At 69.7% G+C, this 56242-nt stretch carries 54 protein-coding genes and 2 pseudogenes (2 of these 56 running past the window's edge); 18 read left to right on the forward strand and 38 right to left on the reverse strand.

Annotated features, from left to right (window positions below; all coding sequences use genetic code 11):
* Positions 1-437, forward strand: partial view of a peptidoglycan D,D-transpeptidase FtsI family protein gene (locus ACIPEK_RS05400; RefSeq protein WP_401990957.1) — the final stretch only. It extends 1015 nt beyond the left edge of the window; 437 of the gene's 1452 nt are visible here — the last part of the coding sequence; its start codon lies off the left edge, out of view; its stop codon occupies positions 435-437.
* 366 nt (positions 438-803) lie between these two features.
* A complete protein-coding gene (locus ACIPEK_RS05405) occupies positions 804-2012 on the forward strand; it encodes an MFS transporter (protein ID WP_401991818.1) in 1209 nt (402 codons plus the stop codon).
* Positions 2013-2052: 40 nt separating this feature from the next.
* Here the strand turns inward: ACIPEK_RS05405 and ACIPEK_RS05410 are convergent, their stop codons facing one another.
* Both ACIPEK_RS05410 and ACIPEK_RS05415 read right to left on the reverse strand, forming a co-directional pair.
* Positions 2053-3231: a hypothetical protein gene (locus ACIPEK_RS05410; RefSeq protein WP_401990960.1), complete on the reverse strand. Its 1179-nt coding sequence runs from the start codon at positions 3229-3231 to the stop codon at positions 2053-2055.
* Positions 3228-4187, reverse strand: coding sequence for a 5-dehydro-4-deoxyglucarate dehydratase (locus tag ACIPEK_RS05415; protein ID WP_383067807.1), 960 nt, complete (start codon positions 4185-4187; stop codon positions 3228-3230). The genes ACIPEK_RS05410 and ACIPEK_RS05415 overlap by 4 nt, the downstream gene beginning before the upstream one ends.
* Positions 4188-4518: 331 nt before the next feature.
* On the opposite strand from ACIPEK_RS05415, the gene ACIPEK_RS05420 reads away from it, so the two are divergent.
* A complete protein-coding gene (locus ACIPEK_RS05420) occupies positions 4519-5328 on the forward strand; it encodes an NAD-dependent epimerase/dehydratase family protein (RefSeq protein WP_401990964.1) in 810 nt (269 codons plus the stop codon).
* A gap of 142 nt (positions 5329-5470) precedes the next feature.
* Here the strand turns inward: ACIPEK_RS05420 and ACIPEK_RS05425 are convergent.
* Positions 5471-6009: pseudogene (locus ACIPEK_RS05425) on the reverse strand (ATP-binding cassette domain-containing protein); the annotation flags it as partial.
* A 79-nt stretch (positions 6010-6088) separates the two neighbouring features.
* Positions 6089-7723: a ribosomal protection-like ABC-F family protein gene (abc-f, locus tag ACIPEK_RS05430; protein ID WP_401991821.1), complete on the reverse strand. Its 1635-nt coding sequence runs from the start codon at positions 7721-7723 to the stop codon at positions 6089-6091.
* A 589-nt stretch (positions 7724-8312) separates the two neighbouring features.
* Between abc-f and ACIPEK_RS05435 the strand changes: the two genes are divergently transcribed.
* Entirely contained in the window at positions 8313-9533 is a 1221-nt protein-coding gene (locus ACIPEK_RS05435; protein WP_401990967.1) for a TerD family protein, read from the forward strand.
* A 108-nt stretch (positions 9534-9641) separates the two neighbouring features.
* Here ACIPEK_RS05435 and ACIPEK_RS05440 read toward each other — a convergent pair whose 3' ends face one another.
* From ACIPEK_RS05440 to ACIPEK_RS05455, 4 genes are all read right to left on the reverse strand, one after another.
* Complete coding sequence (locus ACIPEK_RS05440) at positions 9642-9866, reverse strand: hypothetical protein (protein WP_327275883.1); 225 nt, start codon at positions 9864-9866, stop codon at positions 9642-9644.
* Positions 9867-9944: 78 nt separating this feature from the next.
* A complete protein-coding gene (locus ACIPEK_RS05445; protein ID WP_401990970.1) occupies positions 9945-11525 on the reverse strand; it encodes a TROVE domain-containing protein in 1581 nt (526 codons plus the stop codon).
* 518 nt (positions 11526-12043) lie between these two features.
* Positions 12044-13519: an alkaline phosphatase PhoX gene (locus tag ACIPEK_RS05450; RefSeq protein WP_401990973.1), complete on the reverse strand. Its 1476-nt coding sequence runs from the start codon at positions 13517-13519 to the stop codon at positions 12044-12046.
* Positions 13520-13737: 218 nt separating this feature from the next.
* A complete protein-coding gene (locus ACIPEK_RS05455; RefSeq protein WP_401990976.1) occupies positions 13738-15192 on the reverse strand; it encodes a hypothetical protein in 1455 nt (484 codons plus the stop codon).
* Positions 15193-15365: 173 nt separating this feature from the next.
* On the opposite strand from ACIPEK_RS05455, the pseudogene ACIPEK_RS05460 reads away from it, so the two are divergent.
* A pseudogene (locus ACIPEK_RS05460) lies at positions 15366-15584 on the forward strand (endonuclease/exonuclease/phosphatase); the annotation flags it as partial.
* A gap of 11 nt (positions 15585-15595) precedes the next feature.
* Here ACIPEK_RS05460 and ACIPEK_RS05465 read toward each other — a convergent pair.
* Complete coding sequence (locus tag ACIPEK_RS05465; protein ID WP_401990978.1) at positions 15596-16309, reverse strand: antibiotic biosynthesis monooxygenase; 714 nt, start codon at positions 16307-16309, stop codon at positions 15596-15598.
* A gap of 135 nt (positions 16310-16444) precedes the next feature.
* On the opposite strand from ACIPEK_RS05465, the gene ACIPEK_RS05470 reads away from it, so the two are divergent.
* Positions 16445-17578, forward strand: coding sequence for a lipid II:glycine glycyltransferase FemX (locus tag ACIPEK_RS05470; protein ID WP_401990981.1), 1134 nt, complete (start codon positions 16445-16447; stop codon positions 17576-17578).
* A 158-nt stretch (positions 17579-17736) separates the two neighbouring features.
* Here the strand turns inward: ACIPEK_RS05470 and ACIPEK_RS05475 are convergent, their stop codons facing one another.
* The gene (locus tag ACIPEK_RS05475) at positions 17737-18375 is read right to left on the reverse strand and encodes a DUF4232 domain-containing protein (protein ID WP_401991824.1); all 639 of its coding nucleotides are present in this window, start codon (positions 18373-18375) and stop codon (positions 17737-17739) included.
* Between the two features lie 210 nt (positions 18376-18585).
* Here ACIPEK_RS05475 and dapA point away from each other — a divergent pair, with 210 nt between their 5' ends.
* Complete coding sequence (gene dapA, locus ACIPEK_RS05480) at positions 18586-19470, forward strand: 4-hydroxy-tetrahydrodipicolinate synthase (RefSeq protein ID WP_383067790.1); 885 nt, start codon at positions 18586-18588, stop codon at positions 19468-19470.
* On the opposite strand, the gene dapD is transcribed toward dapA, so the two are convergent.
* Together dapD and ACIPEK_RS05490 are read right to left on the reverse strand one after the other, a co-directional pair.
* Positions 19467-20456 carry a 2,3,4,5-tetrahydropyridine-2,6-dicarboxylate N-succinyltransferase gene (gene dapD, locus ACIPEK_RS05485; protein WP_383067788.1) on the reverse strand — a complete coding sequence of 330 codons (990 nt, stop codon included), beginning with the start codon at positions 20454-20456 and terminating at the stop codon, positions 19467-19469. The genes dapA and dapD overlap by 4 nt on opposite strands.
* Before the next feature lie 86 nt (positions 20457-20542).
* Positions 20543-21772, reverse strand: a complete 1230-nt coding sequence (locus tag ACIPEK_RS05490) for an MFS transporter (RefSeq protein WP_401990985.1) — start codon at positions 21770-21772, stop codon at positions 20543-20545.
* Positions 21773-21883: 111 nt separating this feature from the next.
* On the opposite strand from ACIPEK_RS05490, the gene ACIPEK_RS05495 reads away from it, so the two are divergent.
* On the forward strand, positions 21884-22771 hold the full coding sequence (locus ACIPEK_RS05495) for a winged helix-turn-helix transcriptional regulator (protein WP_401990988.1): 888 nt from the start codon (positions 21884-21886) through the stop codon (positions 22769-22771).
* A 100-nt stretch (positions 22772-22871) separates the two neighbouring features.
* Here the strand turns inward: ACIPEK_RS05495 and ACIPEK_RS05500 are convergent, their stop codons facing one another.
* Positions 22872-23408, reverse strand: a complete 537-nt coding sequence (locus tag ACIPEK_RS05500) for a TetR family transcriptional regulator (RefSeq protein WP_327275869.1) — start codon at positions 23406-23408, stop codon at positions 22872-22874.
* Positions 23408-23728, reverse strand: coding sequence for a DMT family transporter (locus tag ACIPEK_RS05505; protein WP_383067782.1), 321 nt, complete (start codon positions 23726-23728; stop codon positions 23408-23410). Before ACIPEK_RS05505 ends, ACIPEK_RS05500 begins: the two co-directional genes overlap by 1 nt.
* 110 nt (positions 23729-23838) lie before the next feature.
* Between ACIPEK_RS05505 and ACIPEK_RS05510 the strand changes: the two genes are divergently transcribed.
* A complete protein-coding gene (locus ACIPEK_RS05510; RefSeq protein WP_401990992.1) occupies positions 23839-24972 on the forward strand; it encodes a hypothetical protein in 1134 nt (377 codons plus the stop codon).
* Positions 24973-24978: 6 nt separating this feature from the next.
* Here ACIPEK_RS05510 and ACIPEK_RS05515 read toward each other — a convergent pair whose 3' ends face one another.
* From ACIPEK_RS05515 to ACIPEK_RS05560, 10 genes are all read right to left on the reverse strand, one after another.
* Entirely contained in the window at positions 24979-25344 is a 366-nt protein-coding gene (locus tag ACIPEK_RS05515; protein ID WP_327275867.1) for a VOC family protein, read from the reverse strand.
* A gap of 64 nt (positions 25345-25408) precedes the next feature.
* The gene (locus ACIPEK_RS05520; RefSeq protein ID WP_401990995.1) at positions 25409-26803 is read right to left on the reverse strand and encodes a hypothetical protein; all 1395 of its coding nucleotides are present in this window, start codon (positions 26801-26803) and stop codon (positions 25409-25411) included.
* 141 nt (positions 26804-26944) lie between these two features.
* Complete coding sequence (locus ACIPEK_RS05525) at positions 26945-27298, reverse strand: metal-sulfur cluster assembly factor (RefSeq protein ID WP_093899505.1); 354 nt, start codon at positions 27296-27298, stop codon at positions 26945-26947.
* Positions 27295-27750, reverse strand: a complete 456-nt coding sequence (gene sufU / locus ACIPEK_RS05530; protein ID WP_093899506.1) for a Fe-S cluster assembly sulfur transfer protein SufU — start codon at positions 27748-27750, stop codon at positions 27295-27297. Before sufU ends, ACIPEK_RS05525 begins: the two co-directional genes overlap by 4 nt.
* Positions 27751-27776: 26 nt before the next feature.
* On the reverse strand, positions 27777-29033 hold the full coding sequence (locus ACIPEK_RS05535) for a cysteine desulfurase (RefSeq protein WP_383067774.1): 1257 nt from the start codon (positions 29031-29033) through the stop codon (positions 27777-27779).
* The gene (gene sufC / locus ACIPEK_RS05540; protein ID WP_401991000.1) at positions 29030-29794 is read right to left on the reverse strand and encodes a Fe-S cluster assembly ATPase SufC; all 765 of its coding nucleotides are present in this window, start codon (positions 29792-29794) and stop codon (positions 29030-29032) included. Before sufC ends, ACIPEK_RS05535 begins: the two co-directional genes overlap by 4 nt.
* Positions 29795-29801: 7 nt before the next feature.
* Positions 29802-30119, reverse strand: coding sequence for a bifunctional 3-phenylpropionate/cinnamic acid dioxygenase ferredoxin subunit (locus ACIPEK_RS05545; protein WP_093899509.1), 318 nt, complete (start codon positions 30117-30119; stop codon positions 29802-29804).
* On the reverse strand, positions 30119-31300 hold the full coding sequence (gene sufD / locus ACIPEK_RS05550; RefSeq protein ID WP_401991003.1) for a Fe-S cluster assembly protein SufD: 1182 nt from the start codon (positions 31298-31300) through the stop codon (positions 30119-30121). The genes ACIPEK_RS05545 and sufD overlap by 1 nt, the downstream gene beginning before the upstream one ends.
* A 59-nt stretch (positions 31301-31359) precedes the next feature.
* Positions 31360-32781 carry a Fe-S cluster assembly protein SufB gene (gene sufB / locus ACIPEK_RS05555; protein ID WP_093899511.1) on the reverse strand — a complete coding sequence of 474 codons (1422 nt, stop codon included), beginning with the start codon at positions 32779-32781 and terminating at the stop codon, positions 31360-31362.
* On the reverse strand, positions 32778-33563 hold the full coding sequence (locus ACIPEK_RS05560) for a helix-turn-helix transcriptional regulator (RefSeq protein WP_401991827.1): 786 nt from the start codon (positions 33561-33563) through the stop codon (positions 32778-32780). Before ACIPEK_RS05560 ends, sufB begins: the two co-directional genes overlap by 4 nt.
* A 100-nt stretch (positions 33564-33663) precedes the next feature.
* On the opposite strand from ACIPEK_RS05560, the gene ACIPEK_RS05565 reads away from it, so the two are divergent.
* The 3 genes from ACIPEK_RS05565 (at position 33664) to ACIPEK_RS05575 (ending at position 36451) form a co-directional block, all read left to right on the forward strand.
* Positions 33664-34590, forward strand: coding sequence for an ABC transporter ATP-binding protein (locus ACIPEK_RS05565; RefSeq protein WP_401991006.1), 927 nt, complete (start codon positions 33664-33666; stop codon positions 34588-34590).
* On the forward strand, positions 34587-35354 hold the full coding sequence (locus tag ACIPEK_RS05570; protein WP_401991009.1) for an ABC transporter permease: 768 nt from the start codon (positions 34587-34589) through the stop codon (positions 35352-35354). Before ACIPEK_RS05565 ends, ACIPEK_RS05570 begins: the two co-directional genes overlap by 4 nt.
* Before the next feature lie 77 nt (positions 35355-35431).
* Entirely contained in the window at positions 35432-36451 is a 1020-nt protein-coding gene (locus ACIPEK_RS05575; RefSeq protein WP_401991012.1) for a heme A synthase, read from the forward strand.
* A 75-nt stretch (positions 36452-36526) separates the two neighbouring features.
* On the opposite strand, the gene ACIPEK_RS05580 is transcribed toward ACIPEK_RS05575, so the two are convergent.
* The 3 genes from ACIPEK_RS05580 to ACIPEK_RS05590 form a co-directional block, all read right to left on the reverse strand.
* Entirely contained in the window at positions 36527-36862 is a 336-nt protein-coding gene (locus ACIPEK_RS05580; RefSeq protein WP_401991015.1) for a hypothetical protein, read from the reverse strand.
* 132 nt (positions 36863-36994) lie between these two features.
* A complete protein-coding gene (locus ACIPEK_RS05585) occupies positions 36995-37351 on the reverse strand; it encodes a hypothetical protein (RefSeq protein WP_383067758.1) in 357 nt (118 codons plus the stop codon).
* 98 nt (positions 37352-37449) lie between these two features.
* Complete coding sequence (locus ACIPEK_RS05590) at positions 37450-38403, reverse strand: heme o synthase (protein WP_401991018.1); 954 nt, start codon at positions 38401-38403, stop codon at positions 37450-37452.
* 456 nt (positions 38404-38859) lie between these two features.
* Between ACIPEK_RS05590 and tkt the strand changes: the two genes are divergently transcribed.
* The 6 genes from tkt (at position 38860) to ACIPEK_RS05620 (ending at position 45880) form a co-directional block, all read left to right on the forward strand.
* Positions 38860-40962 carry a transketolase gene (gene tkt / locus ACIPEK_RS05595; protein ID WP_401991021.1) on the forward strand — a complete coding sequence of 701 codons (2103 nt, stop codon included), beginning with the start codon at positions 38860-38862 and terminating at the stop codon, positions 40960-40962.
* Between the two features lie 34 nt (positions 40963-40996).
* Positions 40997-42115 (forward strand): transaldolase, encoded by a 1119-nt coding sequence (gene tal, locus ACIPEK_RS05600; protein WP_401991024.1) that lies wholly within the window; start codon positions 40997-40999, stop codon positions 42113-42115.
* A gap of 5 nt (positions 42116-42120) precedes the next feature.
* Positions 42121-43653, forward strand: coding sequence for a glucose-6-phosphate dehydrogenase (gene zwf / locus ACIPEK_RS05605; RefSeq protein ID WP_327275856.1), 1533 nt, complete (start codon positions 42121-42123; stop codon positions 43651-43653).
* On the forward strand, positions 43650-44663 hold the full coding sequence (gene opcA / locus ACIPEK_RS05610) for a glucose-6-phosphate dehydrogenase assembly protein OpcA (protein ID WP_401991027.1): 1014 nt from the start codon (positions 43650-43652) through the stop codon (positions 44661-44663). The genes zwf and opcA overlap by 4 nt, the downstream gene beginning before the upstream one ends.
* Entirely contained in the window at positions 44660-45442 is a 783-nt protein-coding gene (gene pgl, locus ACIPEK_RS05615) for a 6-phosphogluconolactonase (protein ID WP_093899520.1), read from the forward strand. Before opcA ends, pgl begins: the two co-directional genes overlap by 4 nt.
* A 78-nt stretch (positions 45443-45520) precedes the next feature.
* Positions 45521-45880, forward strand: coding sequence for a VOC family protein (locus ACIPEK_RS05620; protein WP_401991030.1), 360 nt, complete (start codon positions 45521-45523; stop codon positions 45878-45880).
* A gap of 9 nt (positions 45881-45889) precedes the next feature.
* Here the strand turns inward: ACIPEK_RS05620 and ACIPEK_RS05625 are convergent, their stop codons facing one another.
* The 11 genes from ACIPEK_RS05625 to rapZ all read right to left on the reverse strand — a co-directional run.
* Positions 45890-47461 carry a PH domain-containing protein gene (locus ACIPEK_RS05625; RefSeq protein WP_401991033.1) on the reverse strand — a complete coding sequence of 524 codons (1572 nt, stop codon included), beginning with the start codon at positions 47459-47461 and terminating at the stop codon, positions 45890-45892.
* Complete coding sequence (locus ACIPEK_RS05630) at positions 47458-47961, reverse strand: PH domain-containing protein (protein WP_401991036.1); 504 nt, start codon at positions 47959-47961, stop codon at positions 47458-47460. Before ACIPEK_RS05630 ends, ACIPEK_RS05625 begins: the two co-directional genes overlap by 4 nt.
* Before the next feature lie 4 nt (positions 47962-47965).
* Positions 47966-49642, reverse strand: a complete 1677-nt coding sequence (gene pgi, locus ACIPEK_RS05635; RefSeq protein ID WP_401991039.1) for a glucose-6-phosphate isomerase — start codon at positions 49640-49642, stop codon at positions 47966-47968.
* A 155-nt stretch (positions 49643-49797) separates the two neighbouring features.
* Complete coding sequence (locus tag ACIPEK_RS05640) at positions 49798-50133, reverse strand: RNA polymerase-binding protein RbpA (protein ID WP_072483070.1); 336 nt, start codon at positions 50131-50133, stop codon at positions 49798-49800.
* A 109-nt stretch (positions 50134-50242) separates the two neighbouring features.
* The gene (gene secG, locus ACIPEK_RS05645) at positions 50243-50479 is read right to left on the reverse strand and encodes a preprotein translocase subunit SecG (RefSeq protein ID WP_401991042.1); all 237 of its coding nucleotides are present in this window, start codon (positions 50477-50479) and stop codon (positions 50243-50245) included.
* 114 nt (positions 50480-50593) lie between these two features.
* Positions 50594-51370, reverse strand: a complete 777-nt coding sequence (gene tpiA / locus ACIPEK_RS05650) for a triose-phosphate isomerase (protein WP_401991045.1) — start codon at positions 51368-51370, stop codon at positions 50594-50596.
* 6 nt (positions 51371-51376) lie between these two features.
* Entirely contained in the window at positions 51377-52588 is a 1212-nt protein-coding gene (locus tag ACIPEK_RS05655; RefSeq protein WP_401991048.1) for a phosphoglycerate kinase, read from the reverse strand.
* A gap of 109 nt (positions 52589-52697) precedes the next feature.
* Positions 52698-53705 carry a type I glyceraldehyde-3-phosphate dehydrogenase gene (gap, locus tag ACIPEK_RS05660; protein ID WP_327275847.1) on the reverse strand — a complete coding sequence of 336 codons (1008 nt, stop codon included), beginning with the start codon at positions 53703-53705 and terminating at the stop codon, positions 52698-52700.
* 261 nt (positions 53706-53966) lie between these two features.
* A complete protein-coding gene (gene whiA / locus ACIPEK_RS05665) occupies positions 53967-54956 on the reverse strand; it encodes a DNA-binding protein WhiA (RefSeq protein WP_030919772.1) in 990 nt (329 codons plus the stop codon).
* Positions 54947-55981 carry a uridine diphosphate-N-acetylglucosamine-binding protein YvcK gene (yvcK, locus tag ACIPEK_RS05670; protein ID WP_383067735.1) on the reverse strand — a complete coding sequence of 345 codons (1035 nt, stop codon included), beginning with the start codon at positions 55979-55981 and terminating at the stop codon, positions 54947-54949. The genes whiA and yvcK overlap by 10 nt, the downstream gene beginning before the upstream one ends.
* Positions 55978-56242, reverse strand: the end of a protein-coding gene (gene rapZ, locus ACIPEK_RS05675; RefSeq protein WP_383067733.1) for an RNase adapter RapZ. 701 nt of this gene lie beyond the right edge of the window; 265 of the gene's 966 nt are visible here — the last part of the coding sequence; its start codon lies beyond the right edge, outside the window; it ends in the stop codon at positions 55978-55980. Before rapZ ends, yvcK begins: the two co-directional genes overlap by 4 nt.

Here is a 56242-nt window from a genome sequence, read left to right on the forward strand (position 1 = left end):
AGATCGCCATGGTCTCGGCCACCCTCGCCAACGGTGGCGAACTGGCCGCACCGCACATGGTGTCCGAGGTGACCGACTCCAAGGGCAACACACTTGAGGACTTCGCGGACGGGGACACGAAGCGGGTCGTCTCGCAGTCCACCGCCGAGCAGCTGCGCAGCGCGATGGTGACCGTCGTCGAAGAGGGCACCGGCACCAACGCCCGGATCTCCGGAGCCGAAGTCGGCGGCAAGACGGGTACCGCGCAGAACGGCGTGGGCAACAGCAACACCCCGTACGCCTGGTTCACCTCGTACGCGAAGGACAAATCCAGCGGCAAGGAGGTCGCGGTGGCGGTGCTCGTCGAGGACTCGGGTGCGGCCCGCGCGGAGGTCAGCGGCAACGGTCTGGCCGCGCCGATCGCTCAGAAGATGATGAAGGCAGCGCTCAAGGGGTGAGAAGAGGGGGGAGACGGGCAGGCGCGGAGGCCGGGCTCCGGCTGTCGGAATCCGGCCGATGACCTCCGCCGCCCGCCCCCTGCACGCCCGCCGGACTCGCCGGGACCGGCCTGCCGCCGCGGCTGCTTCACGCCGAGCAACTGCGCGGTGGGGTCGCGTGCTTGATCGCCTCCAGCACGTACTGTCCAACGCTTCAGTTCTGATGGAAGAACTTCACGGACATCCGGCATGCGCCGTACACCTGGTGCAGCGGCAACGGGTGCGGCCGAGCAGGAGTAGGGCATCCGCCCGATGCCGTCGGACGTCCTTACTCACCAGCCTGAGCACGTGACGAGCGTGCGGATCAGGAGGGCTGCGGTGGGTGCGATGGCAAGGTCGGCGACGGTACGGGTGCTGCGGGACCGTACGGCGGGGCTGTTTCTCACGGCGGTCGTCGTCTCCGGTTTCGGGACGTCCGCGATGTGGCTCGCGGCCGGGGTCTGGGTCAAGTCGCTCACCGGGTCGGACAGTCTGGCGGCGCTCGCCGTTTTCGCCATGTGGCTGCCGGTGCTGGTCGGGCCCGCCCTCGGGACGATCGCCGACCGGCTCCCCAGAAAGCCGCTCCTCGTCTGGTCGAATCTCGTCATGGCGGGGCTGCTGGCCTCGCTGATCGTGGTCGATTCGGCGGGGCGGATCTGGATCCTCTTCGCCGTGCTCGTCCTGTACGGAACGAGTTCCGTACTGATGGACGCGGCCGAGTCTGCGCTGGTCGCCGGGGCCGTCGACGCCCGGCTGCTGGGTGATTTCAACGGGCTGCGGACGATGGCCGGCGAGGGCATGAAGCTGCTGGCACCGCTGACCGGCGCCGGACTGTACGCCCGGTACGGAGGCGGTGCGGTGGCGCTGCTGGACGCGGTGTCGTTCGCGCTGGCGGCCGGGGTCTACGCGCTGCTGCCGGTACGGGAGCCGGCCACAGCCCCTCCGGCCGGCCGGAAGGGCGAATTCACCGCCGGCATGCGGCAGGTGTGGGGGTCACCGGTGCTGCGGCCGCTCGTGCTGGCGGGCTCGGTGACGATGCTGTGCGCGGGGCTCAACGGGGCCGCGATCTATGCCGTCGTCGATGACGGTCTCGGGCACTCCCCCACGTACGCGGGTGTGCTGTACGCGGTGCAGGGCGCCGGGTCCGTCGCTGTCGGGCTGCTGGCCGGGCCGTTGCTGCGGCGGCTGCCGGAGCGGGTGTTCACAGCGGCCGGGATCGCGCTGTTCGCGCTGGCGGTGGGGGTACGGGCGCTGCCGTACGACGCGGTGGCGCTGGTGGCGAGCGCGGCCATCGGTATGGGGCTGCCGTGTGTACTGATCGCCGCGATGACGGCGGTGCAGCGGGAGACTCCGGACGCCGTGCTGGGCCGTACCGCCGCGACCGCCAACACGCTGATGATGGTGCCGAACGCGGTGGCGCTGGCGCTCGGTGCGGGGCTGGTCGCGCTGGTGGACATCCGGGCGCTGCTGCCGGTGGTCGCTGCCGCCGCGCTGCTGACGGCGGCCCTGCTGGTCACGGGCCGGCGAATGGGGTCTCCCCTGCTCGAACGAAGTTGAGAGCTTGGGGACCGCTGGCGCCCACACCGGCCCGCTTCCTTCATCGACCAAGGCGTGACAGCGCTCCGGCGACGGCCCTGAGGTCCGGGTCGGAGGCCAACCCGGCGTGATACAGGCGTAGTTGGTTCGCACCTAGCGATGCCGCATGCGCGGCGTCGCGCTCCAGCGCGGCGGGACTTCCGCCCATCCCCGTGACCACGGTGAAGTTGGCCGCGAGCACGCCCTCGCGCCCGGTGAACGGGCCGAGTACGGCCTCGCGCGCCGCGTCGCCGCCGGTGCAGGGCAGCACCACGCCGTCCGCCACGGACAGGATGTGCTCCGGGTCGACACCGACGTTGGCACCACAGCGGTACGGCGCGGGGTCGGCGTGCAGCAGCACCTGGAAACCCGGCTCCGCCGCCTCCCGTACGGCGGCGACCGCGGACTCCTGGAGCACACGGGCGACCTGGCCGCGCCACTGGAAGGTGGCGGCGGCGAGGTCGGCGCCGAGGAGCTTCTCGATGCCCGCCCACCCGGCCTCCGGGGAGCCGGAACCGGACCAGGCCGGTTTCAGCGCGCGGCGCACGGTCGCGGCCAACTCATCGGCTTCCAGGCCGTGTTCCGCATATCCGGTCCGGCAGTCGGGGCAGAAGCAGAGCGACATCAGATACTGCGCCGCATCCCCGAGGCCGACACCCGCGATCTTGTCGTGGGCGTGCAGATGCGCGAAGCCGTACCAGCCGCAGGACTCCAGCTCGGTGCCGCGCGCACCGCCTCGTACCGCCGCCTCCGCCGCCAGAGCGACCAGATACTCGCCCACCGCGGGCCGTGCGATGCACGGCGCCCAGGGGTAGCGGTCGCCGTAGGCGTTGACCACGGATGTGTCCGGGTGCTCGGCACCCAGCCGGGAGTTGTGCGCCAGGACCACCCAGGTGTGCACCTCGAGACCGGCGTCGGTCAGGGCCTGCGCGGCCTCGGCGTACGGGTCGTCCGAGGCCACCCAGGACTGCTCATGCGGACGCAGCTCGCGCCCCGCCCACCGGGCGGCGTCCGGCGGGTAGAGCACCGCGGCGTGCTCGGCGGTGACGATGCGGCGGCCGGGGTGGCGCGGGGTCAGCGCCCGGGTGGAGTGATAGGCGGCGGCGAGCGTCACCTGCTGGACGCCCAGGTCGGCGGCGCGGGCGGCCGCGTCCGGGTCGCCGACGACGTCCCACGGGTAGAGGAAGGCCGAGGTCTTCACCCGCGCTGCCCCTGCCCGTACTTCTCCAGCAGGGCTCGGCCGCGCGCGATGATCTCGGTGAGCTCCTCGATGTGAGCGGCGGGCGGCTCGGTGAGCGGGGTGCGGACCTCGCCCACGTCCAGGCCGCCGAGCCGGACCGCCGCCTTGACGAGCGAGACGGCGTAGCCGCGGCCCTTGGCGCGCAGTTCGACGAGTGGCCGGTAGAAGTGGTCGAGGAGTGCGCCCGCCAGGTCGTCGTCGCCGGAGTCCAGCGCCCGGTAGAAGGCGAGCGCGATGTCGGGTGCGAAGGCGAAGACGGCGGAGGAATAGAGGGTGACGCCGATGCCCCGGTAGGCGAGGCCGGTGAGTTCGGCGGTGGGCAGCCCGTTGAAGTAGAGGAAGTCCTGGCCGGGCAGTTCGGTGCGGACGGCGCTGACGATCCGCTGCATCAGGTCGAGGTCGCCGTAGCCGTCCTTGAGGCCGATGATGCCGGGCGCCTGGGCCAGTGCGACGACGGTCTCCGGGGTGAAGACGGCATTGTCGCGCTGGTAGACGATCGTCTCCAGACCGGTGGCCGCGGCGAGCGCCGTGTAGTGGCTCAGCAGCCCTGCCTGGTCGGCGAGGACGAGATACGGGGGCATGGCGAGGAGCCCGTCCGCGCCCGCGTCCTCGGCGAGCTTCGCGTACTGGATCGCGAGCGCCGTGCCGTATCCGGCTCCCGCGACGACGGGCACCTCTCCGGCGGTCTCCTCGACGGCCGCGGCGACGACGAGGCGGAATTCCTCCGGCGTCAGGGCATGGAACTCGCCGGTGCCGCAGCAGGCGAAGACGGCCGCCGCACCGGCGTCGACGCCGGTGCGTACATGCGCGCGGAAGGCGTCGATGTCGATCGCGCCGTCCGGTCCGTACGCGGTGACGGGGAAGAAGAGCGGCCCGGCGACACGGGTGAGTCGGGCGGCAAGAGGGGCTGAGGTCACGGGCGCTCCCTGAGCAGGTTCAGGCGTGCACAAGTCTGATCGATGTCCATATTCATGAACGCCTTCACGCTAAGGCAGCAGCCCGGCACAGGTCAAGGCGGGAACGCGCAACCCGTCCGTTCACGAAGACGGAGTTACCGACTCCGCGACAGACCCCGCGAGAGAGGCGCCCGGCACTTGACGCAGTACGTCATGACTTCTTAGCTTGTCCATGCATGTGAATGCCGTCCATGGATTTGGCGTCCCACGGGTACATGTCGCAGGTACCGCAGGGGCCGTGCACGCGCGCGCAGGCCGCGCGCGTGCCCCTATGCACCGAGGAGATCCGCGTATGCCCGCTCCCCGCACCGTCCTGCTCACCGGCGCCGCCGGCGGTCTCGGCACCCTGATGCGTGGACTTCTGCCCGCGTACGGCTACGAGCTCCGCCTCTTCGACGTCGCCCCGATCGAGGGCGAGCCGGACGCGATCACGGCCGACCTCGGTGACAAGGAGGCGCTGCGCGAGGCCGTGCGGGGTGTCGACGCGGTCGTCCACCTCGCGGGCATCTCCCTGGAAGCCTCGTTCGACAAGATCCTGAAGGCGAACATCGAGGGGACGTACAACCTCTACGAGGCCGCGCGCGAAGAGGGCGTCGGACGCATCGTGTTCGCCTCCTCCAACCATGTCGTCGGCTACACCCCCCGCCCGCTCCCCGGCGACCCGCTGATCCCCATCGACGCCCCGCGCCGCCCCGACACCTTCTACGGCCTGTCCAAGTCCTTCGGCGAGGACCTCGCCCAGCTGTACTGGGACCGGCACGGCATGGAGACCGTCTCCGTACGCATCGGCTCCTGCTTCCCGGAACCGACATCCGTACGGATGCTCTCGGTCTGGATGAGCCCCGAGGACGGCGCCCGGCTCTTCCACGCCGCACTCACCGCCGAGGACGTGCGGCACACCGTCGTCCACGGCTCGTCCGACAACACCCGGCTGTGGTGGGACCTGACGACGGCCCGCTCGCTCGGATACGAGCCGAGGGACGACTCGGAGCCGTACGCGGCCGGGCTCATCGCCGAACAGGGTGAACTGGACCCGGACAACCCCGACCACGCCCACCTCGGCGGCCACTTCTGCACCAACCCGCCGATCTGGCCGCATTAGCCCGGCCCCGGGGATCAATGGAACCGTGGTCGGCGCTGAGATTGATCTTGATCGTTCAGCACAGCGCCGGGACCCTTCGTGGGGTTTCCCTGGAAGATCGTTCTGCACCGGCGGGCGTGGACGGGGGCTCGGGCGTGGACGGGGGCCGTCGGACCAGCAGCGCGGCCAGCGCGAGCCGGCCGCGCTGCCCGCCGGACAGCGACCCGAGCGTCCGATCGTGTCCGAAGGCGCCGAGGCCGAGGCCATCGAGCACGAGCGCGGCACGCCGGTCGGCGTCCCAGACCTCCCGTTCCTGGGCCTGTTCGAGGCGGACACCGTACGCGCCGAGCAGGCCGGCGTACTCAGGCGCGTCCTGCGCGAGTTGCTCGGTGAGACGTTCCAGCTCGGCGAGGTCCTCCCTGGCCTCGCGCAGGGCGTCGTCGAGTACGTCGGCGATCGTCACGGCGGCGTCGTATGGCATCTCCTGCTGAAGAAAGCCCAGATCGGGCGGTATCGAGACGCTGCCGGCTCAGGATCGTCCGTCCCGGCCAGCAGGCGCAGCAGGGTCGACTTGCCGACGCCGTTCTCCCCGATCAGCCCGATGCGGTGCCCGGGCGAGGCTGTCAGGGAGACACCGTCGAGCACCCGTCGGTCGCCGAGTGTGCGGACGAGGCCGTGGGCAAGCAGAGTGGGCTCAAGCATGGGATCCGTCCAACGTGATCGGTGCTCGGCCCGCGGGGCGGCATGCCTCGGACACCGGCCAGGTCGACACGCCGGCGGCTCACACCTCGGGGGCCCCCGTCTCCTTCAGCTCACCGTCGGCCAGCCGCAGCCACCGGTTCACGCCGATCGCGCGCAGGAACCGCTCGTCGTGGCTGACCACTACGAAAGCCCCCTGGTAGAAGTTCAGGGCGCTCTCCAACTGGCCCGCGCTGACCAGGTCGAGGTTGTTCGTCGGCTCGTCCAGTAGCAGCAGGTGCGGAGCCGGCTCCGCGCACAGCACACAGGCCAGGGTGGCGCGCAGCCGCTCGCCTCCGGAGAGCACCCCGACGGGCAGATGGGCGCGAGGCCCCCGGAAGAGAAAGCGGGCGAGCAGGTTCATCCGCTCGGCCTCCGGCCGCTCCGGGGCGTAGTCGGCGAAGTTCTCGGCGACCGTACGGTCCAGGTCCAGCAGGTCGAGGCGCTGCGAGAGGTAGGCGATGCGGCCGTCGGCCCGCTTGATCTCGCCGCTCTGTGGTGTCAGGTCACCGTTGAGCAGACGCAGCAGCGTGCTCTTGCCGACACCGTTGGGACCGGTCAGCGCGATGCGCTCCGGGCCCCGGACGGTCAGGTCGACGCCCTGGCCGCCGAACACGTCCTTGTCGCCGAGGCGGACGCGGAGCTGCTCGCCGAGGAACAGGTTGCGTCCGGCGGGCACATTGGTGTCCGGCAGGTCCAGCGTGATGCGCTGCTCCTCGCGCAGCGCGCGTCCGGCCTCGTCCAGCCGGGCCTTCGCCTCGCTGATCCGGTTGGCGTGCATCTGGCCTGCCCGGCCTGCGGACTCCTGTGCGCCCCGCTTCATGTTGCCGGCGAAGATACGGGGCAGGCCGGCGCTCTTCAGGTTGCGAGCGGCATTACTCTGCCGGCGGTCGGCGCGCTCGCGAGCCTGCTGCATCTCCCGCTTCTCCCGTTTCAGCTCCTGTTCGGCGTTGCGGACGTTCTTCTCGGCGACTTCCTGCTCGGCCCGCACGGCCTCCTCGTACTCGGTGAAGTTGCCGCCGTAGAAGCGCAGTTCGCCGCGGTCGAGTTCGGCGATGCGTTCCATGCGGTCGAGCAGGGCGCGGTCGTGGCTGACCAGGAGCAGACAGCCGTTGAAGTCCTCCAGCACGTCGTAGAGCTTGTGCCGGGCGTCGAGGTCGAGGTTGTTGGTGGGCTCGTCGAGCAGCAGCACGTCGGGCCGCTTCAGCAACTGGGCGGCGAGACCGAGGGAGATGACCTGGCCGCCGCTGAGGGTGCTCAGACTGCGGTCCAGGGTGAGGTCGGCCAGGCCGAGGCGGTCGAGCTGGGCGCGGGTGCGTTCCTCGATGTCCCAGTCATCGCCGATGGTGGTGAAGTGCTTCTCGTCGACGTCCCCGGACTCCACGGCGTCGATGGCCTGGATGATCGCGGCGATGCCCAGCACCTCGGCGACCGTGAGGTCGCCGGTCAGGGGGAGGGACTGCGGGAGGTAGCCGAGGGCGCCGGCCACGGAGACCGACCCGTTGCCGGGCCGCAGTTCACCGGCGATGAGCTTGAGCAGCGTGCTCTTGCCGGTGCCGTTGGGCGCGACGAGGCCGGTGCTGCCGGAGCCGACGGTGAAGGACAGGTCCTGGAAGACGGGAGTGTCGTCGGGCCAGGTGAAGGACAGGTCCGAGCAGACGATGGAGGCGTTGGACATGGAGGTGACCTTGTGGGAATGGGGCATGGAAGACACTTCTGCCCCGGTAGCCGACAGGGGGAAAGAGGGGACGACAGAGAGGCCATCCTGCGGCGCTTCCACGCACCGGCCGGTGGCCTGTCGGGTCCGGGTATCACCCGGAGATGTCGTCGTCCACCACCATGTCTGGGCTCCTCAACAAATGATCAAGGTCTTTATCAGGCTAACACAGGGGCGTGGGACCGGGGACGCGACAGGGTCACCGGCCGGGACCTCGACAGGCCGCCCGCGCAGGTTGCCGGTCGGGGTGATCAGGCCGGGCTGGATCTGCTCGGACGCGCTCGATCTTGCCCTTTGGCCGCTGACCGGCTTCTACGGTCCGACCGGGCCGTCGGGAGCATTCCGGGGCAGGCGGCGGGGAGCACACAGGACTCGACCAGCCTCTCCGGGCCGACTCAGGGAGCATGATCAATGTCAGCGCCGACCACGGTTACATGGATCCCGGGGCCGTAGCCGGGCCGGCCGCACCGGCCGCCCGGCCACGCCAGGAGTGCGCCAAGGCGGGTGAAGGTAAGGGAACGGCAAAGCCCGGTCGTTCGTTACCTCGTGCATGACCGCTATGACCCCCGGCTCGAACATCCCTCTCTCCGCCGCCCGCGTGGCAGTGGACGTCTCCGCACCGGTGCGGCTCGACGTTTCGGGCCTGCTGCTCACCGCCGACGGCAAGGTGCGCTCCGACGACGACTTCATCTTCTACAACCAGCCCGCCGGCCCCGGCGTGACCTACCGCTCCGGCGGCGGCACCGCACCGGACGCGATCGTGGTGGACACCACCGCGGTCCCGTCCGGAATCGAGAAGATCGTCGTCACGGCGAGCCCGGATGCGGCGGGCCAGACCTTCCAGGGCATCGAGCCCACCGCGACCGTACGCAACGCCGACGACGGCAGTGTGCTCGCCACCTTCACCCCGCCCCGGCTGGGCACCGAGACGGCGCTCGTGGTCATCGAGGTCTATCTCCGCAACGGCGCCTGGAAGGCCCGCGCGGTCGGCCAGGGCTATGCGGACGGACTGGCCGGTATCGCCACGGACTTCGGCGTCTCGGTCGAGGAGGAGCCCGCCGCCGCTCCCGCGCCCGCCCCCGTCGTACCCCCGATGCCCACCGCCGCCCCGGTGGACCCGCGGATCGCCGCGCCTGTGGCCCCCTCGGCCCCGCCGGCCCCGCCCGCCGCCGCTCCCGCGCCCGCCGCCTCCGGCAAGATCAACCTCGACAAGGGCCGGGTCAGCCTCCAGAAGAACCAGACGGTCTCCCTGGTCAAGGGCGGCCGCCCGCTGCTCTCCCAGGTCAAGATGGGCCTCGGCTGGGAGCCCGCGTTCCGCGGCAAGGACATCGACCTCGACGCCTCGGTGATCGCCTACGGCCCCAACCGGAACCACCTGGACAGCTGCTACTTCGGCAAGCTCTCCATCCTGAACGGCGCGGTCAAGCACTCCGGCGACAACCTCACGGGCGAGGGCGCGGGTGACGACGAGGTGATCGTCGTCGACCTGGGCCGGATCCCGGCCGAGGCGACCGGTCTGGTCTTCACGGTCAACTCGTTCACCGGCCAGAAGTTCACCGAGGTCGCCAAGGCCTACTGCCGGCTGATCGACGCCACCACCGGCGAGGAGCTGGTCCGCTTCGACCTGACCGGCGCCGAGCCGCAGACCGGCGTGATGATGGCCAAGCTGATCAAGCAGTTCTCCGGCGAATGGGAGATGACGGCCATGGGCGACTTCGTGAAGTCGCGCACCGTCCGGGGCATGGTGAAGCCCGCCGCCCAGGCGCTGTAGCGCCGCAAAGGTCTCCGACACGGCTTCAGGGGCACCTGCGGGTGCAGGTGCCCCTGAAGCCGGGGAGCGTGACGGGGACGCGGACGCTGCGCGTGCTCGCCGCCTCTCTCAGAGCTTGGTCAGCTTGGAGTACGGGCTCAGGATCCTCCCCTGTCGCCCCGAGAAGTCGATGAGCACTGCGTCGTTGTCGCCCTCGACAGCAAGGACTCGACCGAGTCCGAACTGGTCGTGCGACACCCTGTCGCCCACATCGAACAATTCGACCGGTGGGGCCGCCTGGGCCGGGCGGTTGAAGGGACTGGAAGGCAGGTATCGCCGGGCTGACTGTTTCATTACCTTGAGTATGCGCCCTGGGAACGCCCGACGCCATGCCCGTCGACTCCTGGGGGCGCACTGATGCCGGATTCGTAATCAGCGATTCCAGGGCCAGTCCGCGTCCCGGCCCGCTTCCAGCAGCGGCACCATGCGGAACGCCGCGTCCGAAAGACCCCCGAAGGTGTGGCGGTTCCCACCTCCCGACGGGGCGTGCCCGGCCCGGTATCCGGCCAGGTTCCAGGTGTAGACGGGCACACCGGCCGGCACGGCCGCGGTGGCATCCGCGGCGTACGAGAACGACGCCTGCTCGTCGGTGACGATCAATACCCGGTCATGGGCCCGGTAGTGCCGCCGCACCGCCTCCTCGGTGTTGGTGCCGCCGAGGTCACCGAAGCGCTCCAGGACCTTCAGCACGGACTCGCCCCGGCGATACGTCACCGGTGCGCTGTTCGTACCGAACTGCACCAGATCGGCGTCGGCTGCCCGCAGCGCCAGCGCGGTACCGAAGATTGCGGCGGCGTCGGCCCTGTTGAGCTGCGAGCGGTCCGAGAGCGGCGACCACATCGAGCCCGAGCGGTCGACCAGGATCAGCGTCCGCCCCGGCAGCGCGGGCACATTGCCCAGGGAGTGGCCGAGCGCCTTCTCCAGAGGATGTGCCCAGCGCAGCGAGGGCGCGTGCTGATAGGCGGCGAGGTAGCGGAACGGGAACTGCCGCGATGCGGCGACCACGGCCGGGTCGCAGATCTTCGCAGCCACCTGCGCGGCGACCTCGTCCGAGACGCCGGCCTCGTCGAAGTTGCGCAGATTGCGGACGAGCGCCATCGCGCCCATGGACGGAATCACCGCTTCCCACGCCTTGGCGTCCATCGGCCCCTGCAGCCAGCCCGCCAGGGACTCCCAGGTCATGCCCGCGGCAGCCAACCGGTCCGCACCGTCCGCACCGACGGCCACTGCCCGCCGCTCCTCGACCGGCAGCTCCATCAGCGCACGGTGCGCGGTGAGGGTGCGGTCGGAGACCGGCACCACGGCCGCCTCCGGGTGGTGGCGGCGGTCGAGGGCATACCGGAACAGCTCGCCCTGCCACGGCTTCTCCGGGTCGGGCGCGGCGTGCACCAGGTTCAGGATGTCGCCGAAGCGGTAGCCCCTGGACGCCGTGTCGTACTTCAGCAGCGACTTGCCGTTGTAGAGGCGGCGCACGGCATCGGCGATGCCGCGCTTGACGGGCTTGGGCACGGCACGGCCGTAGCGCGAGGTCCAGTACCCGAGGAGTTCACCGGGCTCGTCGGCGCGCAGCAGGACGGAGTCGACGACCTGCCGGTTGGACGGACCGTCCTCGGCACCCGCGTCGAGCCGTGCCTTCACATACTCGGCGGCGCCGACGATCGAAGCGGTACGCATCTGGCCCTCGCGGCGCAGCCAGTGGAGCAGACCGGCGGTCCACTCGGGGTCTCCGACGGCGAGCACCCGCACGAGTTCGGCGAATCGGTTGTCGCGCTGCCCGCCGTCCTCGTAAAAGGTCTGCTGGGAAACGAAATTGGCGACCGCCAGCAGAAAGAGCTCGGAGCGATTGTCACGGAGATACCCTCGGCCGCCCTGATGGGTCGGCGCGGTGCGCCCGGTCGACTTCACGGGCGAGGTGGTGCGGGGCTTGGTGGTGCGGGTATTGAAGCGTGCCATGTGAATTCCCCCGAATTCATTGGGAGAAGGCACAGCGGGAAAAGGGTGCCCGAGATCAGGAGTCGGCGACGGGCTTGCCTGATGCTCTACCCCTTGAGCTACCGGCCGTGGCCGGACGGGACTTGAACCCGCAACCGTCAGATCCGAGAAGTATCCGTCACCTGCGCACCGGGCACCCCCGATGTCTGTGCCTCCCGAGATCAGAGTCGGCGGCGGCAGTTTTCTTGACAGGAAGTAGCCGCAGCCTGCGCACCGGGAGGTGCGTGCAGTCATTGCTGATGAAGTTGTGATGTGCCCAGAGATCAGGTTCGGCTGAACCGACGAAGGCGCTCTATCCACTGAGCTACACCGGAACGAGATCCGGTGGCGGGACTCGAACCCGCGACATCCCCATTATCATTGGAAGTAGGTCCTGCCTGCGCACCTGGGCACAGACAGGACTCTAGAGGGGGACTCCGGGGCGCGCGAGGGAATTACGCGCGAAATGCCCTCCGGGCGACTTCCGGCGGTGCCGGCCGTCAGTGGCGGTTCGGCTGCCGCTTCCACGGACCGGTGATGGCGAGCATGATGCCCGGCGTCTGGATGTTGGCGTACAGCGTCTTGCCGTCGGGCGAGAACGTGACACCGGTGAACTCGCTGTACTCCGGCTCCTGTTCGCTGCCGATGTTCAGCTCGTTGCGGGCGATCGGGTACGTGCGGCCGCTGTCGGTCGCCCCGAACAGGTGCTGGATGCCGTTGCCGTCCTCGGCGATGACCAGACCGCCGTACGGCGAGACGGTGATGTTGTCCGGGCCGTCGAAGGCGCCGTCCTTCGACGGGTCGGCGTTCACACCGAGGAGCACCTTCAGCGTCAGCGTGCGGCGCTTCGGGTCGTAGAACCAGACCTGGCCGTCGTGCTGGACGGGGCTCTCCGCGCGGGCGAACGAGGAGACGATGTACACGCCGCCGTCGCCCCACCACATGCCTTCGAGCTTGCGTGCGCGGGTGACCTCGCCGGCCGCGAACTGCTTGCGCACCGAGACGGTCTTCGCGTCACGGTCGGGTACGTCGGCCCAGTCCACGCCGTACACCGTGCCGATCTTGGTGGCGCGGGACAGGTCGTCGACGAACTTGCCGCTCTTGTCGAAGCACTTGGCGGCCTGGAGGACACCGGCGTCGTCGGCGAGCGTGCGCAGCTTGCCGCGGCCGTGCCGGAAGCCGTGCGGCGGAACCCAGCGGTAGAGCAGTCCGTTGGGGCCCGCGGCGTCCTCGGTCAGGTAGGCGTGGCCGAGCTTGGGGTCGATGACGACGGCCTCGTGGGCGTACCGGCCGAGCGCCTTGATCGGGCGCGGGTCACGGTTGGCGCGCTTGTCGTACGGGTCGACCTCGAAGACGTAGCCGTGGTCCTTGAGCAGGCCGTTCTTGCCGGCCTTGTCCTCGGTCTCCTCGCAGGTGAGCCAGGTGCCCCACGGGGAGGCGCCGCCCGCGCAGTTGGTGGAGGTGCCGGCGATGCCGACCCACTCGGCGGTACGGCCGTCGCGGCGGGTCTCCACGACGGTGCAGCCGCCGGCCGCGACCGGGTCGTAGACGAGGCCCTCGGCCAGCGGTACCGGGTGCTCCCAGCCGGCGCGGGTGCCGCTCAGCTCGTGGTTGTTGACGAGCAGGGTGACGCCGCGCGGGCCCTCGAAGGTGGCCGTGCCGTCGTGGTTGGAGGGGGTGTACTCGCCGGACTCCAGCTTGGTGACACCGCTGTGGGTGATGACCTTGTAGGAGAAGCCGGCGGGCAGCGCGAGGAGTCCCTCGGGGTCGGCGATCAGCGGCCCGTAGCCGGGCTCGTGGCTGTGACCGTGGTCGTGGTCATGGTCGTCGTGGCCGTGGCCGTCGTGGCCGTGCTTCGAGTCCTCTGCGGCCAGGGCACCGGGCGCGGTGGCCAGCGCGGCGACCGTACCGGTCAGAGCGATGCCGGCACCGGTGAGGGCGGACTGTCTGGTGAATTCCCTGCGCGTGAAGGGCATCACGTACTCCTGGAGCAACTGGGCGGGTTGTTGGCGCGCCCACAGTCGCGCCCCCGCGCCAACACCAGTTGAACTACGGACGACGTTGAGGGGCATCCTTCCTGTGCAGTTGGCCGGATGCGGTCGGCCGGAGCGGATGACGCGCCCGGTCCGTGCCGTCCGCCGCGTACCGCCCGCTCACGCCGCCCGTGCGAGCGGGCGGCGCGACCGCCTGAGTCTCAGGCCCCTGTCCGCGACCGCGCCTTGAACGCCGCCTTGCGGGCCTCCTTGGCCTTCTTCTTGTCGCTGTGCAGCCGCCCCATCGCTTCGAGGACATCCGCCGTCGCCGGGTGTTCCACACGCCACGCCTCGTCGAAGAAGCCGCTGTGCTGGCCTGCCAGGCCCTCGACCAGGCCCTGGAGCTCTTCCAGATCGCCCTCGGACTCCAGCTGGGCCGCGATCGTGTCGATGGCGAGCCAGAAGATCATCGACTCCGGCGGTGCGGGTACGTCCGCCGCGCCCAGCTCCGCGAGCCAGACCCGTGCGAGACCACCCAGCTCGGGGTCGTCCAGTACCGCGCGCACCGCGGGCTCCGCCTCCGCGCCGACCAGGGCGAGCGCCTGCTGGCAGTGGAGGCGGCGCAGCGGTGCCTGCTGGTCCGCGCCGCGTGCCGCCGCCAGGAGTTCGGCCGCGGCGCCGTCCGCGCCGCGCCGGGTGAGCCACAGCTCGACCTCGCCGCGCGCCGCCGTCTCGGGGTAGTACGCGATGCCGCCGAGGAGTGCGTCGGCGCCCTTGTCCGCGAGGTCGCCGATCGCCGGGGCGTCCACTCCGGCCTCCAGCATCCGGGCCCGGATGCCGTACAGGCCCAGCGGGGTCAGCTTCACCATTCCGTACCGGGTGACGTCCTCGTCGTCGGCGGGCGGGGTGGCGTCCTCGCCCTCCTCGGCCAGCAACGCCTCGTCCAGCGGGCGGTATTCGACGATCCCGATGGGTTCGAGGACCCGGAACTGGTCGTCGAGGCGCATCATCGCCTCGGACACCTGCTCAAGGACGTCGTCGGTGGGCTCGCCCATGTCGTCGGGCACGATCATCGACGCGGCGAGCGCGGGCAGCGGTACGGGCGCCGCGTCCGCTCCGCCGTCGCCGACGGTGAGCAGATACAGATTGCCGAGGATCCCGTCGAGGAATTCCGCCTCGACCTCAGGGTCCCAGTCCAGGGATTCGAAGTCGATCGAGCCGTCCTCGCCGACGAGATCGGCGAAGTCCTCGAAGACGGGCGCGGTGGCGTCGGCGTGGACGGCCTCCAGACCGTCGAGCCAGATCGAGAGAACGTCCTGCGGTGAACCGCCCGTGATCAGCGCCAGGTTCTCACCGGCGGCGGCGGTCCCCTGCGCGTCCTCTCCTGCGGCCTCCTCCGGGTCCTCGACGTCGACGAGCCCCGTGTCGACCGCGAGCCGCCACGCCTCGCTCGCCTCCGCCGCACCGTCCTCGTCCGCCGTGAGGCCGAGGTGTTCGGCCGCCGCGGGCAGCTGTTCCTCGACGAGCTCGCCACCGGCGCCGACCCGGGTCTCCGGGCCCGCCCAGCGGGCGAGCCGGACAGCGCGGGCGAGCAGCGGCGCGGCAAGCGCGTCCCGTGCCAGCTCGGCCTCGGTGTGCAGCCGCACGGGCGGCAGGATGGGGCGCTCTGCGGACATCAGGTGGTTCTCCTCGGGACGTACGGGGCGTACGGGTTCAGGCGGCCCAAGCGTAGACGCATTTCGCCCCATGCCACCCGGTTCATACGACGGACAGCGGCCGTCCACCCGGGGAACCTTGACAACCGCCTTGCCCACACAAGAGATTGACGCGCGCAGACCTCCGCTCTTGACAGGCGCTGACGGCCGGTGACGTGCTGTACCCGGCGGTGAAGCCCCTGCCGCGCCCGGAGCGTTACTCGTACGTCTACCAGGGCAACACCCAGGTCCTCGACCAGATCCTGACCAGCCCGTCGATCGACGACTTCCACTACGACAGCGTGCACATCAACGCCGAATCCGCCGACCGGAACAGCGACCACGACCCGCAGGTGCTCCGCTTTTGCCCGTAGCCCCCTCGACGCTACGCGCCCGCCCTCGGCGTCATGCTGAGCGCGGGCGTGTACCGGTGCACGCCTCCGCCGATCACCCCCGGGTACGACTGCACCCGCTCCCACTGCGGCGTCCTCGACCCGACCCCGTCACCGGGCCCGGCCAGCGCGTCGGCATGGGCCTGCGCGCTCTGCCATTCGGCGTAATTGAGTACCCGCGTTCCGTCGGTGCTCACATGGAAGTGTCCGGAGATGCCGCCGGGGGCGGGCTCCGGATCGGTCTCCAACGCCTCGAACACGGTGTCCACCCAGTCCCGCTGCCGCGCCTTGTCCGCCCCCTCGAACTCGACGTCGACGATCACGACGCACCCCGGCTCCCGCCCGTCCCCCTCCCGCAGCAGCGCGGAACGGTACAGCTCAAGGGTGTGCAGCCCGAGCCGCTGGATGCCCGGCACGGCGGTGTCGATGTCCGCGTTGCGCTCGTCCCGGCCGTGCCGGAAGAAGTCCTGATACGCCTGCTCCCCACTCCACTGGGTGTAGTGGAACAGCGCCTTCCCGTCCTCACCGACATGGACGGTGTACGAGAGCAGCCCCGGATGCGGCCACTCACGGCTGTCCCACGCCCTGCGAATGGCCTCGACCGTCTGCCGCTGCCGCTCGGGGGTGCCGACATCCCAGGTGCTCGCCTTGACCAGTCCGACGTCATTACGGGCAAGATCGGGACGGGATTCGAATTGCACACTCATGACGGGTCCTCCTGAATGGTGCACCCATGTGGTGCGCCGCTGCCGACCACACTGGTACGTCAAGTGCGCTTGAGGTCAACAACACTCCCCGTTGACGCCGTCAGGCCACCGACAGGACAACGAACGGAGTACCGCATGAAGCTGCGCCTCAAGACGATCACCCGGGAGGAACATCTGGCGTTCGTCGCGAGCCGGCCCGCCGTGAGCCATATGCAGGTTCCGTCGTGGGGCGATGTGAAGCCCGACTGGCGCGCGGAGAGCATCGGCTGGTTCGGCCGGGACGTCACCGGCCCGGAACGGATCGTCGGTGCCGGGCTCGTCCTCTACCGGCCGATCCCCCGGGTGAGACGCTATCTGGCCTATCTGCCGGAAGGCCCCGTCATCGACTGGCACGATGCCGGTCCGAGCCGGTGGCTGGATCCGATGCTGGCGCATCTGAAGGCGCAGGGTGCGTTCTCGGTACGCATGGGCCCACCGGTGGTCGCCCGGCGCTGGGACGCCGGGACCGTCAAGGACGCCATCGCCGACCCGGCCACCGGACGGCTGCGCGACGTGGAGGCGGATGTGAACGAGCCGCAGGCCGCCGCGCTCGTGGAACAGCTGCGCCGACTGGGCTGGCAGCAGGGCGAGGAGGGCGGCGAGGACGGTTTCAGTGCCGGACAGCCCCGGTACGTCTTCCAGGTACCGTTCGCCGGGCAGTCGCTGGAGGAGATCCGGAGCAATCTGAACCAGCAGTGGCGGCGCAACATCAAGAAGGCGGAGAAGGCGGGCGTCAAGGTCGTCGAGGGAGGCTACGAGGACCTTCCGGCCTTCTACGAGCTGTACCGCGAGACGGCCGAGCGCGACCGCTTCGTCCCCCGCCCGCTCGTCTACTTCCAGCGCATGTGGACCGCGCTGCGGACCGAGGACCCCGACCGGATGCGGCTCTATCTCGCCCATCACGACGGCGAAACGCTCGCCGCGGCGACGATGCTGACCGTCGGGAACCACGTCTGGTACTCCTACGGCGCCTCGACCAGCCGCAAGCGCGAGGTCCAGCCGAACAACGCCATCCAGTGGCGCATGATGAGCGACGCGCACGAGAGGGGCGCGGCCGTCTACGACCTGCGCGGCATCACCGACACCCTGGACGAGAGCAACCACCTCCTGGGCCTGCTGCGTTTCAAGGTCGGCACCGGCGGCCGGGCAGCCGAATACATCGGCGAGTGGGACTACCCGATCAACAAGGTGCTCCACAAGGCCTTCGCCCTCTACATGGCGCGCCGCTGACCTCGCCGGCTCCGAAGAGCGTCGAGCGCCGCCGTTCGCCCTCGGCATGACCGCTTGCCGCCTCCGGGCGGCAGCGGGAACGGTGGGGAGGTGCTCTCCATGGCGCACCTCACTCGGTCGTGGTCAAGCTCGCTCTCCGATTCCCTTTTCGCCGGCTATTAGCGGGGCGGTTCGGTCCGCCAGGCGGTCATGTTCAGCTCGTCGAGCAGCCGTACGTCGCTTCCCTCCAGCGGGAAGGTGCGCGCTTCCAGGCCGGGGGCCGGTGCGATCTCCAGCGCGTCGCCCTCGATGAGGTCGCCGCCGGTCGGGGTGGAGACCCAGGCGAGGAGCGATCGCATCGTCTGTCCCGGCTTCAGCATGACCTCCTTCGGCCCCGGGTCGCTCCCCATGTAGGAGGAGCCCGGATTCACTGGGACCGGCAGCGGGTCACCGGCGTCGTCCAGGGCCCGGACGGACGGATACCCGTCGACGCGGTACGGCTTGCTGCCGCAGTTGGTGAGGGTGAGGCCGACGGCCCGGTGGCCCAGCGCGGCCTGCACCTCGCCCATGTCGACGACCACCCCGGAGGACGGGCAGTCGGCACTGCCGACGCCCGCGGTGGGCGTGGGGGCGGGCCCCTGCGCCGACGGAGGCGACGGCCGGTCGGGGAGCGCGGCGGAGATGCCGGGAAACGGTGACGGCAGCTTGTCCGCGTGCACCCCGTACGAGGCGCTCGGTGTGGGCTCCGGCTCACCCTCGCCCGCCGGCACGAGAAATCCGGCGCATCCCGAGAGCGACAGGCCCAGCGCCCCGGCCATGAGCACGGCCGCCGTCGGCCTCCGTCTCCCGGCCCTCGCCCGTTTCAGTCCCCGCATGCTCATGACCCCGCCCCCGTGTCGGTCTGCCGCACAGGCGCTCGATCATGCCAGAGCGCCGAGCCCCCTCCCGGAATTGTTGAGCCTTTCTTCCCCTTCACCCCAAGGAGAACTAAGTGGACCTTCACGGTTCGGCCGGCCGACACTTCAGGGATGACAGCATCCGTAGCCCCCTTCGGCCGCGCGCTCTGCGCGATGATCACGCCGTTCACCGCTTCCGGCGCGTTGGACCAGGACGCCGCCCAGAAGCATGCCGCCTCTCTGGTCGCCGACGGCTGCGACGGTCTGGTGCTCAGCGGCACCACCGGCGAGTCCCCGACCACGACCGACGCCGAGAAGACCGCACTGCTGCGGGCGGTCAGGGCGGCGGTCGGCGACGGCGTGCCGATCGTCGCCGGGGTCGGCAGCTCGGACACCCGGCACACCGTGGCCCTCGCCCAGCAGGCCGAACAGGCGGGCGCGGACGGCCTGTTGGTGGTGACGCCCTACTACAGCCGACCACCGCAGGCCGCCGTCGAGGCGCACTTCCGTCGCGTCGCCGACGCGACCGGCCTTCCGCTGATGCTGTACGACATCCCCGGTCGCACCGGCACACGCGTCGAGCCGGAGACCCTGCTGAGGCTCGCGGAGCACCCGCGCATCGTGGCCGTGAAGGACTGCGCGTACGACCTGCTCGGCTCCACGAAGGTGATCGGCGCGACCTCGCTGGCGTACTACTCGGGCTGCGAGGAGCTGAATCTGCCGTTGTACGCGGTGGGCGCGGCGGGCTATGTCAGCACGGTCGCCAATGTCGCGCCCCGGCAGCTGAGGGCGGTCCTGGACGCCTTCGACGCCGGGGACACCGCGGGGGCCGCCCGGCTCAACCGGCTGACCGTCCCGCTCACCGAACTGATGATGGCGTCCGGACTGCCCGGCACGGTCACGGCGAAGGCGCTGCTCGACGCCGGACCGGTCCGGGAACCGCTGCAGCCCGCCGGGCGCGAGGCGGCCGACGGGCTGCGGAGGGCATACGAGGAACTCCTCGCCGCTACGGGCTAGTTGTGGCTGTGCAGGATTTCGTTGAGGCCGTCCCAGACCGCGTTGTTCGGGCGGGCCTCGACGGCGCCGGTGACCGAGTTGCGGCGGAAGAGGATGTTCGAGGCGCCGGACAGCTCACGGGCCTTGACGATCTGGCCGTCCGGCAGCGTGATGCGGCTGCCGGCCGTGATGTAGAGCCCGGCCTCGACGACGCACTCGTCGCCGAGTGCGATCCCGACACCGGCCTCGGCGCCGATCAGGCAGCGCTCGCCGATGACGATGCGCTCCTTGCCGCCGCCGGAGAGGGTACCCATGGTGGAGGCGCCGCCGCCGATGTCGGAGCCATTGCCGACGACGACACCGGCGGAGATCCGGCCCTCGACCATCGACGTGCCGAGGGTGCCCGCGTTGAAGTTGACGAAGCCCTCGTGCATGACGGTGGTACCGGAGGCGAGGTGCGCGCCGAGCCTGACCCGGTCGGCGTCGGCGATCCGGACGCCCTTCGGCGCGACGTAGTCCGTCATCCGGGGGAACTTGTCGACCGAGGTGACCTGGAGGTGCAGGCCCTCGGCGCGGGCGTTCAGCCGCACCTTCTCCACGTCGTCGACGGCGACCGGGCCGAGCGAGGTCCAGGCGACGTTGGTGAGGAGGCCGAAGAGGCCGTCCAGGTTCTGACCGTGCGGCTGGACGAGGCGGTGCGAGAGAAGGTGCAGGCGCAGGTACGCGTCGTGTGCGTCGAGCGGCTTGTCGTCGAGCGAGGCGATGACCGTACGTACGGCAACGATCTCGACACCGCGGCGGGCGTCCACACCGATGGCCTTGGCGGCGCCCTCACCGAGAAGGTTGACGGCCTGGTCGGGGGTGAGCCGTTCGGTTCCGGCCGGGCCGGGCTCTGCGGTGAGCTCGGGGGCGGGGAACCAGGTGTCGAGAACGGAACCGTCGCCGGCGATGGTGGCGAGGCCGGCGGCGACGGCGCCGGTGGTGCGAGCAGGAGTCGTGTCGGTCATGACACGAACCTAACCGGCGAGGCACCGCCGGAGCCAACCGGTCTCGCCGGGTGGTCGCGCGCGGCCCCCGGGGCCCACGACCAGGGTCAGCCGGGCTGCGCCTGCCGTTCGGGTGCCGGTGCGGGTGCCTCCTCGCGCACCGGCCCGCGCAGCCGCCGCACCGCCAGCACCGCCGCCCCCGCACCCCCCGCCAGCACCGCGCAGGCCGGCCAGAGCAGACCCGGCGCGGCGGCGTAGAGAGCGCCGCCGATCGGCGGCGCCAGCACCTGGCCGCTGATGGAGGCACCCGCGTACAGGCTCTGGAAGCGACCCTGCGCATGGGCGGGAGCCTGATCGGCGACGTACGCCGTCGCGGTGGTCTTGTAGAGGATCTCGCCCGCGGTCAGTGACGCCATCATGGTGACGGCGAACAGCGCCCCGGCCCCCGGGATCAGCACCGCGTATCCCAGCCCCACGAGCAGCAGCCCGCTGCCCACGATGCTCAGCGGCGCGCGCCGGCGCAGCGCGTGCGCCGCGGGGAGTTCCAGCAGCAGGATGAGGCCGCCGTTGACGGAGAGCAGCCAGCCGTAGAACTGGGCGCTGTGGCCGTGCTCGGACAGGAAGACGGGCAGCGTCGAGTACTGCTGCCGGTAGACGAGGTCGACGCAGAGGATCGCGGCGAGCAGGACCAGCACGGCGGGCCTGGCCCTCAGCTCCCGCCAGAGTCCGGGTGCACCGGGCTCACGCACCGGCCGGCTGTGCGCGGTGCCGTGCGCCGGAAGCACCGTCGACGCGTATCCGGCGAAGAGCAGCGTCCCGAGGCCGTCGGCGACGAACAGCCAGTCGTACGAGAAGTGGGCGGCGATCAGCGCCCCGAGCGGCGGGCCGACGGCGAACGCCGCGTTGCTCCCGGCCCGCACGAGGGCGAAGCTCTGGCGCCGGCCGCCCTCGGGGACGGAGACGGCGACGAGTGCGGCGTTGGCTGCGCGTACGACACCTGCCGCGTACTGTGCGAGCGGCAGCACGCCGTACATCGCCGCGACCGGCAGGACCGGCAGGGTGGCGAGCGCCGCCCCGCTCACCAGCGAGCCGGTCAGGAGCATCCGGCGGTGGCCGTAGTGGTCGCCGAACCAGCCGCCGGTGAAGTTCCCCGCAACCAGGCCGATGCCGCCGACACCCGCGATCACTCCGGCCTGCGGGACGGTCAGTCCGCGCGGGCCGGTCAGATAGATGAAGAGATAGACGAAGGTGAAGCTGACGACTCCGTTGAGAAAGGAACCGAAGGCCAGCAGCCGTACCGTGCGCGGTACGTCCCGCACGATCCCGAAGAACCTCATTCGCAGCACCCTCCCCAGTGAGTTTCTCTTGGGAACGGACTATGACATCATGCTTTCCTGCGGGTCAATCAGGTAAGAGACGACCCCGGGAGACCGACGGAGGAGGAGCCCATGCCCCAGCGCACCAGCCTGGCCGACGCCGACTGCGCGATCGCCCAGGCGCTCGATGTCGTCGGTGACTGGTGGACCCTGCTGATCGTGCGGGACACGGCGCGCGGGGTGCACCGCTTCGACGCGCTCCAGGAAGAGCTGGGCGTGTCCCGCAAGGTGCTGACCGAGCGGTTGCGGCTGCTGGTCGACGCGGGAGTGCTGTCCCGGGAGCCGTACCAGGACCGGCCGCCCCGGTACGAGTACCGGCTCACCAGGCGTGGACGCGCACTGCTGCCCGTACTGATCGCGCTCCAGGACTGGGGCGACACCTGGGTGATGGGAGACGGGGAGATGATGGCGACGGCCACGGAGGCATCGAACGAGGCGGCCCGGGTGCACACCCTGGTGGGCACGCGCCTGCCCGAGCTGCAACTGCTGGACTACGACGGCGTGTTGCGCGACCCCGTCGCCGACACCCCGTACACCGTCCTGTACTGCTTCCCCAGCGCCTACGCCCGCCGGGACGCCTATCCGCCGGACTGGTCCGAGATCCCGGGGGCGAGCGGCTGCACCCTCGAATCCTGTACGTATCGCGACCAGTTGGCCGAGTTCACGGCGGCGGGCGCGACCGTGCACGGGGTGTCCACCCAACGCCCGGACGAGCAGCGGGCGTTCGCGGACGCGGAGCGGCTGCGTTTCCCGCTGCTGTCCGACGCGGAACTGGAGCTGACGGCGGCGCTGCGACTGCCGACGTTCCGTGCGGCGGGGACCAGCCGGCTGAAGCGGCTGACGATCGTGGTGGACCGGGACCGGACGATCCGCGAGGCGTTGTACCCGATCACGGACATCGAGGCGAGCGTGCAGGCGGCGCTGACGGCGATCCGAAGGGCAAGCCCGGCCGGCGAGTGAGGGGCACTTGAGGCCGGAGCGGCCCGGAAGCCGGGCCACCCCGGCGCTCGAGAACAGAGCGGCCCGGAAACCGAAGCCGTCGGGCTTGAGGGCGGAGCCATCAGCCGGCGACGCGCCCCAGCATCTCCCGCGCGTACGCCTCGTCGTACTCCCCGCCGGTGAGCAGCACCTGCAGACAGATCCCGTCCATGAGCGCGATCAGCGCCCTCGCCGTGGCCGGATCGGTCCGCCGGGACAGCAACTCGGCCGTGCCGTCGGTCCATTCGGCGGCGACGGGCCGCAACGCGGGCCTGCGAAGGGCTGCGAGGTACAGCTCGTACTCCAGCTCGGCCCGCCCGCGCCCACCGGAGAAGTACTCCCCCAGCAGCCCGGCCAGCTCCCCGGCGAGGTCGGCAGCCGGGTCTGTCAGGGCCCCGCACTCCCGCATGAGCTCGGCGAAGTTCTCGTTCGACCGGCGCAGCGCCGCGATCAACAGCTCGTCCAGCGAGGCGAAGTGATATGTCGTCGAGCCGAGCGGCACATCTGCCTCGGCCGCGACGGAGCGGTGGCTGAGCCCGGCGATACCCTTGGCGCCGACCACCCGGATCGCGGCATCGATGATGCGGCCGCGCCGCTCGGGGTCGTAACGGCGTGTCATCAGTGGGCCCCTCCCAGATTCAGCACCACCACTCCGGCGATGACCAGCACTATGCCCGCCAGCTTGACCGGATTGCCGGACTCCCCCATGAAGAGGATGCCGATGGCGGCGACCGCGGCGGTCCCGATTCCGGCCCAGATGGCATAGGCGGTGCCCATCGACAGCGTCTTCAACGTCTGGGCGAGCAGCGTGAAGGCTATGAGATAGCCCGCGACGGTGATGAGCGAGGGCCAGAGCCGGGTGAAGCCCTCGCTGTATTTCATGGCCGTCGTGCCGGCCACTTCCGCCGCGATCGCCGCGGCGAGCAGTCCATATCCCATGTGTACGAGTGTACGCATCGCTGCTCGCGCGATGGTACGGCAGCTTTGCGCCATCCGGGACGCTACGGTGTCCCGACCAGCACACAGGACGACAACACAACGGAGCAGCAGTGGCGCAGGACGCAGGGTGGGGCGGCGGTCCGCCGTACGGCGGAGCACCGTACGGCGGAGCACCGTACGGCGGAGCACCGTACGGAGGGCCACCGGGATGGGGCGGCTGGATGCCGCCGCCGAAGCCCGGAGTGATACCGCTGGCACCCCTGAAGCTCGGGGACATACTCGGCGGCGCCTTCAGCACGATGGGGCGCTACTGGAAGCAGCTGTTCGGCATCGGTGCGGCCGTGTACGGCGGGGCGCTGGTCGTCGCGGGGGCGGCGGCCCTGATCGCGTACTCCACGGTCAGTGCCCATCTGCACCGGGTCATCTCGCTCAGCGCCGAGCAGGAGCCGTCGCCGAAGGACCTCGCACCGGTACTGATCGCCTTCGGCGCCTTCTGGCTGGTCGCCATGGTCGCACTCACGATCAGCACAGCCATGATGTACGCGGCCGTTCCCGCAGTCCTGCAGGAGGCCGTACTGGGCAGGCCGACGACCTTCTCCGTCATCTGGCGCCGGGCCTGGGCCCGCATCCCGGCGTTGATCGGAACGGTGATCCTGACGGCCCTGATCGTGGTGATCCCGGTGGTGCTGGCGATGATCGGCTTCCTCGCCCTCATGATCGGCGCGATCGCACTGACGGACGGGCCCGGCGCCGCGGTGTGGGCCTCGCTCGGCTTCCTGGGCGCCCTGGCCACCGCGCCTCTGGCAGCCTGGCTCTGGGTGAAATTCAGCCTGGCCCCCTCGGCCGTGGTCTTCGAGGGGCAGCGCCCTGTGGCAGCACTGCGCCGCTCGTCGCAGCTGGTGCGCGGCGACTGGTGGCGGATCTTCGGGATCAGCCTGCTGGCCTTCGGCATGGCGGCCGTGGCGAACTACTTCATCCAGATCCCGTTCTCGTTCCTCGGCATGTTCTCCGGCGTCATCGGCGGCTCGACCCTGGCCGACGACCCGAACCCCGCGGCGATCGCCCTCGCCATGAGCGGCTATGTGGTGATCATCTTGCTGGGACAGCTGATCGGTCAGCTCGTCTCGGCAACGTTCCCGCAGCTGGTGACCGGACTCCTCTACGTCGACCGGCGCATGCGTACGGAGAACCTGGGCCCGGTCCTCGCCGAGGCGGCGGCCGTACCGCCGCAGTACGGCCCTTAGGGCCCCTCAGTCGATGAGCGAGTTCTTCGGGGTGAGCACACAGAACTCGTTCCCCTCGGGATCCGCCAGCAGCACCCAGCTCACATCCGCGCCCTGCCCGATCTCGACCCGGCGTGCCCCGAGCCCGATGATGCGCTCGACCTCGACGGCCTGGTCATCGGGGGCGAGGTCGATGTGCAGCCGGTTCTTGACCGTCTTCTTCTCCGGCACGGGGACGAAGGTGATACCGGGAACCGCGGACTTGTCGGCGCCGATGACGATTTCGTCGTCGGCCTCGAAGAGCACCTTCCAGTCGAGCACTTGGCACCAGAAGCGGGCGAGCGACGGAAGATCGTGGGTGTCGACGACGATGCTGTAAAAGGAAACGGCCATGCCCGCCAGTCTGCCTGGCGGGCATGGCCGTTCGCCACATCAATTCGCGAAGCCACCCGTTGCGTCAGCCGCCGACGGTGAACCAGACGGCCCGGGACTTCTTCCACTCGGCGTGGTCGAGGTCCTTCGCCTCCGTGCCGTCCCCGTACAGATCGGCCGATCCCGCGTCCGTGATCAGCTGCGCCCGGGCGCCCGGAACCGTCAGGTCCGGAACGTCGACGACGGCCTCCCAGCCGCCCGGGTCGGTGGTCGGCAGATCGGCCCGCTTGACCGGCGCGTGTGCGGCGACACCGTCCCATGTGTAGAGGGCGTACGGGTCGGAGTTGTCGTCGGCCGCCCAGGAACCGGCCACGATCAGATACTGATCGGCGGCGTTCTTGCGGATGTCCCGGATGCTGAGCCCGCCTAGGTCCAGCTCGATCGGCGTACCGATGACCGCCTTCGCCCCGCTGCCGGCCACCTGGTCGAAGTTGGTGACAGGCACGATCAGGGCCTTGCCCCCTTCCTTCGGCGGCACGAGAGGCGCCCGGAAGCCGAGGTACGCGGTGGTCGTCGAGCCGGGCGCGAACTCCAGGCCCTCGATGTTGAACCCGTCGATCTGCTTGGGTGCTTCACCGTCCGCCGTACCCGCGGCGAAGCCGTACCGGTTGCCGTGCGCCTTGTCCCAGGCGACGAGGTCGTCCCGGAGCTTCTTGTACGAGCCGCCGACCGTCAGCCGGGTGGCGGAGCCCGACCCGGTCACCGTCGTGGTGAAGACGGTGTTGCGGTCGGACTTGTACTCGCCGTTCTTGTTGTTGCCGAGCGAACCGGTCCAGTAGATGGTGTTCCCGACCCGGGCCGCGCCCTCGATGTCGATCTCCTTGTCCGCCCCGAGCGCCGAGCCGACGTCCCAGCTCCGCATGGGCGCACCGGATGCCGAACGGCTGTACAGCCGAAGCGTGTTGGACTCGTCGTCGGCCACGACCGCGTACCCGCCGCCGACATCGACGGCGGCCGAGGCGTCCGAGGACCCGGTGAGGTAGCGCGTGTCCGCGGAGTTCTGCACGGCGGCGGACGCTGCGTAGTGCAGCGTCCTGGTGGCGGTCTTGCCGCCGAGCCCGGTGACCTTGATCGTGAGGTCCGTGTAGCCGCGCGCGTGCGCGGCGACCGTGAGCTGCCGGGTGGCGCCGGTCCCCGTCACGGTCACATCACCGGTTCCGGCGACGGACGACTTGGAGCTGGCGGACGCCGCCACACCGAGCGCGGTGACATCGGCGCCGCTCTGCGCGACGCTGACGGTGACCACGGGATCACCGGTCGCACCGACGGCACCGGAGAGGTAGGAGACCGAGAGCCCGATTGTCGGCGTTCCGTAACTCGCAGCGTGCGCGGGGGTGTTGACCCCAAAAGCGGCCAGCACGAGAACACCGCCGGCGGCGGCGGCCGCCCGGCGGTTCTGGAGCGAAAGCTGATGCAGCACAGCGTGCCTCTCGTCGGCGTGATGTCGAGGAGCAGGTTGCGTCTCCCGCACCAACGGCAAAGACACATCATGCGTACAGCAGACGAACAACGCCGAACGGCCCCCGACAGAAGCCGGGGGCCGTTCGGCGGTGCAGACGAATCAGACGTTGAAGCCGAGCGCGCGCAGCTGCTCGCGCCCGTCGTCCGTGATCTTGTCCGGGCCCCACGGCGGCATCCAGACCCAGTTGATCCGCAGCTCGCTGACGATGCCGTCGGTCGCGGACTTCGCCTGGTCCTCGATGACATCGGTCAGCGGGCAGGCCGCGGACGTCAGGGTCATGTCGAGGGTGGCGATGTTGGCGTCATCGATATGGATGCCGTAGATCAGGCCCAGGTTGACGACGTCGATGCCCAGCTCGGGGTCGACGACGTCGTACAGGGCCTCGCGGACCTCCTCCTCGGAGGCCGGCTTGGTCGTCAGGCCCTCGTCGGGTGTCACCGTGTTCTCGCTCATGCCGTCTTCCCTTCGGACAGCGCTTTCGCCGTCGCGTCCTTCCACGCCATCCAGCTCAGTAGCGCGCACTTGACCCGGGCCGGGTACTTCGAGACACCGGCGAACGCGACCGCGTCCTCCAGCACCTCCTCCATCGCGTCGTCCGGCTCCAGCTGGCCCTTCGACTGCATCAGTTCCAGGAAGGTCTCCTGGATCTTCTGCGCCTCGCCCAGCTCCTTGCCGACCAACAGGTCGTTCAGCACGGATGCGCTGGCCTGGCTGATGGAGCAGCCCTGACCCTCGTACGACACATCGACGATGGTCTCGCCGTCGTACTTCACCCGGAGAGTGATCTCGTCGCCGCACGTCGGGTTGACGTGGTGCACCTCGGCGTCGCCGTCCCGCAGGCCGCGCCCGTGGGGGTGCTTGTAGTGGTCCAGGATCACTTCCTGGTACATGGAATCAAGCTTCACCAGTCAACCCTCAGCCGCTCTGCCAATTAACCGAAAAAGTTCCGTACGTGTTCCAGACCGTCCACCAGGGCGTCGACCTCGGCGGGCGTGGAGTACAGATAGAAGGACGCTCGCGTCGTCGCAGGAATTCCGTACCGCAGGCAGACCGGCCGTGCGCAGTGGTGTCCGACCCGGACCGCGATGCCCTGCTCGTCGAGCACCTGGCCCACGTCGTGGGGGTGGATGTCGCCGAGCGTGAAGGAGATCGTGGCGCCGCGGTCCTCGGCCGTCGCAGGACCGATGATCCTGAGGTCCGGGACCTCCAGGAGCCGCTTCACCGCGTACTCGGTGATCGCGTGCTCGTGCCGGTAGATCTTCTCCATGCCGATCGCCGAGAGGTAGTCCACGGCCGCGCCGAGGCCGACGGCCTGGGCGATCGGGGGCGTACCGGCCTCGAACTTGTGCGGCGCGGGGGCGTACGTCGACGAGTGCATCGACACGGTCTCGATCATCTCGCCGCCACCGAGGAACGGCGGTAGGTCCTCCAGGAGCTCCTGCCGTCCCCAGAGCACGCCGATGCCGGTCGGGCCGACCATCTTGTGACCGGTGAAGGCCACGAAGTCCGCCTGCAGCGCCTGCACGTCGAGCACCATGTGCGGGGCGGCCTGCGAGGCGTCGATGCAGACCAGCGCGCCGACCTGCTGGGCACGGCGGATGATCTTCTCGACCGGGTTGATCGTGCCCATGATGTTCGAGACCAGGGTGAAGGAGACGATCTTCGTCTTCTCCGTGATGATCTCGTCGATGTTGGACAGGTCGAGGCGGCCGTCGTCGGTGATGCCGAACCACTTCAGCTTCGCGCCGGTGCGCTGCGAGAGCAGCTGCCACGGCACGATGTTGGAGTGGTGCTCCATCTCCGTGGTGACGATCTCGGTGTCGTGGTCCACCCGGTAGGGCTCATCGGCCCAGCCGAGCATGTTGGCCACGAGGTTGAGCGACTCGGAGGCGTTCTTGGTGAAGATCACCTCGTTGCGGCTGGGCGCGTTGATGAACGCGGCGACCTTGTCACGGGCGCCTTCGTACAGCGCCGTGGCCTCCTCCGCGATCGTGTACACACCGCGGTGCACATTGGCGTTGTGCCGCTCGTAGTACTCGTTGAGGGCGTCGAGCACCTGGCGCGGCTTCTGCGAGGTCGCCGCACTGTCCAGGTAAACGATCCTCTTCCCGTCGTGGACCGTACGATCCAGCAGGGGGAAGTCCTTGCGGATCGCCTCGGTGTCGAGGAGGCCCGGCAGCTGTGTCACGCGGAAGCGCCACCCTTCACATATGCCTCGTAGCCCTCGTTCTCCAGCTTGTCGGCGAGCTCGGCGCCGCCGGACTCGGCAATGCGGCCGTTGGCGAAGACGTGCACGAAGTCGGGCTTGATGTAGCGGAGGATCCGCGTGTAGTGCGTGATCAGCAGGGTGCCGACCTCGCCGGACTCGCGGACCCGGTTGACACCCTCGGAGACGACGCGCAGGGCGTCGACGTCCAGACCGGAGTCGGTCTCGTCGAGGATCGCGACCTTCGGCTTGAGGAGCTCCAGCTGAAGGATCTCGTGGCGCTTCTTCTCACCGCCGGAGAAGCCCTCGTTGACGTTACGCTCGGCGAACGCCGGGTCCATCTGGAGCTGGGACATCGTCTCCTTGACCTCCTTCACCCAGGTACGCAGCTTGGGCGCCTCGCCGCGGACGGCGGAGGCGGAGGTACGCAGGAAGTTGGAGACCGAGACACCGGGGATCTCGACCGGGTACTGCATCGCGAGGAACAGACCGGCGCGGGCGCGCTCGTCGACGGTCATCTCCAGGACGTCCTCGCCGTCCAGGGTCACCGAACCGCTGGTGATCGTGTACTTGGGGTGACCTGCGAGGGAGTACGCGAGGGTGGACTTGCCGGACCCGTTGGGGCCCATGATGGCGTGGGTCTCGCCCTGCTTCACGGTCAGGTCGACGCCCTTGAGGATCTCCTTCGTGGCGTTGTCGGCCTCGACGGAGACGTGCAGGTCGCGGATTTCAAGCGTTGCCATGGGTGACTCAGGACTCCTGGGTGACGGAGACGAGCACATCGTCCCCTTCGATCTTGACGGGGTATACGGGGACGGGGCGCGTCGCGGGAAGGCCGGACGGCTTGCCGGTGCGGAGGTCGAAGCTGGAGCCGTGCAGCCAGCACTCGATCATGCAGTCCTCGACCTCTCCCTCGGACAGTGAGACGTTCGCGTGCGAGCAGATGTCGTTGATCGCGAACACCTCGCCCTCGGTACGGACGACGGACACGGGGATGCCGTCGAGCTCCACCCGCTTCGGGGTGTCGTCCTCCAGCTCACTCAGCGCACAGGCTTTGACGAAGGCCATCAGACGGAAGCCTTCAGCTCGGTCTCGATCTTGTCGAGCAGCCGCGCCTCTACGTCCGGCAGACCGATCTGCTGGACGAGCTCCGCGAAGAAGCCGCGCACGACGAGCCGACGGGCCTCCTCGGCCGGGATGCCGCGTGACATCAGGTAGAAGAGCTGCTCGTCGTCGAAGCGGCCGGTCGCGGAGGCGTGACCGGCGCCGACGATCTCGCCGGTCTCGATCTCCAGGTTCGGCACCGAGTCGACCCGCGCGCCGTCCGTGAGAACGAGGTTGCGGTTCATCTCGTAGGTGTCGGTGCCCTCGGCCCTGGCTCGGATGAGTACGTCACCGATCCACACCGCGTGTGCGCCGTCGCCCTGGAGCGCGCCCTTGTAGGCGGCGTTGGACTTGCAGTGCGGAGTGTTGTGGTCGACCAGGAGTCGGTGCTCCTGGTGCTGGCCCTTGTCGGTGAAGTACAGACCGAAGAGCTCGGCCTCGCCGCCGGTGCCCGCGTAGCTGACGCGCGGGTGGAGACGGACGAGGTCACCGCCGAAGGTGACGACGATCGACTTGAACGAGGCGTCCCGGCCGACCAGGGCATTGTGCTGGCCGACGTGGACAGCGGTCTCGTCCCAGTCCTGCACGGAGACGACGGTGAGCTTCGCGCCGTCACCGAGTACGTAGTCCACGTTGGCGGCGAGCACCGCGTCACCGGTGTGGTCGATGACGACGACGGCCTCGGCGAAGGCACCCAGCTCGACGACCTGGTGGCCGTAGGCCACGCCGCCCTCGCCGTGCACCGCGATGCGGATCGGCTCGGTGAGCACGGCCTCCTTGGCGACCGTGACGACGGACGCCTGCTCGAAGGACGTGTACGCCTGGGCGGCGACGCGGTCCACCGGGGTGCCGGCCTTCCCGAGCCGGGAGTCGTCGCGGCCGACGGTCTCGACCGTGACGCCCTCGGGAGCCTCGATCGCGACCTTCACACCGCCACCGGTGGCGACGGCCGTGCCGTCGTGCAGCCCGCGCAGCCGCTCCAGCGGCGTGAACCGCCACTCCTCCTCGCGGCCGTGCGGGACCGGGAAGTCCGCGACGTCGAAGGACGGGGGCGCGCTCATGCGCGTGGCGACGGTCGACTCGGCGGCCACCGCGATGGACCCGGTGGTGGTGGACCCCGCCGGAATGTTCTGAGCCTCAGCCATGGCTGTCGTAGTGCTCGCTTTCTCTGTCAAAAGTCGGGGGATTCGGTCGTCGGACTGTGCTAGCCGACCGAACCCTCCATCTGCAGCTCGATCAGCCGGTTGAGCTCGAGGGCGTACTCCATCGGCAGCTCCTTCGCGATCGGCTCGACGAAGCCGCGCACGATCATCGCCATCGCCTCGAACTCCGTCAGACCACGGCTCATCAGGTAGAAGAGCTGGTCCTCGGAGACCTTGGAGACGGTCGCCTCGTGCCCCATCGATACGTCGTCCTCGCGGACGTCGACGTACGGGTAGGTGTCGGAGCGCGAGATCGTGTCGACCAGCAGCGCGTCACAGAGGACGTTGGACTTCGCGCCCGGCGCGCCCTCGCCGATCTCGATCAGTCCACGGTAGGAGGTACGGCCGCCGCCTCGCGCCACCGACTTGGAGACGATGTTGGAGGAGGTGTTCGGCGCCATGTGGACCATCTTGGCGCCGGCGTCCTGGTGCTGGCCCTCGCCCGCGAAGGCGATGGACAGGGTCTCGCCCTTGGCGTGCTCGCCCATCAGGTACACGGCCGGATACTTCATGGTGACCTTGGAGCCGATGTTGCCGTCGACCCACTCCATGGTCGCGCCCTCGTAGGCCACGGCGCGCTTGGTGACCAGGTTGTAGACGTTGTTCGACCAGTTCTGGATCGTCGTGTAGCGGCAGCGGCCGCCCTTCTTCACGATGATCTCGACGACCGCGGAGTGCAGCGAGTCGGAGGAGTAGATCGGCGCGGTGCAGCCCTCGACGTAGTGGACGTAGGCGTCCTCGTCGACGATGATCAGCGTCCGCTCGAACTGGCCCATGTTCTCCGTGTTGATACGGAAGTAGGCCTGCAGTGGGATGTCGACGCGGACACCCTTGGGCACGTAGATGAACGAGCCACCGGACCACACGGCCGAGTTCAGCGAGGCGAACTTGTTGTCGCCGACCGGGATGACGGTGCCGAAGTACTCCTTGAAGAGCTCCGGGTGCTCCTTCAGCGCGGTGTCGGTGTCGAGGAAGATGACGCCCTGCTCCTCCAGGTCCTCACGGATCTGGTGGTAGACGACCTCGGACTCGTACTGCGCGGCGACACCGGCGACCAGGCGCTGCTTCTCCGCCTCCGGGATACCGAGCTTGTCGTAGGTGTTCTTGATGTCCTCGGGCAGGTCCTCCCAGGACTCCGCCTGCTTCTCCGTGGACCGCACGAAGTACTTGATGTTGTCGAAGTCGATGCCCGACAGGTCGGAGCCCCAGTTCGGCATGGGCTTCTTGTCGAACAGCCTGAGGCCCTTGAGGCGCAGCTTCAGCATCCACTCGGGCTCGTTCTTCTTCGCCGAGATGTCGCGGACGACATCCTCGGAGAGCCCGCGCTTGGCTGCGGCGCCTGCCGCGTCGGAGTCGGCCCAGCCGAATTCGTACGTGCCCAGACCCTCGAGCTCAGGGTGGGCAGTCTCCGTAGGGAGCGTCATGCGGGGTTCCTCCCGGCCGTGCTTGCAGATGCTGAATTGGTGGTCTGTGGTGCTGAGTGGCCGCTGCGCGGAATGTACGTCGTACACACACCGTCGCCGTGGGCGATGGTGGCCAGACGCTGCACATGCGTCCCGAGGAGGCTGGAGAAGAACTCCGTCTCCGCCTCGCACAGCTGCGGATACTGCTCGGCGACATGAGCGACCGGGCAGTGGTGCTGGCACAGCTGCTCGCCCCGCTGCGGGCCGGGCGCGCTACGCGCCGTAGCAGCGTACCCGTCGGCGGACAAGGCCTTGGCCAGCGCCTCGGTGCGTGCCTGGGGATCCGCGGCCTCGATCGCCGTGCGGTACGCCTCGGACTGGGCCGCGATCCTGGCCCGGGCGAAAGCGACGACCGCTTCGTCGCCCGAGGTCTCGGCGATCCAGCGCAGCGCGTCCGCGGCGAGCTTGTCGTAGGACTGGTCGAAGGCGTCGCGCCCGCAGTCGGTGAGGGCGAACGCCTTGGCCGGACGGCCACGGCTCCGCGCCCCGTACACCCGCTGTTCGCGGGCTTCGACGACACCGTCGGAGACGAGGGCGTCGAGGTGGCGGCGGACCGCGGCCTGGGTGAGGCCGAGGCGCTTCGCCAGCTCGGCAACGGTGGACGGGCCGTGGTCCAGGATGGATCGCGCGACCCGGTTGCGCGTCGAGCGCTCTCCGGTCGCGAGTTCCTCCTGCGGTGACTCCCGCTTGGCCTCGCCGTATTTCACAACGCCATTGTTGCGTAATTCATCGAGCCCTGACAACCACGGCCCGGAACGATCTACGGTGCCGTTCATCACTTAGGGTCACCTAATTCGGCCCCGGGACACGGCGTACTTCCGCCCCTGCCTAGACTTACCGGCCATGAAGAGCGAGTCCGCCGTGCAGGTCCGTGGCCTGGTAAAGCGGTACGGCACCAAGACCGCGGTGGACGGCCTCGACCTGTGTGTACGCACCGGCGCGGTCACCGCCGTCCTCGGCCCCAACGGCGCCGGCAAGACCACCACCATAGAAACTTGCGAAGGCTACCGCCGCCCGGATGACGGGACGGTACGGGTCCTCGGCCTCGACCCGGTCACCGAGGCCGCGAAGCTCCGCCCCCGGATCGGCGTGATGCTCCAGTCGGGCGGCGTCTACTCCGGTGCACGCGCCGACGAGATGCTCCGCCACATGGCGAAACTCCACGCCGATCCGCTGAATGTGGACGCCCTGATCGAGCGCCTCGGCCTGGGCAGCTGCGGTCGTACGACCTACCGTCGGCTCTCCGGCGGCCAGCAGCAGCGGCTCGCCCTGGCCATGGCCGTCGTCGGCCGTCCCGAACTGGTCTTCCTGGACGAGCCGACCGCCGGCCTCGACCCGCAGGCCCGCCGCTCCACCTGGGATCTGGTACGGGAACTGCGGGCCGATGGCGTGTCGGTCGTCCTCACCACGCACTTCATGGACGAGGCCGAGGAGCTCGCCGACGACGTCGCCGTCATCGACGCGGGCAAGGTCATCGCCCAGGGCAGCCCCGAGGCGCTCTGCCGCGGCGGCGCCGAGAACACCCTGCGCTTCACCGGCCGCCCCGGTCTCGACCTCGGCTCCCTCCTGAAGGCACTGCCCGACGGCACGGAAGCGGCCGAGCTCGCTTCCGGCACGTACCGCATCACCGGCGACGTCGGCCCGCAGCTGCTGGCCACCGTCACCTCCTGGTGCGCGCAGCACGGCGTGATGCCGTCCGGCATCTCCGTGGAGCGGCACACCCTGGAGGACGTCTTCCTGGAACTGACCGGCAAGGAGCTGCGCGCATGAGCGCCGGTACGTACACCCCGCAGGCGGGCGCCGCCCCGCTGTCCCGCATGATCACCGCGCAGACCGCGCTCGAGACGCGCATGCTGCTGCGCAACGGCGAGCAGCTGCTGCTGACCGTGATCATCCCGACGCTGCTGCTGGTGCTGTTCAGCGCGGTCGACATCGTGGACACGGGGGCGGGCAAGTCCGTCGACTTCCTGACGCCGGGCATTCTCGCGCTCGCCGTGATGTCCACGGCCTTCACGGGCCAGGCCATCGCCACCGGTTTCGAGCGGCGGTACGGGGTGCTCAAGCGGCTCGGTGCCTCGCCGCTGCCCCGCTGGGCCCTGATGACCGCCAAGACGCTTGCGGTCCTGGTCACCGAGGTGCTTCAGGTGGTCCTGCTCACGGTGATCGCGTTCGCGCTCGGCTGGTCACCGCACGGCAACCCCTTCGCCGTCCTGATGCTCCTCGTGCTCGGCACCGCGGCCTTCTCCGGACTCGGGCTGCTGATGGCCGGGACGCTGAAGGCGGAGGCGACGCTCGCCGCGGCCAATCTGGTCTTTCTGCTGCTGTTGGTCGGCGGCGGGGTGATCGTGCCGCTGGACAGGTTCCCGGACGCGGTGCAGTCGGTGCTGGGGCTGCTGCCGATCGCGGCGCTGTCGGACGGACTGCGGAATGTGCTCCAGCACGGCGCGTCGATGCCGTGGAGCGATCTCGGCATCCTCGTGGTGTGGGCGGTGCTCGGGCTGGGCGCGGCGGCGAAGTTCTTCCGCTGGGAGTGAGCCGGCGGACGCGCTCCGTCGACGTTTCGGGGTGACTCGTCCCCCCTCGTGAAAGCTTGCACAAGCTTCCGCCTACGATGGTGCGCGTGCCCAAGCTGACCCGAGCCGAAGTCGCTCAAGCCGCGCGGAACCCGCTCCTCTACATCGCCGAGCGATGGACTCCGTCGCCCCGCACGGTCCGCCGTGCGGCCATGTCGGCCGTCGTCATGGCCGTACTCATCGTCGTGACCGGCGGCGCGGTACGGCTGACCGGCTCCGGCCTCGGCTGCCCGACCTGGCCCAAGTGCACCGACGAGAGCCTGACGGCGACGAGCGAGATGGGCTTCCACGGCGCCATCGAGTTCGGCAACCGGATGCTGACGTACGTCCTTTGCGCGGCAGTCGGGTGGGCGATCATCGCAGCCCGGTCCGCGAAGCCCTGGCGGCACAGCCTCACCCGGCTCGGCTGGGTGCAGTTCTGGGTGGTCATGGGCAACGCGGTGCTCGGCGGCATCGTGGTGCTGGTCGGCCTCAACCCGTACACCGTCGCCGCGCACTTCCTGCTCTCCACGGCGCTGCTCAGCGTCGCGATGGTGACCTGGCAGCGGGTACGTGAGGGCGACGCGGCGCCCCGGCCGCTGGTGGGCAAGGCGGTGTCCCAGCTGACCTGGCTGCTCGCGGTCGTGGCGGGGCTGCTGATCGCGGTCGGCACGGTCGTCACGGGCGCCGGACGGCACGCGGGTGACTCCAGCGACGTCCACCGCATTCCGATCGACTGGAAGATGATCACGCAGCTGCACGCCGATCTGGCCTGGGCCGTGGTGGCGCTGACCGTCGCTCTCTGGTTCGTGCTGAAGGCCGTGGACGCGCCGGTCGGTCCGCTGCACCGCACCCGTGATCTCTTCCTGGTGCTGCTGGGGCAGGGCGTGATCGGTTACGTCCAGTACTTCACGGACACCCCGGAGATCCTCGTCGGCCTGCACATGTTCGGCTCGTGCCTGGTGTGGATCGCGGTCGTGCGGGTGCTGCTGTCGTTGCGTGAGCGGCCGATGGCCGTCGCCGCGGTGCCCGGTGCCGCTGCCGCTGCCGAGCAGCCGGAGCCCGCCGCGGCGGGCTGAGCCCTGGGCTGTGACCCCGGCGTTCGAAGCCGGGTCCACGGCAGCCCGACCTGCCCGTGGACCGGCGGGCGGTCGCTACCCGGTGACCGAGCTCGACACGTCGCATCCCTCCACCACGAGCCCGGGACGGGCCCGGCCCTCGGTGTCGTGACTCCATTCGGCCTCGATCTCGCGCTGCTCGCCCGGCAGCAGCCACAGATGGTTGTCGCTGAAGCAGGCCGGCGGCACGCGCCGGTCGGTGTGCCGGTCGGTGTGCCGGTCGCTCAGCGATAGCCGTACCAAGGCGGCGACGGTGGCGCCGTCGTTGCCTACCCCGCCCGCGGCCGGGTCACTGTCCTCGTGCCCAGTCCTCCGGCGCCACGTCCAGCAGTTCGGCGATCCGGGCGCGGTCCGGCAGCGGCCCGTGGTCACCGGTGACCCGAAGCGCGGCGCCCGCGGTGAGATGCCCCAGCCGCAGCGCCCGTACTGTGTCCCCGCCGCGCAGCAGCCCGGGCCGGTCGGACAGCTGTCCGACCGGCCTCGGTCCGTTCCGCCCGCTCGGGCTCAGCCCTTGTTGGACGGGCCGCCGATCTGGATACCGGCCATCCGGGTCCACTCGTACGGGCCGGTGTGGACCTTCGCGGCGAACTCTCCGTCGAAGGACTCGTGCATCGTGATCCCGGCCTTCTGAGTGGCGCTCTCGGCGATCGCGTACGACGGGGCGACCAGATCGCCCCAGCCGCCGTCCTCGCCCACGAGAACGATGCGGGTGCCCATCTGCCCGATGTAGGCGAGCTGTCCCTCCGCACCGCCGTGTGCCTTGGAGAAGGCGCCGATCTGCTTGGCGAGCTTCGCCGCCCTGCGCTCCGCGCGGGCCGCCTGCTTGCCGCTCTCCACCTGGGTCTCTGCCGTCTCTGCCATGCTCAAGATGCTACCGACGGGTAGATCAACGTGCGACGGGCGGGGCACGTGGCATGGACCACGCACCCCGCCCGTCGGCGGGAATCGAGGGAGCGGGACTACCTCAGGAAGGGGTCGACCGCCACGGCGACGAAGAGCAGCGAGACATAGGTGATCGACCAGTGGAACAGCCGCATCTCCTTGAGCTTGGCCCCGGACACCCCGGCCCTCGCCCGGTTCTGCAGACCGTGCGCCTCCCAGAGCCAGAACCCGCCGGTCAGCAGCGCCACCGCCGTGTAGAACCAGCCGGTGTAGCCGAGCGGGGTGAGCAGCAGCGAGACCGCCACCATCACCCAGCTGTAGATGACGATCTGGCGGGCCACCACCCGGTTGGAGGCAATGACCGGGAGCATCGGGACGCCGACCCGGGCGTAGTCGTCCTTCACCTTCATCGACAGCGGCCAGTAGTGCGGCGGCGTCCAGAAGAAGATGACGGCGAAGAGGATGACCGCGGCCCAGGACATCGAGTCGGTCACGGCGGACCAGCCGATGAGGACCGGCATGCAGCCCGCGATGCCACCCCAGACGATGTTCTGCGAGGTGCGGCGCTTCAGCAGCATCGTGTAGACGACGACGTAGAAGAGCAGCGCACCGAGCGACAGCGCCGCCGACAGCCAGTTGACCAGCAGTCCGAACCAGACCGTGGAGATCACCGCGAGGGCGATACCGAAGGCCAGGCACTCGCGCGGGCTCACCATTCCGGTGACCAGCGGACGCTGCGACGTACGGTCCATCAACGCGTCGATGTCGCGGTCGATGTACATGTTCAGCGCGTTGGCACCGCCCGCGGAGAGGTATCCGCCGATGGTGGTAGTGAGAACGAGCCACAGATCGGGTACACCCTGAGCGGCCAGGAACATCACCGGAACAGTGGTGATCAGCAACAGCTCGATGATCCGAGGCTTGGTCAGTGCGACGAATGCCTTGACACGGGCCCCGAACGGGCGATGGCCCCTTGGGCTGGGAGTCAAGGCGACCCCTGCGGGTCGGGACTCGACGGCCGTCACGCACACCCCTGACAGAGAAATCCCAGCAAGCTCCGGGCGTGAAGGCCCAGTAAAGACTTGCGCGAACCAGACCACTGTAGACGTTGGGGACAGGCCGCCCTTCGCGGGGGTGGGGTCGTGTTGAAGTGGCGCAGAAGTAAGCAGAAGTAAGGGGACACGCTCATCGGAGTGGCGCACAAGGGACCTCGCTCACCGAAGTGGCGCAGAAGTAGGAGGGCGCGCTCATCGGAGGGCGCAGGAGTAGAAGGAGATGCTCATCGGAGGGCCCATAAGTAAGGGGGCACGCTCATCGGAGTAGCGCATAAGTGAGCCGTTGCGCTCATACGGGAGGCGAACTCCGCGGACCGCCTGCACCCTGGAAAGCAGCCGGAAAATGCGCGTTCCGACGGGGGTAGGCTCGACAACGCCCGGTGCGGTAACCAGTCACCGGTTTACAACAGTGGAGAGGAGCCCTGACTCAGGGTGAGCACCAAGCCGACCACCACAGACCTCCAGTGGACCGAATTGGACCAGCGGGCCGTGGACACTGTCCGCGTCCTTGCCGCCGACGCCGTACAGAAGGTCGGAAACGGCCACCCGGGCACGGCGATGAGCCTGGCTCCCGCCGCGTACACCCTCTTCCAGAAGGTGATGCGGCACGACCCCGCCGACGCGGAGTGGACCGGTCGCGACCGGTTCGTGCTCTCCGCGGGTCACAGCAGCCTGACCCTCTACATCCAGCTCTACCTGGCCGGCTACGGCCTGGAGCTCGATGACCTCAAGGCTTTCCGTACCTGGGGCTCGAAGACCCCCGGTCACCCGGAGTACGGCCACACCACCGGCGTCGAGACGACCACGGGCCCGCTCGGCCAGGGCGTCGCCAACGCGGTGGGCATGGCGATGGCCGCCCGCTACGAGCGCGGCCTGTTCGACCCGGAGGCGGCCCCCGGCACCTCCCCGTTCGACCACATGGTCTGGGTCGTCGCCGGCGACGGCTGCCTCCAGGAGGGCATCTCCGCGGAGGCATCCTCGCTGGCCGGGCACCAGAAGCTCGGCAACCTGGTCCTGCTGTGGGACGACAACCACATCTCCATCGAGGGCGACACGGAGACCGCGGTCTCCGAGGACACCCTGAAGCGGTACGAGGCGTACGGCTGGCACGTCCAGCGCGTCGACCAGCTGCCCAGCGGCGACCTGGACCCGGCGGGTCTGTACAAGGCGCTGCAGGCCGCCAAGGCCGAGACCGGGCGCCCGTCGTTCATCGCGGCCCGCTCGATCATCGCCTGGCCCGCCCCGAACGCCCAGAACACCGAGGCCTCGCACGGATCCGCGCTCGGTGACGAAGAGGTCGCCGCGACGAAGAAGGTCCTCGGCTTCGACCCGGAGAAGTCCTTCGAGGTCTCCGACGAGGTCATCTCCCACACCCGCGAGGCGCTGGACCGCGGCCGCGAGGCCAAGGCCGAGTGGGAGAAGGCGCTCGCCGCCTGGCGCACCGCCAACCCGGAGCGCGCCGCCGAGTTCGACCGGATCTCCGCGGGCGAGCTGCCCGCGGGCTGGGAGGACAAGCTTCCGGTCTTCGAGCCGGGCAAGAGCGTCGCCACCCGCGCCGCCTCCGGCAAGGTGCTCCAGCAGCTCGGCGAGGTCGTCCCCGAGCTCTGGGGCGGCTCCGCCGACCTCGCGGGCTCGAACAACACCACGATCGACAAGAGGTCGTCGTTCCTCCCGACGGGCAACCCGCTGCCCGGCGCGGACCCGTACGGCCGCACGATCCACTTCGGTATCCGCGAGCACGCCATGGCCGCGGCCATGAACGGCATCGCGCTGCACGGCAACACCCGCATCTACGGCGGCACCTTCCTGGTCTTCTCCGACTACATGCGCAACGCCGTGCGCCTGTCCGCGCTGATGCACCTGCCGGTGACGTATGTGTGGACGCACGACTCGATCGGTCTCGGCGAGGACGGCCCGACCCACCAGCCGGTGGAGCACCTGGCCTCGCTGCGCGCCATCCCGGGTCTGAACATCGTCCGCCCGGCCGATGCCAACGAGACATCCATCGCCTGGCGCGAGATCCTGCGCCGCTACACCAAGGTGTTCGGCGAGGGAGCCCCGCACGGTCTGGCGCTGACCCGCCAGGGCGTGCCGACCTACGAGGCGAACGAGGACGCGGCCAAGGGCGGCTACGTGCTCTTCGAGGCCGAAGGGCCCGAAGGTCAGAACACGCCGCCCAAGGTCCTCCTGATCGGTACGGGCTCCGAGGTGCACCTCGCCGTCGAGGCGCGCGAGGAGCTGCAGGCCGCCGGTATCCCGACCCGTGTGGTCTCGATGCCGTCGGTCGAGTGGTTCGAGGAGCAGGACCAGGCTTACAAGGACAGTGTTCTGCCGCCGTCCGTGAAGGCCCGGGTCGCGGTCGAGGCCGGTATCGGTCTGACCTGGCACCGGTACGTCGGAGACGCCGGCCGGATCGTCTCGCTGGAGCACTTCGGTGCCTCGGCCGACGCCAAGGTCCTCTTCCGCGAGTTCGGTTTCACGGGCGAGCACGTCGCCGCCGCCGCGCGGGAATCTCTCGCCGCCGCCGCACGCTGACGCCGTTATACGACTAGTAGGAGATGCAATTCTCATGACAGACGCACTCAAGCGCCTCTCCGACGAGGGCGTGGCGATCTGGCTCGATGACCTGTCGCGCAAGCGGATCACCTCGGGCAACCTTGCCGAGCTGATCGACCAGCAGCACATCGTGGGCGTCACCACCAACCCGTCGATCTTCCAGAAGGCGATCTCGCACGGCGACGGTTACGAGCAGCAGCTCACCGACCTCGCCACCCGCAAGGTCACCGTCGACGAGGCCATCCGCATGATCACGACGGCCGATGTGCGGGACGCTGCGGACATCCTGCGTCCTGTCTTCGACGCCACGGACGGCCAGGACGGCCGGGTCTCCATCGAGGTCGACCCGCGCCTGGCCCACCACACCGATGCCACCGTCGCCGAGGCCAAGCAGCTGGCCTGGCTGGTGGACCGGCCCAACACGCTCATCAAGATCCCGGCGACGAAGGCCGGTCTCCCGGCGATCACCGAGGTCATCGGCAAGGGCATCAGCGTCAATGTCACGCTGATCTTCTCGCTGGAGCGCTACCGCGAGGTCATGGACGCCTACCTGGCGGGCCTGGAGAAGGCGAAGACCGCGGGCCTGGACCTCTCCAAGATCCACTCGGTGGCTTCGTTCTTCGTGTCCCGCGTGGACTCCGAGATCGACAAGCGGCTCGACGCGGTCGGCACCCCGGAGGCCAAGGCGCTCAAGGGCAAGGCAGCTCTCGCCAACGCCCGGCTCGCCTACCAGGCGTTCGAGGAGGTCTTCTCGTCGGACCGCTGGGCGGCCCTGGACAAGGCGCAGGCCAACAAGCAGCGTCCGCTGTGGGCCTCGACCGGTGTCAAGGACCCCGCGTACAAGGACACCCTGTACGTCGACGACCTGGTCGCCCCCGGCACGGTGAACACCATGCCCGAGGCCACCCTGGACGCCACGGCGGACCACGGGCAGATCACGGGCAACACCATCGCCGGCACCTACGAGCAGGCCCGTGCCGAGCTCGACGCCGTAGCGAAGCTCGGGATCTCCTACGACGACGTCGTCCAGCTCCTTGAGGACGAGGGCGTCGAGAAGTTCGAGGCGTCCTGGATCGACCTGCTCAACTCGACCGAGGCGGAGCTCAAGCGCCTCGCCCCTTCGGAGGGCTGACCACCTTGTCTGGTGTTCCCGGAGCCAACCCGCTTCGTGACCCCCAGGACCGACGGCTCCCGCGCATCGCCGGACCGTCGGGCCTGGTGATCTTTGGCGTCACGGGCGATTTGTCCCGTAAAAAGCTGATGCCCGCCGTCTACGACCTGGCCAACCGCGGCCTGCTGCCGCCGGGCTTCTCCCTCATCGGTTTCGCGCGCCGCGAGTGGCACGACGAGGACTTCGCACAAGAGGTCCACGACGCCGTCAAGCAGCACGCCCGTACTCCGTTCCGCGAAGAGGTCTGGCAGCAGCTCATCCAGGGGATGCGCTTCGTCCAGGGCAACTTCGACGACGACGAGGCCTTCGAGACACTGAAGGCCACGATCCAGGAGCTCGACAAGGAACAGGGCACGGGAGGCAACTTCGCCTTCTACCTGTCCGTGCCGCCGAAGTTCTTCCCCAAGGTCGTCCAGCAGCTCAAGAAGCACGGGCTCGCCGACCAGAAGGAGGGCTCCTGGCGGCGTGCCGTCATCGAGAAGCCCTTCGGCCACGACCTGAAGAGCGCGCAGGAGCTCAACCAGATCGTGCACGACGTCTTCCCGCCCAACGAGGTCTTCCGGATCGACCACTACCTGGGCAAGGAGACGGTCCAGAACATCCTGGCGCTGCGGTTCGCCAACACGATGTTCGAGCCGATCTGGAACCGGAGTTACGTCGACCACGTCCAGATCACGATGGCCGAGGACATCGGCATCGGCGGCCGGGCCGGCTACTACGACGGCATCGGCGCCGCTCGTGACGTCATCCAGAACCACCTGCTCCAGCTGCTGGCGCTGACCGCGATGGAGGAGCCCGGCTCCTTCCACCCGAAGGCCCTGGTCGCCGAGAAGCTCAAGGTGCTCACGGCGGTGGAGCTGCCGGAGGACCTCGGCAAGCACACCGTGCGCGGTCAGTACGCGCACGCCTGGCAGGGCGGCGAGGAAGTCCCCGGCTATCTCGAAGAGGACGGCATCGACCCCAAGTCGAAGACCGACACCTACGCCGCGATCAAGCTGACGATCAACAACCGCCGCTGGGCGGGCGTGCCGTTCTACCTCCGCACCGGCAAGCGGCTCGGCCGCCGGGTCACGGAGATCGCGGTCGTGTTCAAGCGCGCCCCGTATCTCCCCTTCGAGTCCGGCGCCACCAAGGAGCTGGGCGGCAACGCCCTGGTCATCCGGGTCCAGCCGGACGAGGGCGTGACCGTGCGGTTCGGCTCCAAGGTGCCGGGCACCTCGATGGAGGTCCGGGACGTCACGATGGACTTCGCGTACGGCGAGTCCTTCACGGAGTCCAGCCCGGAGGCGTACGAGCGGCTCATCCTCGATGTGCTGCTCGGTGACGCCAACCTCTTCCCGCGGCACCAGGAGGTCGAACTCTCCTGGAACATCCTCGACCCGATCGAGGAGTACTGGGACAAGCACGGCAAGCCCGCGCAGTACCCGGCGGGCACCTGGGGCCCGGCCGAGGCGGACGAGATGCTTGCACGAGACGGACGGAGCTGGCGCCGGCCATGAAGATCGATCTCACGGAAACCACTTCCAGCAAGATCAACCAGGCGCTGGTGTCGGCCCGCCGTGCCATCGGCACCCCGGCCATCGGCATGGTGCTGACCCTGGTCATCGTCACCGACGAGGAGAACGCGTACGACGCCCTCAAGTCGGCCGGCGACGCCTCGCGCGAACACCCCTCGCGGATCATCGCGGTGATCAAGCGGGTCAGCCGCTCGCCGCGCAGCCGCCGGGACGCCCGGCTCGACGCCGAGGTGCGGGTCGGCTCCGACGCGGGAACCGGCGAGACCGTCGTCCTGCGTCTCCACGGCGAGCTGGCCAACCACGCCCAGTCGGTGGTCCTGCCGCTGTTGCTGCCGGACGCCCCGGTCGTGGTCTGGTGGCCCGAGGGCGCCCCCGACGATCCGGCGAAGGACCCGCTGGGCGCGCTCGCCCAGCGCCGGATCACGGATGCGTACTCGGCGGAGAACCCGGGTGACGAACTCGCGGTGCGCGCCCGGTCGTACACCCCGGGCGACACCGATCTGTCCTGGACCCGCATCACACCGTGGCGCTCGATGCTGGCGGCCGCGCTCGACCAGCAGCAGGTCGAGGTCGTCTCGGCGACGGTCGAGGGCGAGTCGGAGAACCCGAGCTGCGAGCTGCTCGCCATGTGGCTCGCGGACCGGCTCAAGGTTCCGGTGGAGCGCACTCAGTCCGGCGGCCCCGGTCTGACGGCCGTGCGGATGCAGACCAAGAACGGCGTCATCGTCCTGGACCGGCCGGACGGTTCGCTGGCCACGCTCTCGATGCAGGGCCAGCCGGACCGTGCGGTGGCGCTCAAGCGGCGGGACACCGCCGAGCTCCTCGCCGAGGAGCTGCGGCGCCTGGACCCGGACAACACCTACGAGACGACGGTGAAGTTCGGCGTGGAGAAGCTCGGCGGACCGGCGGAGCCGAAGCCGGCCGAGCCCGCCCCCACTGCCGCCCCTGCCGCCGCGAAGAAGACCGCGGTCAAGAAGGCGGCGGCGAAGTGAGTGCCCCTCAGCTTGTCGTGCACCGCGACAAGGAGCTGATGGCGCAGGCCGCCGCGGCCCGGCTGATCACGAAGATCGTGGACGCCCAGGCCGCGCGCGGTCACGCCTCGGTGGTGCTCACCGGCGGGCGCAACGGCAACGGCCTGCTGGCCGCACTCGCCGACGCGCCCGCCAGGGACGCGATCGACTGGTCGCGGCTCGACCTGTGGTGGGGCGACGAGCGGTTCCTGCCGGAGGGCGATCCGGAGCGCAATGTCACGCAGGCCCGCGAGGCCCTGCTGGCCTCGGTGCCGCTGACCCCGTCCCGGGTGCACGCGATGCCCGCTTCGGACGGCCCCTGCGGCAACGACGCCGACGCGGCAGCGGCCGCGTACGCCGGTGAACTGGCCGCGGCGGCCGGTCCGGAGGACCACGGTCCGGTGCCGACGTTCGATGTGCTGATGCTGGGCGTCGGCCCGGACACACATGTCGCGTCGCTCTTCCCGGAGCTGCCCGCGGTACGGGAGACCGAGCGCACCGTCGTCGGTGTGCACGGCGCTCCCAAGCCGCCGCCCACCCGCATCTCGCTCACGCTGCCCGCGATCCGGGCGGCACGCGAGGTGTGGCTGCTCGCCGCGGGCGAGGACAAGGCGGAGGCCGCGGAGATCGCGCTCTCGGGCGCCGGGGAGATCCAGGCACCGGCAGCCGGTGCGTACGGACGCAGCCGCACTCTGTGGCTGCTGGACGCGGCGGCGGCCTCACGGCTGCCGCGCGCGCTGTATCCGCCGGCCTCTCCCTGAGCGGTCGTCAGCACCGTTGTACGCAGGCCCGGTTCGCTCTTCGGAGCGGCCGGGCCTGCGGCGTGAAAGGCTCGGCCCATGATGCGTATCGCAACCGTGGTGACGGGTGCTTCGGACGTACGGCGCGCGGCGGCCTTCTGGAAGGCGGCGCTCGGCCATGTGGAGCGCGAGCCCTCGCAGGACGACTGGGTGGTGCTGGTCCCGGCCGATGGACACGGTGTCGGGCTGTCCCTGGGGCGGAGCGGTACGCCGGTGCAGGAGATCCCCCGGGTCCATCTCGACCTGTACACCGCGGAGCAGGACGCCGAGGTGGACCGGCTGATCGCACTCGGCGCGGCGCGGGTCGACTGGGAACTGTACCCGGACGACCCGGATTTCGTGGTGCGCGCCGACACCGAGGGCAACAGGTTCTGCGTCATCGGCACGACGCACGGCTGACCGTCGCGGTCACCTGGCCGGCGGGGTGCGCTCCAGGAAGGGCTCCAGCAGGCCGGGGACGGCCTCGGACGCGAAGTCGAGGCCCTCGCTCGCATCCGTGTCGTACGCCGTGTACGCGCCCGCTCCGGCGGCCGTCGTCGCGGTGAGGCTCAGCACCCCGGCCCGCCGCTGGAAGTACGTCTGCCTGACCGTCCAGCCGATGACACCGGCCCGTTCCAGCGCGGCGGTCGAGCGCCGGACCGTGCCGGACCGGACCACCAGGTAGTCGCCACTGATGGTGTGTCCCAGGCCGCGGTACGCGTCCCGGGCCAGGAACACCCCGACGGGCAGCCCCACGACGGCGCAGACGAACGCGATCCGGAGCAGGACGGGCGTCAGCAGCACACCCAGCAGGGCCAGGACGAGTACGGGGGCGGCGGTGGCCCAGAACGCCCGGCGCAACCGGCGGCCGCGGGCCGCGAGGGGGTGCCCGGTCAGCGGGGCACCGGTCGGGGACGTGGTCTCGCGCAGGACGTCGGCGGCGACCGTGTCGGCGACGGGCCGGGGCGCGGCGGGCAGCAGGGTGTTGTGGTCGCCGTGCTGCTCCTCGTCGTCCTTGGCCAGTCCGGTGGTGATCGCGTCGACCCGGGCTGCGCCGAACAGCCGGATGCCGAGCGGTTCGACGAGGTCGACGCCGCGCAGCCGCCGCTCCTCGATGGAGACCGACCGGGAGGTCAGCAGGCCGCGCCGGATGCGCAGCGTGCCGCCGGGTTCGCGCTCCAGCCGGTAGCTCCACCACATCTCGACCCACAGGCCGAGCGCGCCGACGACACCGGCGGCCACCGCGGCGACGGCGAGGATCACGATCATGGCGAGCAGTGAGGTGTCCCGGAACCGGTCGCCGATCCAGTCGATCACCTGTCCCTGGGCCCCGAACCAGTCGCTGACCTGCATCACCGCACCGGCCGCCGCACCGCCGAGCGCGGGGGCGACGAAGGAGACCGGTGCGTAGCGGATCCAGCGCGGGTCGAGGGCGGCGAGCTCGCCCTCGCGATGGGTGCCCGGGGTGCCGGTGGCTGAACGTTCCAGCAGCTCGAGGCGGAGCCGTTCGCCCTCGGACCTGGGGACCGGGTCGAGCTCCAGGGTGGATTCGTTGCCGGAGTGCTCGCCGGTGCCGATGCGGACGGTGACCAGGCCGAGGACCCGTTGCAGCAGATGGGCGGTGAGGTCGACGCTGCGGATGCGTGTCCGGGCCAGTGAGCGCTTCTTGACCAGCAGCAGCCCGGTGTGGAGCTCGACCCGTTCGGCGCCGATGCGGTAGCGGGTGCGGCGCCACCGTACGTAGTCGCCGGCCGCGGCGCAGCCGATCAGCACGATCGCACCGGCCAGCACCCAGGCGACCGCGTGCCCGAACCCGAACCGTCCGGAGAGGCCGAGCGTGGTGGGCACGGCCGCACCGGCCGCCACCCCGGCCGTGACGAGTGCGCTGACGAGGACCGTACGCCGGTCCAGCCGCCGCCAGTCGGCAGGGGTGGCCGCCTCGGGGCCGGTGACGCCGCCCTCGCCCTCGGCGTCCGGGGCCACGGCCGCCTCGGAGCTCATGTGGCGTCCCCGGGGGTCTCCTGGGTGATCCGGGTCAGCCGCTCGGCCAGCTCGGCCGCCAGTTCGTGGCCCAGTCCCTCGATCCGCACCGCGCCCTTGGACGATGCCGTGGTCACGGTGACCGTGGCGAGCCGGTAGAGCTGTTCGAGCGGGCCGCGCACGGTGTCCACGGTCTGGATCCGGGACATCGGGGCGATCCGCCACTCCTGCCTCAGAACGCCGGTTCTGACGTACACCGCTTCGTCGGTGACCTCCCAGCGATGGGTGCGGAACCACCAGAGGGGGAAGAGGACGGCGCAGCCGCCGCCGAGGACCGCGAGGATCGCGGCGGGCAGCAGCAGCCAGAACCGGGCGGGCTCGATGAACGCGCCCAGCACGGCCAGCACGACCACCGGCACTGCGGTCAGCAGCAGCCACTGGGCCCGCCACCAGCCGACGGCCCTCGGGTCCAGTGTGTTGTTCGGCGGCCTCAGCCGCACCGTCCGCTCCCCCGTGGTCATCGGCTCAGCGCCCCCTGCGGGCGCGGTACGCCTGGACGAGCGCGGCGGTCGAGCTGTCCAGCTGCTCGCCCCCCTCCGCCGCGGCAGCGGCCGATGTCGACGTCTCGGTCAGCACCGGCTCGATCTTCTTGGCGAGGACCTTGCCGAGTTCGACGCCCCACTGGTCGAAGGAGTCGATGTTCCAGATGGCCCCCTGGACGAAGACCTTGTGCTCGTACAGCGCGATCAGCTGGCCGAGGACGGACGGCGTCAGTCTGTCGGCCAGAATCGTCGTCGTGGGGTGGTTGCCCCGGAAGGTCTTGTGCGGCACCAACTCCTCGGCGACGCCCTCGGCGCGGACCTCGTCCGGCGTCTTGCCGAAGGCCAGCGCCTGGGTCTGGGCGAAGAAGTTGGCCATCAGCAGATCGTGCTGGGCGACCAGACCGGGCAGCAGGTCGGCGACCGGCTCGGCGAAGCCGATGAAGTCGGCCGGGATGACCTTGGTGCCCTGGTGGATCAGCTGGTAATAGGCGTGCTGCCCATTGGTGCCGGGGGTGCCCCAGACGACCGGTCCGGTCTGCCAGTCGACCGGATTGCCGTGCCGGTCCACGGACTTGCCGTTGGACTCCATGTCCAGCTGCTGCAAGTACGCGGTGAACTTGGACAGATAGTGACTGTAGGGCAGTACGGCATGCGACTGCGCGTCGAAGAAAGCGCCGTACCAGACGCCCAACAGGCCCAGCAGCAGCGGGACGTTGTCCTCGGCGGGGGCGGTGCGGAAGTGCTCGTCGACGAGGTGGAAGCCGTCGAGCATCTCGCGGAACCGGTCCGGGCCGATGGCGATCATCAGCGAGAGTCCGATGGCGGAGTCGTACGAGTAACGGCCGCCGACCCAGTCCCAGAACTCGAACATGTTGGCGGTGTCGATGCCGAAGTCCGCGACCTTCTCGGCGTTCGTGGACAGCGCCACGAAGTGCTTGGCGACAGCGTCCTGATCGGCCTTCAGACCGGTCAGCAGCCAGTTGCGGGCCGAGGTGGCGTTGGTGATGGTCTCGATCGTGGTGAAGGTCTTCGACGCGATGATGAAGAGCGTCTCGGCCGGATCGAGATCGCGCACGGCCTCGTGGAGGTCGGCGCCGTCGACGTTCGACACGAAGCGCACGGTGAGCGAGCGGTCCGTGAAGGAGCGCAGCACCTCGTACGCCATGGCGGGGCCGAGGTCGGAGCCGCCGATGCCGATGTTGACGATGTTCTTGATGCGCTTGCCGGTGTGACCGGTCCACTCCCCCGACCTGATGCGGTCGGAGAAGGCCGCCATCCTGTCGAGTACGGCGTGCACGGCGGGCACCACGTTCTCGCCGTCGACCTCGATCACCGCATCGCGCGGGGCACGCAGCGCGGTGTGCAGGACGGCGCGGTCCTCGGTGGTGTTGATCTTCTCGCCGCGGAACATCGCGTCCCGCAGCTCAGCCACGCCGGTGGCCACGGCGAGCTCGCGGAGCAGCCGGAGCGTCTCGTCGGTGACCAGGTGCTTGGAGTAGTCGACATACAGATCGCCGACCCGGAGGGTGTATCCGGTGCCGCGCTCCGGGTCGTCCGCGAAGAGCTGCCGCAGATGTGTCGCCCCGAGCTGCTCGCGGTGCTTGCCCAGAGCGGTCCACTCGGGCGTCTGGTTGAGCCTGGTTCGGCTTGGAGTATTCATCCCGGATATCAGCCCACTTCTTCTCGTGCCTGCAGATGCCCCGCTGCCCTTCCAACTTAATTGATCAGAGGGGTTGACGAGGCAATGGCGAGCTGCGGCACGGCGAAAGCAGTCCGGCCGGGCACCCCGTGAGGTGTCCGGCCGGTGAACAACAACTAGATCTCACCCCGGAGTTTTGCCAGGGCCTCGGCGAGGATGGCCTCGCCGTCCGCATCGCTGCGCCGCTCACGTACGTACGCGAGGTGCGTCTTGTACGGTTCGGTGCGCGGCGGGTCCGGCGGGCTGTCCCGGTCCTGGCCGGCCGGGAAACCACAGCGCGGGCAGTCCCAAGTCTCCGGTACCTGCGCGTCACTGGCGAAGCTCGGCTGCGTCTCGTGCCCGTTCGAGCACCAGAAGGAGATGCGGAGGCGCGGCGCGGACTCGCCCCGCTCGGCCTCCCCCATCGGCCCCGCTCCGACCCGGCTTCCCCGGATCGCGTTGCCACTTGCCACGGTCGTAACTCCCTGCGTGATGGTGCTCGAAGATGCCCCAGTCTACGTAAGGCCCAACGCGCGTCCAGTGAAAGGAGTTACACCCTCACCGGGAATCGCGTACGACGGGTCAGCTGTCCAGCTTGATCAGCAGACCCAGCACGACAATGCACGCGAACCAGGCCAGACCGATGAACACGGTGATCCGGTCGAGGTTCCGCTCGGCGACCGAGGAGCCGCCCACGGACGACTGCATACCGCCACCGAACATGTCGGAGAGGCCTCCGCCCTTGCCCTTGTGCATCAGCACCAGCAGCATCAGCAGCAGGCTGAAGACGATCAGGGCGATCTCGAACGCCAAAACCACGGCTGGTCCCTACTTTCCGGAATTCTCTGGACTGCATGTGCGAACAGCGGGGGCCGGGAGGCTGCACCCTCCTCGGCCCCCGCAAGGGTACGACGGATCCGCGCTACCGCATACTCACTGGTCGCGGAAGCGGACGATCTTGACGAACTCGTCGGTGTCCAGTGCGGCCCCGCCGATCAGTGCGCCGTCCACATCGGGCTTCGACATGATCTCGGCGACATTCCCGGACTTCACCGAGCCTCCGTACTGGATACGGACCGTGTCGGCCAGTTCCTGCGAGTACAGCTCGGCGAGGCGGCTGCGGATCGCCCCGCAGACCTCCTGGGCGTCGTCGGCGCCACAGACCTTGCCGGTGCCGATCGCCCAGACCGGCTCGTACGCGATCACGATCGACTCGGCCAGCTCGGCGGGGACGTCCTTGAGACCACCGTCGACCTGCGCGAGCGTGTGTGCGACGTGGTTGCCCGCCTCACGGACCTCCAGCTCCTCGCCGACGCAGAGGATCGGGGTCAGGCCGTGCTTGAAAGCGGCCTTCACCTTGGTGTTGCAGATCTCGTCGGTCTCGCCGTGGTACTGGCGGCGCTCGCTGTGGCCGACGGTGACATAGGTGCACTTCAGCTTGGCGAGCATCGGGCCGGAGATCTCACCGGTGTACGCGCCGGAGTCGTGCGCCGAGATGTCCTGGGCGCCGTACTTGATCTTCAGCTTGTCGCCGTCCACCAGGGTCTGCACGGAGCGCAGGTCGGTGAAGGGCGGCAGGACGGCGACCTCGACGGCGTCGTAGTCCTTGTCGGCCAGGGCGAAGGCGAGCTTCTGGACGTGTGCGATGGCCTCGAGGTGGTTGAGGTTCATCTTCCAGTTGCCCGCCATCAGCGGGGTACGGGTGCTCATGAAAAGTCAGTCCTCCAGTGCGGCGAGGCCGGGAAGCGTCTTGCCCTCGAGGTATTCGAGGCTGGCACCGCCACCGGTCGAGATGTGTCCGAATGCGTTCTCGTCGAAGCCCAGGATGCGGACGGCCGCGGCGGAGTCGCCACCGCCGACGACACTGAAGCCCTCGGAGTCGACGAGGGCCTGGGCGACGGCCCGGGTGCCCTCGGCGTAATCGGGGTGCTCGAAGACGCCCATCGGGCCGTTCCAGAAGACGGTGACGGCGTCGGCAAGCTTCGAGGCGTACAGCTTGTTGGTCTCGGGGCCGTTGTCCAGGCCCATGAAACCGGCCGGGATGGCGTCCGCGGGCACGGTGCGGTGCTCGGTCGGAGCCTTGGCCTTGAGGTCCGGGAACTGCTCGGAGACCACGACGTCGACGGGGAGCACGAACTCCACGCCCTTGTCCTCGGCGCGCTTGAGGTACTCCAGCACCGCCGGGATCTGGTCCTCCTGGAGGAGGGAGCTGCCGACCTCGTGACCCTGGGCCTTGAGGAAGGTGTACGCCATGCCGCCGCCGATGAGGATGCGGTCGGCGCGCTCCAGCAGGTGGTCGATGACGCCGAGCTTGTCGGAGACCTTGGAGCCGCCGAGCACGACAGCGTACGGGCGCTCGACGTTCTCGGTGAGCTTCTTCAGGACGCCGACCTCGGTGGCGATCAGGTCGCCGGCTGCGTGCGGCAGCCGGGCCGGGAGGTCGAAGACCGAGGCGTGCTTGCGGTGGACGGCGCCGAAGCCGTCGCCCACGTACACATCGGCGAGCTCGGCGAGCTGGTCGGCGAACGCGCCGCGCTCGGCGTCGTCCTTCGACGTCTCACCGGGGTTGAAGCGGAGGTTCTCGATGACGGCGACCTTGCCGTCGGTGAGCGCGGCGACCGTGGCGCGGGCGGACTCGCCGACCGTGTCGGTCGCGAAGGCCACGTCGGCGCCGATGAGCTCACCGAGACGGGCCGCGGCGGGCGCCAGGGAGAAGGCTGGGTCCGGGGCGCCCTTGGGGCGGCCCAGATGCGAGGCGACGATGACCCGCGCACCGGCTGCGGCGAGCTTCTCCACGGTCGGCTGGACGGCGCGGATGCGGCCGTCGTCGGTGATGGTGGTGCCGCTCAGCGGCACGTTGAGGTCGGCGCGGACGAATACGCGCTTGCCGCTGACCCCTTCGGCGAGAAGTTCGTCGATCGTCTTCATCTTGCTGGACTCCTTGGGAGGACGAGAGGGCATACAACGGGGCTCGAACGGCGCCGCGTTGCGCCCTTCGAGCCCCGTGCTCACTTCGAGGTGCCTGCCGATCCGACGGTCAGAGCTGGCTGCCGACGAACACGGTCAGGTCGACGAGGCGGTTGGAGTAGCCCCACTCGTTGTCGTACCAGCCGATGACCTTGACCTGCGTGCCCTCTGCCATGGTCAGCAGGGAGTCGAAGGTGCAGGAGGCAGGGTCCGAGACGATGTCCGAGGACACGATCGGGTCCTGCGTGTAGGCCAGCTTGCCCTTGAGCGGGCCTTCCTCCGCGGCCTTCTGGAACGCGGCGTTGACCTCGTCGCGGGTCACCTCGCGCTCCAGTGTGATGACCAGGTCGGTGACCGAACCGGTCGGGACCGGGACGCGCATCGCCATGCCGTCGAGCTTGCCCTTGAGCTGCGGGAGCACCAGAGCGGTGGCCTTGGCGGCACCGGTCGTGGTCGGGATGATGTTCTCCGCGGCGGCGCGGGCGCGACGCAGGTCGGAGTGCGGGAAGTCCAGGATGCGCTGGTCGTTCGTGTACGCGTGGACCGTCGTCATGAGGCCCTTGACGATGCCGAAGTTCTCGTCCAGAACCTTGGCCATCGGCGCGACACAGTTGGTGGTGCAGGAGGCGTTGGAGATGACGTGGTGGTTGGCCGCGTCGTACTTCTCCTCGTTGACACCCATCACGATGGTGATGTCCTCGTTCTTGGCCGGGGCCGAGATGAGGACCTTCTTGGCGCCACCCGCGATGTGCTTCTCGGCGTCGGCCTTCTTGGTGAAGATGCCGGTCGACTCGATGACGATGTCGACGCCCAGCTCACCCCAGGGGATGTCGGCCGGATTGCGCTCGGAGAGCACCTTGATGGTGTGGCCATCGACGGTGATGCTGTCGGCGGTGTGGCTGACCTCGGCCTTGAGACGGCCCAGGATCGTGTCGTACTTCAGAAGGTGTGCCGTGGTCGCGGTGTCACCCAGGTCGTTGACAGCCACGATCTCGATGTCCGCACCTTGCTCCAGCAGCGCGCGGAAGTAGTTACGACCGATGCGGCCAAAGCCGTTGATGCCTACGCGGATCGTCACGAACCGATCTCCTCGTTAGGTACGCGGGGTTTCCACCCCGGCGAGTTGTATGAGATGTCCCCGACCGCCTCCGACCCTACCTCTCCGACGGCCCCGGGGTGACATCGAGCGGGGCCGTAAGAACCGCCGAGGCCCGTACTCCTCGGGTAGGAGTACGGGCCTTCGGACACTCGGCCGTACTTGCAACGCTGATTACGGAGCGTCAACATTCCTGGGAATGTCGCCCGTTCCGTATTCGGCCGACTTCATGGCCGTCGCGGGTCAGCCCACCAGGCCGTCGGCGAGCTCCTCACTGAGGGTGGATTCCGTGCCCGGGATACCCAGATCCTGGGCCCGCTTGTCGGCCATCGCCAGCAGCCGTCGGATCCGGCCGGCGACCGCGTCCTTGGTCAGCGGCGGGTCGGCGAGCGCGCCCAGCTCCTCCAGGGAGGCCTGCTTGTGCTCCATGCGCAGCCGTCCGGCCGCCGCGAGGTGCTCGGGCACCTCCTCGCCCAGGATCTCCAGCGCGCGCCCCACCCGGGCGCCCGCGGCGACCGCGGCCCGCGCGGAACGGCGCAGGTTGGCGTCGTCGAAGTTGGCGAGCCGGTTGGCGGTGGCGCGGACCTCGCGCCGCATCCGCCGCTCCTCCCAGGCCAGCACCGACTCATGGGCGCCGAGCCGGGTGAGCAGGGCGCCGATCGCGTCGCCGTCACGGACGACGACCCGGTCCACCCCGCGCACCTCGCGGGCCTTCGCCGCGATGGAGAGCCTGCGGGCCGCGCCGACCAGCGCGAGCGCCGCCTCCGGGCCCGGGCAGGTCACCTCCAGCGAGGAGGAGCGGCCCGGCTCGGTGAGCGAGCCATGTGCCAGGAAGGCCCCGCGCCAGGCGGCCTCGGCATCGCAGGTGGCCCCCGAGACCACCTGCGGGGGCAGGCCGCGGATGGGACGGCCGCGGCCGTCCACCAGGCCGGTCTGGCGGGCCAGCTGATCGCCGCCCGCCACCACTCGTACGACATAGCGGGAGCCGCGCCGCAGCCCGCCGGGAGCCATCACGATCAGTTCCGAGCTGTGCCCGAAGATCTCGAGAATGTCCCGCTTCAGCCGGCGCGCCGCCATTGCGGTGTCCAGCTCCGCCTCGATCACAATCCGGCCGCTCACCAGGTGCAGCCCACCTGCGAACCGAAGAATCGCCGAGACTTCTGCCTTCCTGCAGCAGGTCCGGGTCACGGGAAGCCGAGAGATTTCGTCCTTCACCGCCGGCGTCATCGCCATGGGCCGATCCTTCCATGCATCCGAAAAATACGGTCGTACGCGGCGGCCAACAGCTCCGGATCATGGATCGGAACGCCGTCGGGTGAGGCCACCGGCGCCAGCTCGACCGCGGCGCCGAGCCGCTTGGCGGCGTCGGCGAGGGACTCGCGATCGGGCACGGCGGCTTCGTCGGCCAGCACCACGTCCATGGCGAGTTTAGGGGCGTGTCGTCCCAAAACCTCCAAATGACGCTGCGGAGAGAAGCCATCAGTTTCGCCGGGTTGCGGTGCGAGGTTGAGCGAGAGGACCTTGCGGGCCTTGGTCTCGATGAGCGCGTCGAGCAGTTCCGGGACGAGCAGATGCGGCATCACGGAGGAGAACCAGGACCCCGGGCCGAGCACCACCCAGTCCGCGTCGAGGACCGCCGCGACGGCCTCGGGAACGGCCGGCGGGTCGTTCGGAACGAGGTGGACGGACTGCACCTCGCCCGGGGTGAGCGCCACGGTGGCCTGGCCGCGCACCGTGTCCACGTCGTCCGGGCGGGCCGGGTCGTGTCCCCGTACGAGCGCCTGGAGCTCCAGCGGCACGGCGGACATGGGCAGCACCCGGCCGTGCGCCCCGAGGAGCTTGCCGACCAGGTCCAGGGCCTGGACATGGTCGCCGAGCTGCTCCCACAGGGCGACGATCAGCAGATTGCCGACCGCGTGCTCGTGCAGATCGCCCTTGGACTGGAAGCGGTGCTGGATGACCTGGGCCCAGGTCTGGCCCCAGTCGTCGTCACCGCACAGGGCGGCGAGCGCCTTGCGCAGGTCGCCGGGCGGCAGGACGCCGAGCTCCTCGCGGAGCCGGCCGCTGGAGCCGCCGTCGTCGGCGACGGTGACCACGGCCGTGAGATCGCCGGTGATCCGGCGGAGCGCCGCAAGCGACGCGGACAGGCCCATGCCCCCGCCGAGGGCGACGACCTTGGGCTGCGCGCCGCGCTTGCGGCCGGAGATCGCAGAGGTGGCTCTGCGCAGCCGCCGCAGGCGCAGATTACGGCTGGTCACTCGCGCCCCATGTCCCGGTGGACGAGGACGGTCTCGATGCCTTCGGTCGCGAGCCTGGCCGCGAGCCTCTCGGACATGGCGACCGAGCGGTGCTTGCCGCCCGTGCAGCCGACGGCGATCGTCACATAGCGCTTGCCCTCGCGGCGGTACCCGGCGGCGATGAGCTGGAGCAGCTCCGTGTACTGGTTGAGGAATTCCTTGGCGCCGGGTTGGTCGAAGACGTAGGCGGAGACCTCTTCGTTGAGTCCGGTGAACGGGCGC

Origin of the sequence: Streptomyces sp. NPDC088246 (assembly GCF_044741025.1) — a bacterium.
GTDB lineage: Bacteria > Actinomycetota > Actinomycetes > Streptomycetales > Streptomycetaceae > Streptomyces.

Coding starts and splice junctions, on each gene's coding strand:
- ACIPEK_RS05565 (WP_401991006.1), top strand. CDS start 33,664: ATGAAGAGCGAGTCCGCCGTGCAGGTCCGTGGCCTGGTAAAGCGGTAC.
- ACIPEK_RS05500 (WP_327275869.1), bottom strand. CDS start 23,408: ATGACACGCCGTTACGACCCCGAGCGGCGCGGCCGCATCATCGATGCC.
- pgi (WP_401991039.1), bottom strand. CDS start 49,642: ATGAATACTCCAAGCCGAACCAGGCTCAACCAGACGCCCGAGTGGACC.
- ACIPEK_RS05525 (WP_093899505.1), bottom strand. CDS start 27,298: ATGAGCGAGAACACGGTGACACCCGACGAGGGCCTGACGACCAAGCCG.
- ACIPEK_RS05655 (WP_401991048.1), bottom strand. CDS start 52,588: ATGAAGACGATCGACGAACTTCTCGCCGAAGGGGTCAGCGGCAAGCGC.
- ACIPEK_RS05585 (WP_383067758.1), bottom strand. CDS start 37,351: ATGGCAGAGACGGCAGAGACCCAGGTGGAGAGCGGCAAGCAGGCGGCC.
- ACIPEK_RS05435 (WP_401990967.1), top strand. CDS start 8,313: ATGACCGCTATGACCCCCGGCTCGAACATCCCTCTCTCCGCCGCCCGC.
- ACIPEK_RS05465 (WP_401990978.1), bottom strand. CDS start 16,309: ATGAGTGTGCAATTCGAATCCCGTCCCGATCTTGCCCGTAATGACGTC.
- dapA (WP_383067790.1), top strand. CDS start 18,586: ATGACAGCATCCGTAGCCCCCTTCGGCCGCGCGCTCTGCGCGATGATC.
- sufD (WP_401991003.1), bottom strand. CDS start 31,300: ATGGCTGAGGCTCAGAACATTCCGGCGGGGTCCACCACCACCGGGTCC.
- whiA (WP_030919772.1), bottom strand. CDS start 54,956: ATGGCGATGACGCCGGCGGTGAAGGACGAAATCTCTCGGCTTCCCGTG.
- sufC (WP_401991000.1), bottom strand. CDS start 29,794: ATGGCAACGCTTGAAATCCGCGACCTGCACGTCTCCGTCGAGGCCGAC.
- tpiA (WP_401991045.1), bottom strand. CDS start 51,370: ATGAGCACCCGTACCCCGCTGATGGCGGGCAACTGGAAGATGAACCTC.
- ACIPEK_RS05515 (WP_327275867.1), bottom strand. CDS start 25,344: ATGGCCGTTTCCTTTTACAGCATCGTCGTCGACACCCACGATCTTCCG.
- ACIPEK_RS05440 (WP_327275883.1), bottom strand. CDS start 9,866: ATGAAACAGTCAGCCCGGCGATACCTGCCTTCCAGTCCCTTCAACCGC.
- dapD (WP_383067788.1), bottom strand. CDS start 20,456: ATGACCGACACGACTCCTGCTCGCACCACCGGCGCCGTCGCCGCCGGC.
- ACIPEK_RS05575 (WP_401991012.1), top strand. CDS start 35,432: ATGGTGCGCGTGCCCAAGCTGACCCGAGCCGAAGTCGCTCAAGCCGCG.
- ACIPEK_RS05505 (WP_383067782.1), bottom strand. CDS start 23,728: ATGGGATATGGACTGCTCGCCGCGGCGATCGCGGCGGAAGTGGCCGGC.
- ACIPEK_RS05475 (WP_401991824.1), bottom strand. CDS start 18,375: ATGGCCGGGGCGCTGGGCCTGTCGCTCTCGGGATGCGCCGGATTTCTC.
- ACIPEK_RS05405 (WP_401991818.1), top strand. CDS start 804: ATGGCAAGGTCGGCGACGGTACGGGTGCTGCGGGACCGTACGGCGGGG.
- ACIPEK_RS05455 (WP_401990976.1), bottom strand. CDS start 15,192: ATGTCCGCAGAGCGCCCCATCCTGCCGCCCGTGCGGCTGCACACCGAG.
- ACIPEK_RS05545 (WP_093899509.1), bottom strand. CDS start 30,119: ATGGCCTTCGTCAAAGCCTGTGCGCTGAGTGAGCTGGAGGACGACACC.
- ACIPEK_RS05630 (WP_401991036.1), bottom strand. CDS start 47,961: ATGACCACGGGGGAGCGGACGGTGCGGCTGAGGCCGCCGAACAACACA.
- ACIPEK_RS05495 (WP_401990988.1), top strand. CDS start 21,884: ATGCCCCAGCGCACCAGCCTGGCCGACGCCGACTGCGCGATCGCCCAG.
- ACIPEK_RS05570 (WP_401991009.1), top strand. CDS start 34,587: ATGAGCGCCGGTACGTACACCCCGCAGGCGGGCGCCGCCCCGCTGTCC.
- abc-f (WP_401991821.1), bottom strand. CDS start 7,723: ATGTCCAACGCCTCCATCGTCTGCTCGGACCTGTCCTTCACCTGGCCC.
- ACIPEK_RS05470 (WP_401990981.1), top strand. CDS start 16,445: ATGAAGCTGCGCCTCAAGACGATCACCCGGGAGGAACATCTGGCGTTC.
- ACIPEK_RS05625 (WP_401991033.1), bottom strand. CDS start 47,461: ATGAGCTCCGAGGCGGCCGTGGCCCCGGACGCCGAGGGCGAGGGCGGC.
- ACIPEK_RS05450 (WP_401990973.1), bottom strand. CDS start 13,519: ATGCCCTTCACGCGCAGGGAATTCACCAGACAGTCCGCCCTCACCGGT.
- tal (WP_401991024.1), top strand. CDS start 40,997: ATGACAGACGCACTCAAGCGCCTCTCCGACGAGGGCGTGGCGATCTGG.
- ACIPEK_RS05420 (WP_401990964.1), top strand. CDS start 4,519: ATGCCCGCTCCCCGCACCGTCCTGCTCACCGGCGCCGCCGGCGGTCTC.
- sufB (WP_093899511.1), bottom strand. CDS start 32,781: ATGACGCTCCCTACGGAGACTGCCCACCCTGAGCTCGAGGGTCTGGGC.
- ACIPEK_RS05490 (WP_401990985.1), bottom strand. CDS start 21,772: ATGAGGTTCTTCGGGATCGTGCGGGACGTACCGCGCACGGTACGGCTG.
- opcA (WP_401991027.1), top strand. CDS start 43,650: ATGAAGATCGATCTCACGGAAACCACTTCCAGCAAGATCAACCAGGCG.
- ACIPEK_RS05445 (WP_401990970.1), bottom strand. CDS start 11,525: ATGGCACGCTTCAATACCCGCACCACCAAGCCCCGCACCACCTCGCCC.
- ACIPEK_RS05620 (WP_401991030.1), top strand. CDS start 45,521: ATGATGCGTATCGCAACCGTGGTGACGGGTGCTTCGGACGTACGGCGC.